Origin of the sequence: Aurantimonas coralicida DSM 14790 (assembly GCF_000421645.1) — a bacterium.
Classification (GTDB): Bacteria; Pseudomonadota; Alphaproteobacteria; order Rhizobiales; family Rhizobiaceae; genus Aurantimonas; species Aurantimonas coralicida.
This window is the reverse complement of the sequence record NZ_ATXK01000012.1, coordinates 1-56703: the sequence shown is the minus strand read 5'-3', so window position 1 is coordinate 56703 and position 56703 is coordinate 1. Positions and strand designations below refer to the sequence as shown.

52 protein-coding genes, 1 other RNA gene and 1 pseudogene (1 of these 54 only partly in view) are annotated in these 56703 nt (G+C 67.8%); 42 read left to right on the top strand and 12 right to left on the bottom strand.

Annotated features, from left to right (window positions below):
- The 14 genes from H536_RS0119295 to murB all read left to right on the top strand — a co-directional run.
- Positions 1-266, top strand: partial view of a winged helix-turn-helix transcriptional regulator gene (locus H536_RS0119295; protein ID WP_024352009.1) — the 3' portion only. The gene continues 454 nt to the left of window position 1, outside the view; only the last 266 of its 720 coding nucleotides appear in the window; its start codon lies off the left edge, out of view; the stop codon is at positions 264-266.
- Between the two features lie 68 nt (positions 267-334).
- Positions 335-773: RNase P RNA component class A (gene rnpB, locus H536_RS23440), an RNA gene on the top strand.
- A 523-nt stretch (positions 774-1296) separates the two neighbouring features.
- Entirely contained in the window at positions 1297-1758 is a 462-nt protein-coding gene (mraZ, locus tag H536_RS0119285; RefSeq protein ID WP_024352008.1) for a division/cell wall cluster transcriptional repressor MraZ, read from the top strand.
- On the top strand, positions 1755-2801 hold the full coding sequence (gene rsmH / locus H536_RS0119280; RefSeq protein WP_024352007.1) for a 16S rRNA (cytosine(1402)-N(4))-methyltransferase RsmH: 1047 nt from the start codon (positions 1755-1757) through the stop codon (positions 2799-2801). Before mraZ ends, rsmH begins: the two co-directional genes overlap by 4 nt.
- Before the next feature lie 5 nt (positions 2802-2806).
- Positions 2807-3163, top strand: coding sequence for a cell division protein FtsL (gene ftsL, locus H536_RS0119275; protein ID WP_024352006.1), 357 nt, complete (start codon positions 2807-2809; stop codon positions 3161-3163).
- A 50-nt stretch (positions 3164-3213) separates the two neighbouring features.
- Complete coding sequence (locus H536_RS0119270; protein WP_228239879.1) at positions 3214-4899, top strand: peptidoglycan D,D-transpeptidase FtsI family protein; 1686 nt, start codon at positions 3214-3216, stop codon at positions 4897-4899.
- 171 nt (positions 4900-5070) lie between these two features.
- Positions 5071-6519 (top strand): UDP-N-acetylmuramoyl-L-alanyl-D-glutamate--2,6-diaminopimelate ligase, encoded by a 1449-nt coding sequence (locus H536_RS0119265; protein WP_024352004.1) that lies wholly within the window; start codon positions 5071-5073, stop codon positions 6517-6519.
- Positions 6516-8027 (top strand): UDP-N-acetylmuramoylalanyl-D-glutamyl-2,6-diaminopimelate--D-alanyl-D-alanine ligase, encoded by a 1512-nt coding sequence (locus H536_RS0119260; protein WP_024352003.1) that lies wholly within the window; start codon positions 6516-6518, stop codon positions 8025-8027. The genes H536_RS0119265 and H536_RS0119260 overlap by 4 nt, the downstream gene beginning before the upstream one ends.
- On the top strand, positions 8027-9109 hold the full coding sequence (mraY, locus tag H536_RS0119255) for a phospho-N-acetylmuramoyl-pentapeptide-transferase (protein ID WP_024352002.1): 1083 nt from the start codon (positions 8027-8029) through the stop codon (positions 9107-9109). The genes H536_RS0119260 and mraY overlap by 1 nt, the downstream gene beginning before the upstream one ends.
- Positions 9110-9112: 3 nt before the next feature.
- Positions 9113-10531 (top strand): UDP-N-acetylmuramoyl-L-alanine--D-glutamate ligase, encoded by a 1419-nt coding sequence (gene murD / locus H536_RS0119250; RefSeq protein ID WP_024352001.1) that lies wholly within the window; start codon positions 9113-9115, stop codon positions 10529-10531.
- 2 nt (positions 10532-10533) lie between these two features.
- Positions 10534-11691: a putative lipid II flippase FtsW gene (gene ftsW, locus H536_RS0119245; protein WP_024352000.1), complete on the top strand. Its 1158-nt coding sequence runs from the start codon at positions 10534-10536 to the stop codon at positions 11689-11691.
- A 103-nt stretch (positions 11692-11794) separates the two neighbouring features.
- The gene (murG, locus tag H536_RS0119240; protein ID WP_024351999.1) at positions 11795-12901 is read left to right on the top strand and encodes an undecaprenyldiphospho-muramoylpentapeptide beta-N-acetylglucosaminyltransferase; all 1107 of its coding nucleotides are present in this window, start codon (positions 11795-11797) and stop codon (positions 12899-12901) included.
- A 28-nt stretch (positions 12902-12929) separates the two neighbouring features.
- Entirely contained in the window at positions 12930-14357 is a 1428-nt protein-coding gene (murC, locus tag H536_RS0119235) for a UDP-N-acetylmuramate--L-alanine ligase (protein ID WP_024351998.1), read from the top strand.
- Positions 14357-15313: a UDP-N-acetylmuramate dehydrogenase gene (murB, locus tag H536_RS0119230; RefSeq protein ID WP_029703701.1), complete on the top strand. Its 957-nt coding sequence runs from the start codon at positions 14357-14359 to the stop codon at positions 15311-15313. The genes murC and murB overlap by 1 nt, the downstream gene beginning before the upstream one ends.
- A 53-nt stretch (positions 15314-15366) precedes the next feature.
- Here murB and H536_RS0119225 read toward each other — a convergent pair whose 3' ends face one another.
- Positions 15367-15564 carry a hypothetical protein gene (locus H536_RS0119225; protein WP_024351996.1) on the bottom strand — a complete coding sequence of 66 codons (198 nt, stop codon included), beginning with the start codon at positions 15562-15564 and terminating at the stop codon, positions 15367-15369.
- 223 nt (positions 15565-15787) lie between these two features.
- Here H536_RS0119225 and H536_RS0119220 point away from each other — a divergent pair, with 223 nt between their 5' ends.
- The 12 genes from H536_RS0119220 to H536_RS0119165 all read left to right on the top strand — a co-directional run bounded on the left by H536_RS0119220 (position 15788) and on the right by H536_RS0119165 (position 30104).
- Positions 15788-16711, top strand: coding sequence for a D-alanine--D-alanine ligase (locus H536_RS0119220; protein ID WP_024351995.1), 924 nt, complete (start codon positions 15788-15790; stop codon positions 16709-16711).
- A complete protein-coding gene (locus tag H536_RS0119215) occupies positions 16699-17634 on the top strand; it encodes a cell division protein FtsQ/DivIB (RefSeq protein WP_024351994.1) in 936 nt (311 codons plus the stop codon). The genes H536_RS0119220 and H536_RS0119215 overlap by 13 nt, the downstream gene beginning before the upstream one ends.
- A complete protein-coding gene (gene ftsA / locus H536_RS0119210) occupies positions 17631-18956 on the top strand; it encodes a cell division protein FtsA (RefSeq protein WP_024351993.1) in 1326 nt (441 codons plus the stop codon). Before H536_RS0119215 ends, ftsA begins: the two co-directional genes overlap by 4 nt.
- Before the next feature lie 127 nt (positions 18957-19083).
- Positions 19084-20652, top strand: a complete 1569-nt coding sequence (ftsZ, locus tag H536_RS0119205) for a cell division protein FtsZ (RefSeq protein WP_024351992.1) — start codon at positions 19084-19086, stop codon at positions 20650-20652.
- 320 nt (positions 20653-20972) lie between these two features.
- The gene (gene lpxC, locus H536_RS0119200; RefSeq protein WP_035695237.1) at positions 20973-21911 is read left to right on the top strand and encodes a UDP-3-O-acyl-N-acetylglucosamine deacetylase; all 939 of its coding nucleotides are present in this window, start codon (positions 20973-20975) and stop codon (positions 21909-21911) included.
- A gap of 177 nt (positions 21912-22088) precedes the next feature.
- Positions 22089-22970 carry an outer membrane protein assembly factor BamD gene (locus H536_RS0119195; RefSeq protein WP_024351990.1) on the top strand — a complete coding sequence of 294 codons (882 nt, stop codon included), beginning with the start codon at positions 22089-22091 and terminating at the stop codon, positions 22968-22970.
- A 242-nt stretch (positions 22971-23212) separates the two neighbouring features.
- Positions 23213-24898 (top strand): DNA repair protein RecN, encoded by a 1686-nt coding sequence (gene recN, locus H536_RS0119190; protein WP_024351989.1) that lies wholly within the window; start codon positions 23213-23215, stop codon positions 24896-24898.
- A gap of 2 nt (positions 24899-24900) precedes the next feature.
- A complete protein-coding gene (locus H536_RS0119185) occupies positions 24901-26010 on the top strand; it encodes an FAD-dependent oxidoreductase (RefSeq protein WP_244495465.1) in 1110 nt (369 codons plus the stop codon).
- A 34-nt stretch (positions 26011-26044) separates the two neighbouring features.
- The gene (gene ligA, locus H536_RS0119180; protein WP_024351987.1) at positions 26045-28156 is read left to right on the top strand and encodes an NAD-dependent DNA ligase LigA; all 2112 of its coding nucleotides are present in this window, start codon (positions 26045-26047) and stop codon (positions 28154-28156) included.
- Between the two features lie 235 nt (positions 28157-28391).
- A complete protein-coding gene (locus H536_RS0119175; RefSeq protein WP_024351986.1) occupies positions 28392-28976 on the top strand; it encodes a YbjN domain-containing protein in 585 nt (194 codons plus the stop codon).
- A 116-nt stretch (positions 28977-29092) separates the two neighbouring features.
- Positions 29093-29815 (top strand): AzlC family ABC transporter permease, encoded by a 723-nt coding sequence (locus tag H536_RS0119170; RefSeq protein ID WP_024351985.1) that lies wholly within the window; start codon positions 29093-29095, stop codon positions 29813-29815.
- Positions 29808-30104: an AzlD family protein gene (locus H536_RS0119165; RefSeq protein WP_024351984.1), complete on the top strand. Its 297-nt coding sequence runs from the start codon at positions 29808-29810 to the stop codon at positions 30102-30104. The genes H536_RS0119170 and H536_RS0119165 overlap by 8 nt, the downstream gene beginning before the upstream one ends.
- A 42-nt stretch (positions 30105-30146) precedes the next feature.
- On the opposite strand, the gene H536_RS24950 is transcribed toward H536_RS0119165, so the two are convergent.
- Both H536_RS24950 and H536_RS0119155 read right to left on the bottom strand, forming a co-directional pair.
- Entirely contained in the window at positions 30147-31148 is a 1002-nt protein-coding gene (locus H536_RS24950) for a Tim44 domain-containing protein (protein ID WP_024351983.1), read from the bottom strand.
- A gap of 116 nt (positions 31149-31264) precedes the next feature.
- Positions 31265-32455, bottom strand: a complete 1191-nt coding sequence (locus H536_RS0119155; protein ID WP_024351982.1) for a vWA domain-containing protein — start codon at positions 32453-32455, stop codon at positions 31265-31267.
- 111 nt (positions 32456-32566) lie between these two features.
- On the opposite strand from H536_RS0119155, the gene H536_RS0119150 reads away from it, so the two are divergent.
- Complete coding sequence (locus H536_RS0119150) at positions 32567-32893, top strand: hypothetical protein (protein WP_155898559.1); 327 nt, start codon at positions 32567-32569, stop codon at positions 32891-32893.
- A 7-nt stretch (positions 32894-32900) separates the two neighbouring features.
- Positions 32901-33236, top strand: coding sequence for a helix-turn-helix domain-containing protein (locus tag H536_RS0119145; RefSeq protein WP_024351980.1), 336 nt, complete (start codon positions 32901-32903; stop codon positions 33234-33236).
- A gap of 30 nt (positions 33237-33266) precedes the next feature.
- Here H536_RS0119145 and H536_RS0119140 read toward each other — a convergent pair whose 3' ends face one another.
- From H536_RS0119140 to H536_RS0119130, 3 genes are read right to left on the bottom strand one after another with little or no spacing between them, the layout of a single operon-like run.
- Positions 33267-34097: a PhzF family phenazine biosynthesis protein gene (locus H536_RS0119140; RefSeq protein WP_024351979.1), complete on the bottom strand. Its 831-nt coding sequence runs from the start codon at positions 34095-34097 to the stop codon at positions 33267-33269.
- Positions 34097-34552, bottom strand: coding sequence for a GNAT family N-acetyltransferase (locus H536_RS0119135; protein ID WP_024351978.1), 456 nt, complete (start codon positions 34550-34552; stop codon positions 34097-34099). The genes H536_RS0119140 and H536_RS0119135 overlap by 1 nt, the downstream gene beginning before the upstream one ends.
- 41 nt (positions 34553-34593) lie before the next feature.
- Positions 34594-35433, bottom strand: coding sequence for an AAA family ATPase (locus tag H536_RS0119130; protein ID WP_024351977.1), 840 nt, complete (start codon positions 35431-35433; stop codon positions 34594-34596).
- Positions 35434-35640: 207 nt separating this feature from the next.
- Here H536_RS0119130 and H536_RS0119125 point away from each other — a divergent pair, with 207 nt between their 5' ends.
- The 5 genes from H536_RS0119125 (at position 35641) to H536_RS0119105 (ending at position 40842) form a co-directional block, all read left to right on the top strand.
- On the top strand, positions 35641-36879 hold the full coding sequence (locus tag H536_RS0119125; protein ID WP_024351976.1) for an MFS transporter: 1239 nt from the start codon (positions 35641-35643) through the stop codon (positions 36877-36879).
- A 98-nt stretch (positions 36880-36977) separates the two neighbouring features.
- Complete coding sequence (locus H536_RS0119120) at positions 36978-37172, top strand: hypothetical protein (RefSeq protein WP_155898558.1); 195 nt, start codon at positions 36978-36980, stop codon at positions 37170-37172.
- A gap of 171 nt (positions 37173-37343) precedes the next feature.
- Positions 37344-37937 (top strand): SCO family protein, encoded by a 594-nt coding sequence (locus H536_RS0119115; protein ID WP_009210135.1) that lies wholly within the window; start codon positions 37344-37346, stop codon positions 37935-37937.
- Positions 37938-38080: 143 nt separating this feature from the next.
- Entirely contained in the window at positions 38081-39967 is a 1887-nt protein-coding gene (locus H536_RS0119110) for a cation:proton antiporter (RefSeq protein ID WP_024351973.1), read from the top strand.
- 5 nt (positions 39968-39972) lie between these two features.
- The gene (locus H536_RS0119105; protein ID WP_024351972.1) at positions 39973-40842 is read left to right on the top strand and encodes a 50S ribosomal protein L11 methyltransferase; all 870 of its coding nucleotides are present in this window, start codon (positions 39973-39975) and stop codon (positions 40840-40842) included.
- 3 nt (positions 40843-40845) lie between these two features.
- Here H536_RS0119105 and H536_RS0119100 read toward each other — a convergent pair whose 3' ends face one another.
- A complete protein-coding gene (locus tag H536_RS0119100; protein ID WP_024351971.1) occupies positions 40846-41184 on the bottom strand; it encodes a hypothetical protein in 339 nt (112 codons plus the stop codon).
- 133 nt (positions 41185-41317) lie between these two features.
- Positions 41318-41527 (bottom strand): hypothetical protein, encoded by a 210-nt coding sequence (locus tag H536_RS0119095; RefSeq protein ID WP_024351970.1) that lies wholly within the window; start codon positions 41525-41527, stop codon positions 41318-41320.
- A gap of 232 nt (positions 41528-41759) precedes the next feature.
- Here H536_RS0119095 and H536_RS0119090 point away from each other — a divergent pair, with 232 nt between their 5' ends.
- Positions 41760-43598 (top strand): aminopeptidase P family protein, encoded by a 1839-nt coding sequence (locus tag H536_RS0119090; protein ID WP_024351969.1) that lies wholly within the window; start codon positions 41760-41762, stop codon positions 43596-43598.
- A 104-nt stretch (positions 43599-43702) separates the two neighbouring features.
- Here H536_RS0119090 and H536_RS23425 read toward each other — a convergent pair whose 3' ends face one another.
- The 3 genes from H536_RS23425 to H536_RS0119075 all read right to left on the bottom strand — a co-directional run bounded on the left by H536_RS23425 (position 43703) and on the right by H536_RS0119075 (position 47022).
- Positions 43703-44143, bottom strand: a complete 441-nt coding sequence (locus H536_RS23425; RefSeq protein WP_024351968.1) for a BA14K family protein — start codon at positions 44141-44143, stop codon at positions 43703-43705.
- 208 nt (positions 44144-44351) lie between these two features.
- On the bottom strand, positions 44352-46166 hold the full coding sequence (locus tag H536_RS0119080; protein WP_024351967.1) for a glycoside hydrolase family 15 protein: 1815 nt from the start codon (positions 46164-46166) through the stop codon (positions 44352-44354).
- A 151-nt stretch (positions 46167-46317) separates the two neighbouring features.
- Positions 46318-47022 (bottom strand): cytochrome c oxidase assembly protein, encoded by a 705-nt coding sequence (locus H536_RS0119075; RefSeq protein ID WP_024351966.1) that lies wholly within the window; start codon positions 47020-47022, stop codon positions 46318-46320.
- A 307-nt stretch (positions 47023-47329) separates the two neighbouring features.
- On the opposite strand from H536_RS0119075, the gene H536_RS0119070 reads away from it, so the two are divergent.
- The 7 genes from H536_RS0119070 to H536_RS0119040 all read left to right on the top strand — a co-directional run bounded on the left by H536_RS0119070 (position 47330) and on the right by H536_RS0119040 (position 54452).
- Entirely contained in the window at positions 47330-47950 is a 621-nt protein-coding gene (locus H536_RS0119070) for a hypothetical protein (protein WP_155898557.1), read from the top strand.
- A 119-nt stretch (positions 47951-48069) separates the two neighbouring features.
- The gene (locus H536_RS0119065) at positions 48070-49023 is read left to right on the top strand and encodes a YihY/virulence factor BrkB family protein (RefSeq protein WP_009210127.1); all 954 of its coding nucleotides are present in this window, start codon (positions 48070-48072) and stop codon (positions 49021-49023) included.
- Between the two features lie 674 nt (positions 49024-49697).
- Positions 49698-50123 carry a hypothetical protein gene (locus H536_RS24540; RefSeq protein ID WP_155898556.1) on the top strand — a complete coding sequence of 142 codons (426 nt, stop codon included), beginning with the start codon at positions 49698-49700 and terminating at the stop codon, positions 50121-50123.
- A 145-nt stretch (positions 50124-50268) separates the two neighbouring features.
- The gene (locus tag H536_RS0119055; RefSeq protein ID WP_155898555.1) at positions 50269-51231 is read left to right on the top strand and encodes a hypothetical protein; all 963 of its coding nucleotides are present in this window, start codon (positions 50269-50271) and stop codon (positions 51229-51231) included.
- A complete protein-coding gene (locus tag H536_RS0119050; protein WP_024351962.1) occupies positions 51228-51488 on the top strand; it encodes a hypothetical protein in 261 nt (86 codons plus the stop codon). Before H536_RS0119055 ends, H536_RS0119050 begins: the two co-directional genes overlap by 4 nt.
- Positions 51489-51651: 163 nt before the next feature.
- Complete coding sequence (locus H536_RS0119045; RefSeq protein ID WP_244877522.1) at positions 51652-53649, top strand: AAA family ATPase; 1998 nt, start codon at positions 51652-51654, stop codon at positions 53647-53649.
- Positions 53646-54452, top strand: a complete 807-nt coding sequence (locus tag H536_RS0119040; protein ID WP_024351960.1) for a metallophosphoesterase — start codon at positions 53646-53648, stop codon at positions 54450-54452. Before H536_RS0119045 ends, H536_RS0119040 begins: the two co-directional genes overlap by 4 nt.
- Before the next feature lie 44 nt (positions 54453-54496).
- On the opposite strand, the gene H536_RS24535 is transcribed toward H536_RS0119040, so the two are convergent.
- The gene (locus H536_RS24535; RefSeq protein ID WP_155898554.1) at positions 54497-55843 is read right to left on the bottom strand and encodes a plasmid recombination protein; all 1347 of its coding nucleotides are present in this window, start codon (positions 55841-55843) and stop codon (positions 54497-54499) included.
- Between the two features lie 389 nt (positions 55844-56232).
- On the opposite strand from H536_RS24535, the pseudogene H536_RS22820 reads away from it, so the two are divergent.
- A pseudogene (locus H536_RS22820) lies at positions 56233-56703 on the top strand (IS30 family transposase); the annotation flags it as partial.

The window sequence follows — 56703 nt, the reverse complement described above, 5'->3', positions numbered from 1 at the left end:
TCGTCGGCGACCAGAGCTTCCTCGCCCATGTCGCGGACGGCCGGATCGAGATCGCCGCCGAAACGCCGGATACGGCGGACGTGGTCCTGGCCGCCGAGCCGCCGGTCATCGCAGGCGCGGTCTACGGCAAGGTGCCGCTGGCGGCGCTGGAGGCCGACGGCGCGCTAACCCTCACCGGCGACCGGGCCATTGCCGAGCGCTTTGTGGCGCTGTTCGCGCTGCCGTCCAAGGCCGAGGCGAAGCTGGCCGCTACGGCACCGGAATGAGCAGGCTTCGCGCGGCCGATGACGATTAGGCGTTGACTTCGCCGGCCGTGCGGAACACGTAGCGGGCGCCAGCCGGCTGGACGGCCGCTCCCGTCACATGTCGAAAGACGGCGGGGGAGGAAAGTCCGGGCTCCACGGAGAAACGGTGCCGGATAACGTCCGGCGGGAGTGATCCCAGGGAAAGTGCCACAGAAAACAGACCGCCCCGCCTGCAGTGCGGCTTGCGCGACGAAGCGCGACGGAGCCGCAGTGCTGGCGGGGTAAGGGTGAAACGGTGGGGTAAGAGCCCACCGCGTCTCTGGCAACAGCGACGGCACGGCAAACCCCACCGGGAGCAAGACCGAATAGGAACGACGTGGTCGGTCCGTCGCAAGACGGATCGCCAGCCCTCTCCGGGCCGGTCGTTCGGGTAGGTTGCTAGAGGCGGCCCGCAAGGGTCGTCCCAGAGGAATGGTCGTCCGGCGGTCATGCCGCTGACAGAACCCGGCTTACAGGCCGGCTGGCACTTTCATTTCCCACATCGGGCGCGTCGCCGCGATCGGCCGATTGTCCCAGTCGGCTGTCAGTCGAAGGCGTCCCGGCAGATATTTCTGTTCGGCCATGGGCTGGCGTCCCCTCGCGCCGCAAGCGCCCCGAATTCCTATGGAATTTCCGTTCCGTCAGCCGGCAGTCGGAGGTCTTGCTGCGCCTGAACTCCTGGCCGCCAAGAAACCTTGGAATGTTTGGAAAACGTCAATGTTAATAGGCCGTTAACGGCTGGGTGCTAGACCGTCTTGGAAGGCCGTGCGCCGCCTTCGTGTGGGGCCATCCCATTGACGACCAAGAGTGCCCATGATATTCCATAAGCCATCATTCAGGGGCTGGTCGGGGCTCCGTTTCAGGCAGAAAACGATGCGCTTCGGGCTGTCCGGGGCGGACAAGAGTTGCCGCAAGTCGGGCAGCGCCATGGGGATGGTGCGCCAGTCGCACGGCAGGCAGGCGGGGGCCTTGATGAGATGGGAATCTGTCGCGACGGGCAGCGCTGCGGCTGATGGACTGGTTCCTCTCCAACTACGTCAACAACATCGACTCCAAGGGTCGGGTGTCCGTGCCGGCCTCGTTCCGGCAGGTGATCGCCGCGCGTGGAATTCGCGACCTGTTCGCCATGCGCAGCCTCTCGCTGCCGGTGATGGAAGTGGGCGGGCCGGATCTGCTGGAGCGCTTCGAGCGCCAGATGGATACCCAGGATCCGTTCAGCGAGGCCTATCAGGACCTTGCGCTGTTCGCCTACGGCGACGGCGCGTATCTGAAATTCGATGCGGAGGGGCGGATCGTGGTGACGGACTTCATCCGCTCGCATACCGGCATCACGGACAAGGTCGCCTTCGTGGGAACGCGCAAATACTTCCAGCTCTGGGAGCCGGCGCGGTTCGAGGCGGCACGCAGCGAGGCACGGGCACGGCTCCTGGCGACATCGCCGGGCGGCAAGGCTTCTGCGGGAGCACCGGAATGACGGCGGGTCACGACGGGATCGACGATCCCGTGGTTGGCGGACCGGCTCGCCACATCCCGGTGCTTCTCGCAGAAGTGCTCGAGGCGCTCGCACCGAAGCCGGGCGAGATCATCGTCGACGGCACCTTCGGGGCCGGCGGCTATACGCGCGTTATCCTCGAGGCCGGCGCCGATGTCATCGCCATTGATCGCGACCCCGCGGCCATCGCGACGGCGCGTGAGCTGGCCAAGGGCTGTGACGGTCGGCTGACGCCGGTCGAGGGGCGCTTCGGCGACCTGCAGCGCATCGTCGAGACCCAGGCCGAGGCCGCCGGTGGTCGCGTCGACGGCATCGTCCTCGATGTCGGCGTCTCCTCCATGCAGCTCGACGAGGCCGAGCGCGGCTTTTCCTTCCAGAAGGACGGTCCGCTCGACATGCGCATGAGCGGCGCCGGCCCGAGCGCCGCCGATGTCGTCAACCGCCTGAAGGTCGGCGACCTTCTGCGGGTCATCGGCATTCTCGGCGAGGAAAAGCAGGCGGGCCGGGTCGCCCGGGCCATCGAGGCGCGCCGTCTCGAGCACCCCTTCACGCGGACCCTCGATCTCGCCGGCGTCATCGGCAAGGTCGTCGGGCGTGGCCCCAAGGACAAGATCGATCCGGCGACGCGCAGCTTCCAGGGGCTGCGCATCTTCGTCAATGACGAGCTCGGCGAACTCGCCCGCGCGCTGGTGGCGGCCGAGCGGGTGCTGAAGCCCGGCGGCCGGCTGGTGATCGTCAGCTTCCACTCGCTGGAAGACCGCATCGTCAAGCGCTTCCTGCGCGACCGGTCCTCGCCGCCGTCGGGCTCGCGCCATCTGCCGGACGTGGCGCCGGCCACCCGGACCTTCGAGGCGCGCAACCGCGCCGTCGGCGCGACCGATACCGAGGCGGAGCGCAATCCCCGCGCCCGCTCGGCCAAGCTGCGCGCCGGCATCCGCACCGCCGAGCCGGCCCGTCAGGACGCCGACGAGCTCGGCTTTGCCGGACTGCCGTCGCTCGCCGATCTCCCAGATACCGGAGTTTGAGTACCATGTTGAAAACTCTCGATATCGTCCTGATTGCAGTCATGATTTCTGCGGCAGCCTGGACCTACAAGATCAAGCACGAGGCCGAGACACTGGAGACCGAGGTTGCCAAGGTCGAGCGCCGCATCGCGCTGGAGCGCGAGACGATCTCGCTTCTGGAAGCCGACTGGAGCCTGCTGGACCAACCGAACCGGCTGCAGCGCATCGCCAATGTCTTCCAGGACGAGCTGCAGCTGCAGCCCATGCGTCCCGACCAGATCGTGCGGCCCGACGAGCTGCCCCGGCGTCCGGTGAACCTCGTGCCCGAAACCGGCGGCAATCTCGGCGGCTATGCCGACAGCTCCGACACGGTGGTGCGGTGATGCGACTCCCCAATCCATTCAAGCGCAACAAGCCCGCTGCCGCCGGCACCATGCTGCCGGACTGCGACCATTTCGGCCGGCCGCGCCGCCATCGCGGCGGACCGAAGAACCGCAGCCGCTTCGTCATCGCCATGGGCTTGTTCGTCGGCATCTACGGCGTCATCGGCGGCCGCCTCGTCATGTGGGGCGTCGCGCCGACGGAAAGCGCCGCCGCCTATGGCGCCGCCGACAAGATCATGTCGGACCGCCCGGACCTCCTCGACCGCAACGGCGAGGTGCTGGCCACCGACATCAAGACCGCCTCGCTCTTCGCCGAGCCGCGCCGCATCATCGATCCCGACGAGGCGAGCGAACTGCTGCTCGGCGTCATGCCGGATCTCGACCCGAAATGGCTCTATCGCCGTCTTGCCAGCAATGCAGGCTTCGTCTGGCTGCGCCGCGAGCTGACGCCGGGCCAGCAGCAGGCCGTGCTCGACCTCGGCATTCCGGGCATCGGCTTCCGCACCGAGAAGCGGCGCTTCTATCCGGGCGGCACCACCGCGGGCTTCATTGTCGGACATACCAATGTCGACAATCAGGGCACTGCCGGCATGGAGAAATACATCGACGACCAGGGCTACCGCGCTCTGCAGGATGCGGGCCTTGCCGTCGGCACCGACCTGGAGCCGGTGAAGCTGTCGCTCGACCTGCGCGTCCAGCACATCGTGCGTGACGAACTGGCCGCCGCCATGGCCCGCTACAAGGCGATCGCCGCCGGCGGCGTCGTGCTCGACGTCCACACCGGCGAGGTCGTCGCCATGACCTCGCTGCCGGATTACGATCCGAACCAGCCGAGCCAGGCGCTGGACAAGGACCGCATGAACCGCATGTCAGCGGGCCTGTTCGAGATGGGCTCGACCTTCAAGGCCTTCACCACGGCGATGGCGCTGGATTCCGGCAAGGTGAAGATCACCGACAGCTTCGACGCGACGCGGCCGATCCGCATGGGCGGCTTCACCATTTCCGACTTCCACGGCAAGCGCCGGGTGCTCAGCGTGCCCGAGGTCTTCATCTATTCCTCGAACATCGGCAGCGCCAAGGAAGCCGAGGCCGTCGGTATCGAGGGCCACCGGGAATTCCTGACCCGCGTCGGCCTGTTGTCGCGCATGACGACCGAACTGCCCGAAGTCGCCACGCCGACCCAGCCGAAGGTCTGGAAGCAGATCAATTCGGTGACGATCTCCTTCGGTCACGGTGTGTCGACGACGCCGCTGAACACCGCGGTCGCCGCCGCCGCGTTGATGAACGGCGGCAAGCTGATCCCGCCGACCTTCCTGCCGCGCAGCCGCGCCGAGGCCGAGGCCGTCGCCACGCGGGTCCTCAGCGAGAAGACAAGCGACGAGATGCGCTATCTCTTCCGGCTGAATGTCGCCGACCAGCGCGGCTCGGGCAACAAGGCCGACGTCACCGGCTACCGCGTCGGCGGCAAGACCGGCACGGCCAACAAGGTGGTCAACGGGCGCTACTCCGATACCAAGAAGTTCAACGCCTTCCTGTCGGCCTTCCCGATGGACAATCCGCGCTATGTCGTCCTCGTCGTCATCGACGAGCCCCAGCCGGAGGATGGCCAGTATTACGCCACCGCCGGCATGAACGCCGCGCCGACCGTCGGCAACATCATCCGGCGTTCGGCGACCCTCCTGGGCGTGCGGCCCGAGTTCGGCGAAGAGGGCAAGTCGCTGCTGGTCTCCTACTAGACCGGGGATCGCCTGCGGCGGCCGGGACCGCTGCCGCAGGAAAGCCACAGCCGGACCGAAGCGTCGGGCCGCAGCGAGATGTGCGCTTCACCGGACGGGCGCTTGCCTATAGAAGACCGACGGGCCGGCGGGCTATGCGCCGGCTTTTCGGTCCAGCTCGGAACATGGTTAATGAAGCTTTCCCAACTCGCTGAGGATCTTGCCACGGGGCAGACGACGTCCGATCCGGACATCGCCGGCCTGTGCGTCGACTCGCGCGAGACCGGTGCCGGCTTCCTGTTCGCCGCTTTGGCCGGAAGCCGCGCCGACGGGGCGCGCTTCGTTGCCGACGCCGAGGCGCGCGGCGCCGCCGCGATTCTGGCCGGCGAGGGGGCCGCGATCGACACCACGCTGCCGGTCTTGCGCGCCGCCGATCCGCGCCGGGCGATCGCCCTGATGGCCGCGCGCTTCCATGGCGCCCAGCCGGAGCATGTGGTCGCCATCACCGGGACGGCCGGCAAGACCTCCATCGCCACCTTCACCCGCCAGATCTGGGCGCGCTGCGGCCTCGCCGCCGCCTCGGTCGGCACCACCGGTGTCGTCTCGCCGAGCCGCGACGAATATGGCTCGCTGACCACTCCTGATCCGATCGCGCTGATGCGCCTGATGGCGGAACTGGCCGGCGAGGGCGTCACCCATGCAGCCATGGAGGCGTCGAGCCACGGCATCGACCAGCGCCGGCTCGATGGCGTGCAGCTGGCGGCGGCCGCCTTCAGCAATCTCGGCCACGACCATCTCGACTATCATCCGGACATCGAATCCTATTTCACCGCCAAGATGCGGCTGTTCACGACGCTGCTGCCGAAGGGCGCCCCGGCGGTGATCTTCGCCGACGACCGCTGGTCGGGCCGCGCCATCGAGGTGGCGACGAGCGTCGGCGCGAAGGTGATGACCGTCGGTCGCGGCGGCAATTACCTGACGCTGAAGCGGCTCGAACTGGAGCGCCAGCGCCAGATCGCCGAGATCGAGGCCGAGGGCCGCATCCACCGGGTGGTGCTGCCGCTGGCCGGCGAGTTCCAGATGGCCAATGCCCTCGTCGCCGCCGGTCTCGCCATTTCGACCGGGGTTGCGACCGCCGATGCGCTGGCGGCGCTGGAGCATCTGAAGGGCGCCGCCGGACGGCTCGACCTTGCCGGCACCACGGCGGACGGCGCGCCGGTCTTCGTCGACTACGCGCACAAGCCCGAGGCGCTGGAGAACGTGCTGGCGGCCGTGCGGCCGTTCACGACGGGCCGCGTCCTCGTGGTGATCGGCTGTGGCGGGGACCGCGACCGGGCCAAGCGGCCGATGATGGGCGAGATCGCCGCGCGCCTCGCCGACATCGTCATCGTCACCGACGACAATCCGCGTTCCGAGGAGCCCGCGGCGATCCGCGCCGAGATCATGGCCGCGGCCAATGGCGCCCGCGAGATCGGCGACCGGCGCGCCGCGATCCGCGAGGCCGTCGCGAGCGCGCGCACCGGCGACACAGTGGTGATCGCCGGCAAGGGCCACGAAGTCGGCCAGACGGTTGCCGGCGTCACCCATCATTTCAGCGACCATGAAGAGGTCCGCGCAGCACTCACGGAGGCGGCCCGATGAACGAAGCACTGTGGGACGTCGACGCCATGGCGGCGGCGATGCATGCCCGTCCGCTCGGCGATCTCCCGGCGACGATCTCAGGCATCTCCATCGATACGCGGACGCTGGAGGCGGGCGACGCCTTCTTCGCCATTCAAGGCGACCGCTTCGACGGCCATGATTTTCTGACCGCCGCGACCAAGGCGGGCGCGGCGCTGCATGTCGTTTCCGAGCAGAAGCTGCCGGCGCTCGGCCGGGTGCAGTCGCCGCTGCTGATCGTCGACGACGTCCTGAAGGCGATGTCGCGGCTGGCGGAAGCCGCGCGGGCGCGCTCCAAGGCGACCATCGTCGCCGTGACCGGCAGCGTCGGCAAGACCACCACCAAGGAGGCCCTGCGCCATGGCCTGGCCGCCGAGGGCAAGGTCCATGCGAGCGCCGCCTCCTTCAACAATCACTGGGGCGTGCCGCTGAGCCTCGCCCGCCTGCCGCGCGACGCGCGCTTCGCCATCTTCGAGATCGGCATGAACCATCCCGGCGAGATCCGGCCGCTGGTCAAGCTGGTGCGCCCGCATCTGGCGATCATCACCCTGATCGCGCCGGCCCATCTCGGCCATTTCCGCGACCTCGACGAGATCGCCGAGGCAAAGGCCGAGATCTTCGAGGGGCTGGTCAGCGACGGCACCGCCATCCTCAACGCCGACGATCCGCAATGCGGCCCGCTGGCGACCATGGCCCGCAAGGCCGGCGTCACCGAGATCCGCACCTTCGGCGAAAGTGCCGGCGCCGATTTCCGGCTCCTGTGCTTCGCGCCGACCGGCGAACATTCGGTGATGGAGGCCGATATCGGCGGCGACACGGTGCACGTCGAACTGACCTCCCGCGGCCGCCACATGGCGCAGAACGTCCTCGCCGTCCTCGGCGCGGCGTCGCTGGCCCATGCCGACCTTCACCGGGTCGCCGACGCGCTGAAGGACTGGCGCGCCGTCAAGGGACGCGGCGGGCGCGACCTCCTGCCGATGCCGGCCGGCGGCCATGTCGAGCTGATCGACGAGAGCTACAACGCCAACCCGGCCTCCATGCGCGCCGCGCTCGACGTGCTAAGCGCCGCGCAACCGGGCGAGGGCGGTCGCCGCATCGCCGTCCTCGGCGACATGCTGGAACTCGGCGACAAGGCCCCAAGCCTGCATGCCGGCCTGGTCGAATCCATCGAGGCGGCCGGCGTCGACCTTGTCTTCCTGGCCGGCGACGAGATGAAGGCGCTCGACGACGTGCTGGAATCGCGCGTGCGCCGCGAATGGCACGAGAATGCCGGCGAATTGCTGGACAGCCTGCTGAAGACCATGCGCACCGGCGACGTCGTCATGGTCAAGGCGTCCAAGAGCATCGGCTTCTCGCCGCTGGTCGACAGGCTCCTCGCCCTCTATCCGCCCAAGGCGGCCGCCACCGACGCGCCGGAGACCTCCTCCCGCGACGCCATGTCCCCGGCCGAACCGCCGGCGGACGATACAGACCCAGCGGGAGCCGCTTAATGATTGCCTATCTCGGCCAGTTCGGTGCCGATTTTCCGCTGTTCAACGTCTTCCGGTACATCACCTTCCGCACCGGGGCGGCGATGATTACCGGCTTCCTCGTCGTCTTTCTGTTCGGCCCCGTCGTGATCGCCAATCTGCGCGTGCGCCAGGGCCGCGGCCAGCCGATCCGCGCCGACGGACCGCAGACACATTTCAAGAAGGCCGGCACGCCGACCATGGGCGGCCTGATGATGCTGACCGGCTTCTTGACGGCGACGCTGCTGTGGGCGGACCTACGCAATCTCTATGTCTGGACGGTGCTGCTGGTGACGCTCGGCTTCGGCTCGATCGGCTTCTACGACGACTATCTCAAGGTAACCAAGCAGAGCGACAAGGGCTTTTCCGGTAAGATGCGGTTGGCGCTGGAGTTCCTGATCGCCGGCGTCGCGGCGGTGCTGATCATCTATGCCGGCACCGGCGATTTCGCGACCTCGCTGGCGTTTCCTTTCGTCAAGGAAATCCTCCTCAATCTCGGCTGGTTCTATGTCGGCTTCGCCGCCTTCGTCGTCGTCGGCGCGGCCAATGCCGTGAACCTGACCGACGGTCTCGACGGCCTGGCGATCGTGCCGATCATGATCGCCGCCGGCGCCTTCGGCCTGATCGCCTATGTCGCCGGCAATGTGAACTTCGCCAACTACCTGCAGATCCACTATGTCGCCGGCACCGGCGAGCTGGCGCCGATCTGCGGCGCGGTGATCGGCGCGGGACTCGGCTTCCTGTGGTTTAATGCTCCGCCGGCTGCCATCTTCATGGGCGACACCGGCTCGCTGGCGCTGGGCGGCATGACCGGCACGGTTGCCGTCGCCACCAAGCACGAGATCGTCCTCGCCATCATCGGCGGCCTGTTCGTCATCGAGGCGCTGTCGGTGATCATCCAGGTCGGTTGGTTCAAGCTGACCGGGCGGCGGGTCTTCCTGATGGCGCCCATCCACCACCATTTCGAAAAGCTCGGCTGGACCGAGAGCCAGGTCGTGATCCGCTTCTGGATCATCGCCTTCATGCTAGCCTTCGTCGGCCTGTCGACCCTGAAGCTGAGGTAAGTGATGATCCCGGCGCGCGCATTCTCTGGCAAGTCGGTGGCGCTGTTCGGGCTGGGGGGCTCGGGCCGGGCGACCGCACGCGCCTTGCAGGAGGGCGGCGCCGAGGTTGCGGCATGGGACGACAACCCGGCCAGCGTCGAGGCGGCGATCGCCGAGGGCATCCCGACCGTCGATCTGGCCTCGGTGGATTGGTCGCACTTTGCCGCGCTGGTGCTGTCGCCGGGCGTGCCGCTGACCCATCCGCGGCCGCACTGGACTGTCGCTCTGGCCTATGCGGCCGACGTCGAGGTGATTGGCGACATCGAGCTGTTCTGCCGCGAGCGCCGGTCGCTGGCGCCGACGGCGCCCTTCGTCGCCATCACCGGCACTAACGGCAAGTCGACGACGACGGCGCTGATCGCCCATTGCCTCGCTCATGCCGGGCGCGACGTGCAGCTCGGCGGCAATATCGGCGTCGCGGTTATGACCCTCGCGCCGCCGGCGCCCGAGCGCCACTACGTCGTTGAGTGCTCGTCCTATCAGATCGACCTCGCGCCGACGATCGAGCCGTCGATCGGGCTCTTGCTCAACCTGACGCCGGACCATCTCGACCGCCACGGCTCGATGAGCAGCTACGCGGCGGTCAAGGCACGGCTGGTGGCGGGCTCGCAGCTTGCCATTGTCGGCGTCGACGACCCCCATTGCCGCCAGATCGCCGACGAACTGGAATCGGAAGGCCACACCGTCGTGCGGATCTCGCAGACCGACGGGCTCGATGCCGGGGTCGGCTTCGACGGCCGGGTGCTGCACCGGCGCATGGAGGGCCGCCCCGAGGCGAGCTTCGACCTGTCCGAAATCGGGTCGTTGCGCGGTCGCCACAACGGCCAGAACGCCGCTGCGGCGGTCGCCGTCTTCACCGCGCTGGGCCTGTCCGATGAGGAGATCGCCGCAGGCCTCGAGAGCTTCCCCGGGCTGGCGCACCGCATGGAAGAGGTCGGCCGGGCCGGCCCCGTGCTGTTCGTCAACGATTCCAAGGCGACCAATGCCGAGGCCGCGGCGCCGGCTCTGGCGGCCTTTCCGCGAATCCACTGGATCGCCGGCGGCCTGCCCAAAGAGGGCGGCATCGGTTCGCTGTCGCCGTTCTTCCCGCGGATCGCCAAGGCCTATCTGATCGGCGAGGCGGCGCCGTCCTTTGCCGCCACGCTTGGTAAACGAATTCCTTACGAAATTTCCGGTACGCTGGAGGTCGCGGTGGAACGCGCGGCGGCCGATGCGGCGGCGGACGCGGCAGCGCAGGGCGAGGGGGCGGAGGCGGAGGCGGTCGTCCTCCTGTCGCCGGCCTGTGCCAGCTTCGACCAGTTCCGCAATTTCGAGGTTCGGGGCGACGCCTTCCGCGACGCGGTACGCAAGCTGCCGGACATGGCGATGATCCGGAAGGGATGACGATGACGAGCCGGATCAAGCGTGGTGTGATCAGTGACTGGTGGTGGGGCGTCGATCGCTGGTTCCTGGCGGCGTTCCTGACGCTGCTGGTCGGCGGTTTGGTCCTGTCCTTCGCGGCCAGCCCGCCCGTCGCCGAGCGCATCGGGCTCGAGCCCTTCCACTTCGTAAAGCGGCACGCGGTCTTCCTGATCCCCTCGGCGCTGGTGATGTTCGCCTGTTCGCTGCTCAGCCCGCGGGGCGTGCGCCGCACCGCGCTTATCATGCTCGCCGTCTCCATGGCGCTGATGGTGATGGCGCTGTTCTTCGGCACGGAGATCAAGGGCGCCCGCCGCTGGATCGACCTCGGCCCGCTCAACCTGCAGCCGTCGGAATTCATGAAGCCGGCCTTCGTGGTGATCTGCGCCTGGCTGTTCGCCGAGAACCAGCGCCGCGCCGAGATCCCCGGCAATCTCTTCGCGCTGATCCTGCTGCTGGTGGCGGTGGCGCTGCTCGTCGCCCAGCCCGATCTCGGCCAGACCATCCTGGTCGCCGGCGCCTGGGGCGGGCTGTTCTTCATGGCCGGCCTGTCCTGGCTGTGGATCGCCGTTCTCGGCGGCATCGGCGCCGGCGGCGCGCTCCTGGCCTATCTCGCCTTCCCGCATGTGGCGAGCCGCATCGATCGCTTCCTCACCGGCGAGGGCGACACCTTCCAGACCGACACCGCCCGCGAGGCGATCATGCGCGGCGGCTGGCTTGGGCAGGGACCGGGCGAGGGCACCGTCAAGCGGATGCTGCCCGACAGCCACACCGACTTCGCCTTCTCCGTGCTGGCCGAGGAATTCGGCATCGTCACCTGCGCGCTGCTGGCGGCGATCTTCGCCTTCATCGTGATCCGCGGCCTGCAGGTGGCGCTGGTCCAGCGCGACGTCTTCAACCGCTTGGCGATCGCCGGGCTGGTCCTGCTGTTCGGCCTGCAGTCGATCATCAACATGGCGGTGAACCTGCAGCTGATGCCGGCCAAGGGCATGACGCTGCCCTTCATCTCCTACGGTGGCTCGTCGATGCTGGCCGTAGCGGTGTCTGCCGGCTTCATCCTGGCGCTGACCCGCCGGCGCCCCGAAAACCGCTCGCATACCGACCGGCTTCTGGAGCGGACCTGGCAGATGCACAGCCCCGCCTGACACGGCTTCGGCCATACAAACGCCGCCGTGCCCTGAGAGGCCGTCGGTGCATGACAGCCCGTCGCGGCGCGCGCTTGCGTCCCGCGGCCCGCATGGATATCGCCTGACCATGACCACGATCCTGCTTTCCGCCGGCGGCACGGGCGGCCATCTGTTTCCGGCCGAGGCCCTGGCGCACGAACTCGTCGCGCGCGGCCACGACGTCCATCTCGTCACGGACGACCGTGCCGGCCGCTTCGCCGACCGGTTTCCGGTCAAGGAGATCCACCGCGTCCGCTCGGCGACCTTCGCCTCGAAGAACCCGGTCAAGGTGTTCTCGGCGCTGTGGACCCTGTGGCGCGGCTTCCGCGAGGCCGGCGCGCTGATCCGCGAGATCCGCCCGGCGGTGGTCGTCGGCTTCGGCGGCTATCCGACCGTGCCGCCGCTGATGGCGGCGCAGCGCGCCGGACGCCCGACCATGATCCACGAGCAGAACGCCGTGATGGGCCGGGCGAACAAGTTCCTGGCGCCGCGGGTCGACCGCATCGCCGCCGGCATCCCGCAAGGCAAGGCCGACCCGGCCATCGCCAGCAAGATCACCGTCACCGGCAATCCGGTACGCCCGGCGGTGATCCTCGCGGCGCGCCAGGCCTACAAGCCGGCCGAGGCCGACGCGCCGTTCAACCTCGTCGTCTTCGGCGGCAGCCAGGGTGCCCAGTTCTTCTCGCAGGTCATGCCCAAGGCGATCGCCCATCTGCCCGAGGCGCTGCGCCGGCGGCTGGTCGTCACCCAGCAGGCGCGGGCCGAGGACGAGGAGACCGTGCGGCGCTTCTACGAAGCCGAGGGCATTCCCGCGACGGTCGCGCCGTTCTTCTCCGACATGGCCGAGCGGATCGGCGCGGCGCATCTGGTGATCAGCCGCTCCGGCGCCTCGACGGTGTCGGAAATCGCGGTGGTCGGCCGGCCGGCGATCCTCGTGCCCTATCCCTATGCGCTCGACCACGACCAGGCCGCCAATGCAGCGCGGCTCGAGGCCGAGGGCGGGGCGCTGGTCGAGCCGCAGGCGCAGCTGACGCCCGAGCGCCTCGCCGGGCTGATCGCCGGCATCGCCGACGACCCGGCCAAGGCCGCGGCGATGGCCGCAGCGGCGCGTGCGACGGGGATACCGGATGCGGCGGAGTTGCTTGCCGACCTTGTTGAGTCTATGCCGCAGGCCGTGAAACCAAGCTGAACACACATGAAATCAGGGGGATGCGGTCATGAAGATGCCGCCGAACATCGGACCGGTCCACTTTATCGGGATCGGCGGCATCGGGATGAGCGGCATCGCCGAGGTGCTGGTCAATCTCGGCTATAACGTCCAGGGCTCCGACCAGGGCGAGAACGCCAATGTCCAGCGCCTGCGCGAACTGGGCGTGAAGATCTTCGTCGGCCATTCCGCCGAAAATCTCGGCCAGGCAGAGGTCGTCGTCGTCTCCACCGCGATCAAGCGCAGCAACCCCGAGCTCGCCGCCGCCCGCGAGCGGCTGCTGCCGATCGTGCGCCGCGCCGAGATGCTGGCCGAGTTGATGCGCTTTCGCCATGCCATCGCCATCGGCGGCACCCATGGCAAGACGACGACCACCTCGATGGTCGCGACCCTCCTGGATGCCGGCGATCTCGACCCGACCGTGGTCAATGGCGGCATCATCAACGCCTATGGCACCAACGCCCGCATGGGCGAGGGCGAGTGGATGGTCGTCGAGGCCGACGAATCCGACGGCACCTTCCTGAAGCTGCCGGCCGATATCGCCGTCGTGACCAATATCGATCCCGAGCATCTCGACCATTACGGCACCTTCGACAAGGTCCGCGAGGCGTTCTGCGCCTTCGTCGAGAACGTGCCCTTCTACGGCTTCGGCGTGATGTGCCTCGACCACCCGGAAGTGCAGGCGCTCGTCTCGCGCATCGAGGATCGCCGCATCATCACCTATGGCGAGAATCTGCAGGCCGACGTGCGCTTCGAGAATGTCAGCTTCACCGCCGGAAAGTCGCATTTCGACATCTCGATCCGCGACCGGGTGAAGGGCACGACCGAGCGCATCGACGGCCTCGTCCTGCCGATGCCGGGCCGCCACAACGTCTCCAACGCCACCGCCGCGATCGCCGTGGCGCACCGCCTGAACATCTCGGGCGACGCCATTCGCAAGGGCCTCGCCGGCTTCGGCGGCGTCAAGCGGCGCTTCACCCTGACCGGCGTCGTCGGCGAGGTCGCCATCTACGACGATTACGGCCACCATCCGGTGGAGATCCGGGCCGCGCTGTCGGCGGCGCGCTCGTCGGCCAGCGGCCGGGTCATCGCGGTGGTCCAGCCGCACCGCTACAGCCGTCTGCAGGCGCTGTTCGCCGATTTCGCCGCTTGCTTCAACGACGCCGACACGGTGATCATCGCGCCGGTCTATGCGGCCGGCGAGGAGCCGATCGACTTCGTCAGCTCCGAGATCCTGGTCGAGCGGCTGAAGCTCGGCGGCCATCGCGACGCGCGCCTGATCGACGGGCCGGAAGAACTCGCGCCGCTGATCCACAATCTGGCCGAGCCCGGCGACATGGTGGTCTGCCTCGGCGCCGGCTCGATCTCGCAATGGGCCTATGCCCTGCCGAAGGATCTGGAAGCGCTGGCCGCGAACAACGGCCGGGCCTCGGCCTGATGGCGGGTGCGGATCTGCTGGCCTCCCTCGGCGACAGGCTGGAGGGTGTCCGGGGACGGCTGACGCCGGATGCCGGCATGGACAAGATCACCTGGTTCCGCGCCGGCGGTCCGGCCGAGCTTCTGTTCCAGCCGGCCGACGAGGCGGATCTGGCGACCTTCCTCGCGGCGCTGCCCGAGGAGATCCCGGTGCTCGTCGTCGGGATCGGCTCGAACCTCCTGGTGCGCGACGGCGGCGTGCCGGGCGTGGTGATCCGCCTGTCCGCCAAGGGCTTCGGCCAGGTCGAGCGCATCGGCGAGCGCACCCTGCGCGCCGGCACCGCGCTGCCCGACAAGCGGCTGGCCGCGGCGGCGCTCGAGGCGGGGCTTGGCGGCTTTCATTTCTACCACGGCATTCCCGGCGCCATCGGCGGCGCCCTGCGCATGAATGCCGGGGCCAACGGCGTCGAGACCTGCGAACGGGTCGTCGAGGTGCGGGCGCTGGATCGCAAGGGTGCGGTGCATGTCCTCACCAATGAGGAGATGGGCTACGCCTATCGCCATTCGGCGGCATCGCGCGACCTGATCTTCACCTCGGCGGTCTTCGAGGGCTATCCGGCCGGGGAGGCCGAGATCCGCGCGAAGATGGACGAGGTCCAGCATCACCGTGAGACGGTGCAGCCGATCCGCGAGAAGACCGGCGGCTCGACCTTCAAGAACCCGGCCGGCACTTCCGCCTGGAAGGAAGTCGACAAGGCCGGCTGCCGCGGGCTTCGCGTCGGCGGCGCGCATATGTCCGAGCTGCACTGCAACTTCATGATCAACGACGCGTCGGCCACGGCCTACGATCTGGAGTGCCTCGGCGAGACGGTGCGCGCCCGGGTGCTGGAGAATTCGGGCATCCGGCTCGAATGGGAGATCAAGCGGCTCGGCCGCTTCCGCGACGGCGCCGTGGTGGAGCCGTTTCTCGGCAACTGACGCCCAAGTGCCAGTTCAGTGCGCCGCGCGGGCTTTCGATCTTTCGCGGCGTCTCAGTTGAAGCGCATGGCCACGCCCCGGCGGGCCGATTCCTTCATCAGGGCGAGCATCAGATCGCCGTCCCCGCGGCGGTCGGTATCACCCCTGGCGATGGCGATCTGCCTTGCGGCGTCGGCCAGCGTCAGCACCGTCCGCTCCTGCTTGGCGCGGATCACGACTTCCTCTACGGCATCATGCAGATCGTTCGACATCGCATGTCTCCTGACGGTCACGACCATGGAGATGATCGACAATTCGTTAACGGACCGGCTGTCTGCGAACGCAAATTGAACAGAACCCCAGACCCGATATCTGCCACCCCCATTGTGGCAACGTTACGATTTTCTTGATTTAGCGCGAGTGCCTTAACCCGCGCTTAACCATCTGGCTGCGATGAATGGCCGATACCCTCGTTTTGAGGATGGATCGGGTTCTATGGGCAAGCATGTAGCAGTCTTGATGGGAGGGTTTTCGTCGGAGCGGCCTGTGAGCCTTGCCTCCGGCAAGGCCTGCGCGGCTGCGCTCGAGACCGCCGGCTACACCGTCACGACAGTGGATGTCGACCGGAACGTTGCGGAGACCCTGGCCCACCTGCGCCCGGACGTCGCCTTCAATGCGCTGCATGGGCCCTTTGGCGAGGACGGCACCATCCAGGGCATTCTCGAATATCTGGAAATTCCCTACACCCATTCCGGCGTGCTGGCCTCGGCGCTGGCCATGCACAAGGAACGGGCCAAGATCGTCGCCAAGGCGGCCGGGGTGCCGGTGGCCGAAGCCAAGCTCCGCCACCGCCTCGATGCGGCCGAAAGCCACGTCCTGCCGACGCCCTACGTCATCAAGCCGGTGGCCGAGGGCTCGAGCTTCGGCGTGCTGATCGTCCGCGAGGACCAGCCGCATCCGCCGCAGCAGCTCTATGGCGACGACTGGCCCTATGGCGACATCGTGATGATCGAGCGCTTCATCGCCGGTCGCGAGCTCACCTGCGCAGTGATGGGCGACGTGGCGCTGGAGGTCTGCGAGATCGTCACCGAGGGCCACGCCTTCTACGATTACGATTCCAAATATGTGCCCGGCGGTTCGAGCCACATCGTGCCGGCCGACCTGCCCAAGGATGTCGCGCGCAAGATCCAGGGCTGGTCGCTGGCCGCCCATGCGGCGCTCGGCTGCCGCGGCGTGTCGCGCTCCGACTTTCGCTATGACGACCGCTTCGGTCCGGGCGGCGAGGTGGTCTGGCTGGAGGTCAACACCCAGCCGGGCATGACCGAGACCTCGCTGGTGCCCGACATCGCCGCCGCGTCCGGTCACAGCTTCCCCGAACTTCTCAGCTGGATGGTGGAGGATGCCTCATGTCGCCGATGACCGCCCAGCGCCCCTACGGGGCCTATCATGATCACCACGACGACCCGCGGCCGGGTGCCGCCGGCCGGCTGATGCTGCGCACCGCGCGCTTCGGCCGCCGGATCTCGGCGCTCGCCGGCGACGTGGCGCATCTGCCGCTGCCGCGCTTCGGGAGCCTGGCGGCCGTCGTCGTCGGCGCATCGGTCGTCTACGGCGTCGTCCAGGGCGGCCATACGGTCACCGTGGTCGATTCCGTCGCCCAGCCGCTGGGCTTCGCGATCGAGGACATCGACGTTGTCGGCAATGCCGAGACTTCGGAAATCGACGTTCTGCAGGCGCTGTGGCAGACCGGCTCCCAGAGCCTGATCTCGCTCGACCCGTCCGCGGCCCGCGAGACGCTGGAGGCGATGCCCTGGATCGACCGCGCCTCGGTCGCCAAGATCTTCCCCGGCCGCGTCAAGATCGGCATCTCCGAGCACCGCCCCTATGCGGTCTGGCAGAAGGGCCGGGAATTCGTCGTGGTCAATCGCGAGGGGCAGGAAATCGTCCCCTTCGTGCCCGGCCGTTTCGCCGCGCTGCCCATTGTCGTCGGCGCCGGCGCGGCAACCCATGCCGCCGCCCTGATCGATGAAATGGAAGTGCTTCCCGAGCTTCGCGCAAGGGTCAAGGCGTATGTTCGCGTCGGAGACCGCCGGTGGGATCTGCGACTGGAGAACGGCCTGTCCGTCCTGTTGCCCGAAGACCAGCCGGTAGAAGCATTGGCCGAGGTAGCGAGAATGGATCGGGAGAACGGACTTCTGTCGCGGGACATCGTCTCCGTCGACATGCGGCTGTCCGATCGCATGGTCGTCAAGCTCACTCCCGACGCCCTGGTGCGCCGGAACGCGGCCCTCGAAGAGCGCGAGAAGCTCATCAAGCGTAGCCGGAAGGACAAGCCGGTATGAGTCTGTTCAATCGCGGCGGGGACGAATTGCCCCGCATCAAGGCATTGCCGAAGCGCCGCGCCCGGATCATCTCGGTGCTCGACGTGGGCTCGGAAAAGATCTCCTGCCTGATCGCGCGCCTGAAGCCGCGCCTGGCCAGCGAGATGCTGCCCGGCCGCACCCATACGATCGAGGTCATCGGCGTCGGTCACCAGCGTTCGCACGGCATCAAGTCCGGCGTCGTCGTCGACCTCGACGCGGCCGAGCAGTCGATCCGGCTGTGCGTCGATGCCGCCGAGCGGATGGCCGGCCTGACCATCGAATCCCTGATCGTCTCGGTCACCGCCGGGCGGCTGAAGAGCCACAGCGGATCGGCCGAGTTCGCGACGTCCGGCGAGATCGACAAGATGGACGTCGAGCGCGTCCTCGGCATGGCCGCCCGCGTGCCGCTCGACGAGCGCCGCGTCGCGCTGCATTCCATGGCCTACGACCTGGCGCTGGACGGCGAGGGCGGGCTCGACAATCCGGTCGGCATGACCGGCTCGCGGCTCGGCGCCTCGATGCATGTCCTGTCGGCCGAGGAAACGCCGCTGCGCAATCTCGAGGCGGTGGTCAACCGCGCCCAGCTGATGGTCGAGGCCTTCGTCGCCACGCCCTATGCCAGCGCGCTGTCGACCCTCGTCGAGGACGAGGCCGCCATGGGCTCGGCCTGCATCGACATGGGCGGCGGTGCGACCACCATCGCGATCTTCCAGAACGGTCGCTTCGTCTATGCAGACCAGGTCGCCATGGGCGGCCGGCACATCACCATGGATCTGGCCCGCGGCCTGTCCATTCCGCTGGCCAACGCCGAACGGCTGAAGGTCATGCATGGCTGCACGCTGACCGAGCTGATGCAGGATGGCGAGACCGTGCAGGTCGCCGCCCTCGGCGAGGACGGCCACGACGCGCAGGTCACCGTGGCCCGCTCGCTGGTCGCCCGGATCATCCGGCCGCGCGTCGAGGAGACGCTGGAGTTGGTTCGCGACCGGCTGGCCTCGTCCGGCCTCGGCCATGTCATCGGCAAGCGCATCGTCCTGACCGGCGGTGCCAGCCAGCTGGCCGGTCTCGGCGACACGGCCCGCACCATCCTGCAGCGCAACGTCCGGCTCGGCCGGCCGATGGGCGTGTCGGGACTGAATCCGTCGAGCAAGGGCCCGGCCTTCGCGACGGCCGTCGGCCTGCTGATCTACCCGCAGGTCGCCCACCGCGAGAACGTCTCGGCGCCGTCCATCGCGACGGTCGCCTTCAACGAGAACACCCGCGCCGGCCGGATCGGATCCTGGCTGAGACGCAGCCTTTGACAACGCACCCGGCCGCGCGGACGGCCGGGCGAACAACGAGATCGGTGCGCGCCGCGCGCCGCTGAAGAGTCACCAACGAACGGCCGCGCGGCGAACCGGCCAGAACTGCGTGAAAGAGGATCGAACCATGAGCGTTACCCTGAAGAAGCCCGACATCACCGAGCTGAAGCCCCGCATCACCGTCTTCGGCGTCGGCGGCGGTGGCTGCAACGCGGTCAACAACATGATCAATGCCGGGCTAGAAGGCGTCGAGTTCGTCATCGCGAACACCGACGCGCAGGCCCTGCGCTCCTCGCGCGCCGAACGCATCATCCAGATGGGCGTCGCCGTCACCGAGGGGCTGGGCGCCGGCTCGCAGCCGGAAGTCGGCAGCGCCGCCGCCGAGGAATCCATCGACGAGATCTGCGATCACCTCCTGGGCTCGCACATGTGCTTCGTCACCGCCGGCATGGGCGGCGGCACCGGCACCGGTGCGGCTCCCGTCGTTGCCCGTGCGGCGCGCGAAAAGGGCATCCTCACGGTCGGCGTGGTCACCAAGCCGTTCCACTTCGAGGGCCAGCGTCGTCTGCGCATTGCCGACCAGGGCATCGAGGAACTGCAGAAGAACGTCGACACGCTGATCGTCATTCCGAACCAGAACCTGTTCCGGATCGCCAACGACAAGACCACCTTCGCCGATGCCTTCGGCATGGCCGACCAGGTGCTGTATTCGGGCGTCGCCTGCATCACCGACCTGATGGTCAAGGAAGGCCTGATCAACCTCGACTTCGCCGACGTGCGTTCGGTGATGCGCGAGATGGGCAAGGCGATGATGGGCACCGGCGAAGCGTCGGGCGAGGGCCGCGCCATGGCCGCCGCCGAGGCGGCGATCGCCAACCCGCTGCTCGACGAGACCTCGATGAAGGGCGCCCGCGGCCTGTTGATCTCGATCACCGGCGGCCGTGACCTGACCCTGTTCGAGGTGGACGAGGCGGCGACCCGCATCCGCGAGGAAGTCGACCACGACGCCAACATCATTCTCGGCGCGACCTTCGACGAGAACCTGGAAGGCGTGATCCGCGTGTCGGTCGTGGCCACCGGCATCGATAAGGCGGAAATGGAAGCGGCCGAGCACACCGCCGCCTACCAGGTCCGTCCGACGGCGGCCCCGGCACCGCGTGCGCTGCCCGAAACGCAGGCCGCGGCCGTGCGTCCGGCGGCCCAGCAGCCGGCTCCGGCCGCTGCCCCCGTCCAGGAAGCTCCGGTCCATGCCGAAGCCGCTCCGGCGCCCCAGGCCGAGATGGAGGACGACTTCACCGCCGCCCTCGAGGCCGAGATCGCCCAGGTCAGCCCGGCCGCCGAGCCGGCACCGCGTGCAGCGGCACCGCGCATGCCCCAGGTCGAGGACTTCCCGCCGAACGTGCGGGCCGAGATCGAGAGCCGTGCGGCGGCCGACGCCCATGACGAGCGGGGCCCGATGGGCCTGCTGCGTCGCCTGACGACCGGCCTGTCGCGCCGCGAGGAGGACGAGGCCGCACCGCACGAGGCACGTCATGCGCCGGCCGAGCAGCCGCGCCGCGCCGTGGTCGAGCCGAACCCCTACGCACCGCGTCGTCAGGCGGCGGAATCGGCGGCCCGTCCGGCCCCGCAGCCGCGCGCCGTCAGCGAGGAAGACCAGCTCGAAATCCCTGCCTTCCTGCGTCGTCAGGCGAACTGACCGTCAACGTTGCAGGTTTGACACAAGGCCCGCCGGCACGTTCGGCGGGCCTTTTTCACGACAAGCGTATGAAATCACTGGCATTCGTGTTTTCGGCCCCGTTCCGGCGGTAACAACGGGTAACGAACCGTGATTTTGTCGAAGGGCCTGTTCGTTCTAGGGAATTTGTCACGAATTGCAGAGTGCGGGATGGCCCGATTCCTCCGAAGGGGGAGAGGGGGCGGGCCAGCACTGACGACGAAGCTCCCGAGCGGGGATGCCGGTATCTGAGACGCGGAGCACCGCGCCGATGCTGGCGGGAAAGGTTGCCGATAGTGCGAATGTTCCAGCAGACAATTGGATCCAGGGTCTATTTCGAGGGCATTGGCGTCCATAGCGGTCTCCCGGTCCAGCTCACCCTGCTTCCGGCCGAGGTCAACACCGGCATCGTCTTCCACCTGTGCGACAAGCAGGGCTACCTGCACGAGATCAAGGCCGTGACCGGCAATGCCGCGCCGATGGATCTGGCGACCGTCGTCGGCGATCCGCGCGGCGCCCATGTCGCGACGATCGAACATCTGATGGCAGCGCTCTACGCCATGGGCGTCGACAATGTCGTCGTGCAGCTCGATGCGCATGAGACGCCGATCATGGACGGCTGTGCCGCCGCCTTCATCAAGGGCATCCGCGAGGCCGACGTCGTCGGCCAGTCGGCCCGGGCCCGCTATGTGCGCGTCCTGAAGCCCGTCTCGGTCGAGATGAACGGCGCCCGCGCCGAATATCTGCCGCACAACGGCACCCGCTTCGAGATCGAGATCGACTTCGCCACCCCGGCCATCGGCCGGCAGGTCTACAAGGCGGATCTCACCGCCGAGCGCTTCGCCCGCGATCTGTCCCGCGCCCGCACCTTCGGCTTCATGAAGGATGTCGAGCGCCTGTGGGCCGCCGGATCTGCGCTGGGCTCCTCGCTCGACAATTCCGTGGTCATCGGCGACGACGGCCGGGTGATCAATCCGGACGGCCTGCGCTACCACGACGAATTCGTCCGCCACAAGGCGCTGGACGCGGTGGGTGACCAAGCGCTGGCCGGTGCCCGCGTGCTCGGCTGCTACCGCTCCTATCGCGGCGGCCACAAGCTCAACGGTCTCGCGCTGCAGGCGCTTCTTGCCGACCGCCGGGCCTACGAGATCGTCGAGGCACCGTCGCGCCGGGTCGATCCGGTCCGTCATGCGCCGCTGGTCGCCGTCGCGGCGCCCGCCTACGGTCCGCAGACTCTCTGACATCAGCATTACGCAACCGCCTCGTCCGGTCGACAAAACCGGTGTCGCACACGATGACGTGCGCTTGATCGGGACGCTGCGTCACAAAAAAGACGGGTTGAACCGGCTTGAGCGTTGCTGACGACGAAGGCGCGGCGTAAGACAGCCGGGCTTTTGAAAGCAGGGGGATCAGCACGAATGAGCAATCCGCACGACCATCCGGCCTTGCGCCGACTGCGGGTGGCGAAACTCACCGGCGCTCTGGCGCTGGGTCTCGCATCCGCCGGCCTGTCGGGCTGCATGAGTTCGGACACCAGCGACGTCGAGGCGCTTGCGCTCGCCGCCCAGACCGATCCGCCGGACGTCCTGTACAATCAGGGTCTCGCCAATCTCGAAGGCGGCCGTCTCAGCGAGGCGTCCAAGAAGTTCGAGGCGATCGACCGCCAGCATCCCTATTCGGAATGGGCCCGCAAGGCGCTGGTGATGAGCGCCTTCGCCAGCTATCGCAGCGGCGACTACGACACGGCGATCAACTCCTCCAAGCGTTACCTGTCGCTGTATCCCGGCAGCGAGGAGGCGGCCTACGCCCAGTACATCATGGGCCTGGCCTATTACCGCCAGATCCCGGACGTCACCCGCGACCAGAAGGAAGCGGCCCGCGCGGCTGCGGCCATGCGCGAGGTGTTCGAGAAATACCCCGATTCCGAATATGCCGATGACGCGCGCGCCAAGCTGCGCATTGCCCGCGACCAGCTCGCCGGCAAGGAGATGCAGGTCGGCCGGTACTATCTGGAGCGGCGCGAATACGTCGCGGCGATCAACCGCTTCAAGAACGTCGTCGACGTCTATTCAGACAGCCGGCACGTGGAAGAGGCGCTGGCCCGCCTGACCGAAGCCTATTACGCCATGGGGCTGACCCGCGAGGCGCAGGCGGCGGCATCGGTGCTCGGCCAGAACTTCCCGGATTCGCAGTGGTACCGCGATTCCTACCAGCTCCTGCAGACCAACGGCCTGTCGCCGCGTGAAGGCAGTGCGACGTCGTGGTTCGGCGTGGCGGCGCGCAAGATCACCGGCGCCTGAGACAGACCGGGCCGGGGTCCGTCCCGGTCCGCATTCCTGACGACGCTTGAGGCGGGCATGCGTCCCGCCGGGCTGCGGGGCCTGCGTCATCAGGTCGCCGGGCAGGCGCGGCAGGCCGCGCGCACGGACGCGGTGACGGCTCCGGCGGTTTTCGCCGATTGCCGGTGCGCTTGGCTCCGATCCGCACTATCTTGACGAGCCATTGCCATTTCGGTGGCGGTTCAGTACCGACGATCCCGGTCATGCTCGTTCATCTTTCGATCCGCGACATCGTTCTCATCGAACGGCTCGACATTGCCCTCGACGAGGGTCTCTCCGTGCTCACGGGCGAGACCGGCGCGGGCAAGTCGATCCTGCTCGACTCGCTGTCGCTCGCCCTCGGCGGGCGCGGCGATGGCGGCCTGGTGCGCCATGGCGCCAAGCAGGGCGAGGTGACGGCGGCCTTCGACCTGCCGTCCGGCGCCGGCGTACGGGCGATCCTCCTCGACAACGGTTTCGACGAGCAGGATCTCAGCGAAGGCGACCTGATCCTGCGCCGCATCCAGACCGCCGACGGCCGCACCCGCGGCTTCATCAACGACCGTCCCGCCAGCGTCTCCCTGATGCGCAGCGTCGGCCAGGCGCTGGTCGAGATCCACGGCCAGCACGACGACCGCGCGCTGATCGACCCGCAGGCCCACCGCACGCTGCTCGACCAGTATGGCGGGCTGCAGCAGGAGGCGGCCTTCGTCGCCCGCGCCCATGCCGACTGGCGCGCCACCGAGCACGAGCTGCGCACCCACCGCGCCCGCGTCGAGGCGGCGGCCCGCGAGGCGGACTATCTGCGTTCTTCGGTCGACGAACTCTCCGACCTGGCACCGATCGCCGGCGAGGAGGAGGAACTGGCCGAGCGGCGGCAGGTGATGATGCGGTCCGAGAAGATCGCCACCGACGTCAACGACGCCCATGAGGAGCTGTCCGGTTCGTCCTCGCCGATCCCGCAGCTCGCCGGCCTCCTGAAGCGGCTCGACCGCAAGCGCGACGAGCTGCCCGGCCTTCAGGACGAGCCGATCGACCGGCTGGACACGGCGCTCGACGCGCTGTCCGACGCGCAGATGGCGCTGCAGACGGCGCTGCGCTCGCTGGAGTTCGATCCGCGGGCATTGGAGGAGACCGAGGAACGGCTGTTCGCGCTGCGCGCGGCTGGCCGCAAATATTCGGTGCCGGTCGACGATCTGCCGGAACTCACCGCCCGGATGATCGGCGACCTGGCGGATCTCGATGCCGGCGAGGAGCGGATGGGCAAGCTGGAGGCCGAACTGGCCGAAAAGCGTCAGCGTTTCGACCGCGCCGCCGCCGAACTGTCGGAGAAGCGCCGTACCACCGCGCGGCTCCTGGAAGGCGCGGTGATGGCCGAACTGCCGGATCTGAAGCTCGACCGCGCGACCTTCCTCGTCGAACAGACGAGCGACCCCGAAAGCCCGTCCGCCGCCGGCATCGACCAGATCGAATTCTACGTCCAGACCAACCCCGGCACCCGCGCCGGCTCGATGATGAAGGTCGCCTCGGGCGGCGAGCTGTCGCGCTTCCTCTTGGCGCTCAAGGTGGCGCTGGCCGATCGCGGCTCGGCGCCGACACTGGTCTTCGACGAGATCGACACCGGCGTTGGCGGCGCCGTGGCCGACGCCATCGGCCGCCGTCTCGGCCGGCTGGGGCGCAACGTGCAGGTGCTCGCCGTCACCCATGCCCCGCAGGTTGCCGCGCGCGCCACGACCCATCTCCTGATTTCCAAGGGCAGCGCCGCCTCCGGCGAGGACCGCGTGGCCACCCGCGTCGCGCCCATCGGCGAAGATGGCCGCCGCGAAGAGATCGCCCGCATGCTGGCCGGCGAGACGGTGACAGACGAGGCCCGCGCCGCCGCCGCCCGGCTCATCGGCGCGGGGGCTTGAGCGTGACGGCCCGCCGCGTCCTGATCGCAGGCGCCGGGCCGGTCGGACTGGCCGCCGCGGTCGAGTTTCGCCGCCGGGGCTTTGCGCCGCGCATCGTCGATGCCGGCGAGGGGCCGACGCCGGAGGACCAGTCGCGGGCGCTCGGCGTCTTGCCGCGCACGCTCGACATCCTCGCGGCCTCGGGCATCACCGATCGCCTGCTGGCCGAGGGCAACCGGATCTCGCGCATGGCCGTCGCCGACAACGGCAAGCGGCTGTTCGAGATGATCGCGGCGCCGGCGCATACGGCGCATCCCTTCATCCTGACCCTGCCGCAGGGGCGCACCGAGCGGCTGATGATCGCATGGCTGGCCGCCCATGACGTCGATGTTGAATGGGGCGTCGCCTTCCACACGGTCGCCGACACCCACGCGCCGCGTGTCACCCTCTCTACCGGTGAGATTGTCCCGGCGGACATCGTCGTCGGCGCCGACGGCGCCCATTCGGCGGTGCGCGAGGATGTCGGCATTCCGTGGAGCGGCGCGGGCTATCCGGCGGAGTTCGCGCTGGCCGACGTGGTCTTCGACAAGCCGGTCGATCCCGCTGTCGGACGCATCGATCTGCGCAGCGGATCGGCCGATCCCGGCGGCGCCGTCGCCATGCTGCCGCTGGGCGCCCGGCGCGGCCGCTATGTCGGCATCGCGCCGTCGACCGAAGCGCTGATCGGCAATGTGCCCGGCATCGAATCCGTGACCTGGGCCTCACGCTTCCATGTCAGCTTCCGCCATGCCGAGCGCATGGCCAAGGGCCGGGTGTTCCTCGCCGGCGATGCCGCCCATGTCCATTCGCCGGTCGGCGGGCGCGGCATGAATCTCGGCATCTGGGACGCGGCGACCCTGGCCTTCCTGGCCAGCGAGGCGCGCGAAACCGAATACGAGATGCGTCGGCTGCCCTCCGTGCGCTCCGTCATGGAGGCGACTCGCAGGGGCACCGACTTCATCGCGGCGCCGCCGCCTGCCGCGCTCCTGGCGATGCGCTATCTGATGCCGCTGGCGGCGTGGACCCCATGGCTGCGCGGGCGGATCGCGGACCGCATTCTCGGCCTCGACCTGCCGCAGCCCGAATGGCTATGACGGGCCGGACAAACAGCAGGGATTCGGACGGGCGATGAGCGACAAGGCGGTCGAGACGCTGGACAGGGACGAGGCGGCGGCCGAACTGGAACGGCTGGCCGGCGAGATCGCCGAACATGACCGGGCGTATTACCGCGAGGACGCGCCGACCGTCACCGACGCCGAATACGACGCGCTGCGCCGGCGCAACGCCGCCATCGAGGCGCGCTTTCCCGAACTGATCCGCGAGGATTCCCCGTCCGCGCGGGTGGGGACCGAGGTCTCGGAGAAATTCGGAAAGATCCGCCATGCCGTGCCGATGCTGTCGCTCGACAATGCATTTTCCGACGAGGACGTCGCCGACTTCGCCAAACGCGTGCGCCGCTTCCTGAAGCTCGACGACGACGCGCCGCTGGCCATTACCGCCGAGCCGAAGATCGACGGCCTGTCGCTGTCGCTGCGCTACGAGAAGGGCGAGCTGGTCTCGGCCGCGACCCGCGGCGACGGCGCCACCGGCGAGGACGTGACCCGCAACGCCCGGACCATCGGCGACATCCCGAACCGGCTGAAGGGCAGGGCGCCGGAGGTCTTCGAGGTGCGCGGCGAGGTCTATATGAGCCATGCCGCCTTCACCGACCTCAATGCCCGCCAGGCCGAGGAGGGCAAGCCGGTCTACGCCAATCCGCGCAACGCCGCCGCCGGATCGCTGCGCCAGCTCGACGCGGGGATCACCCGCGCCCGCAAGCTGCAGTTCTTCGCCTATGCCTGGGGCGAGGCGAGCGAGGTGCCGGGCGAGACCCAGACCGAGGTCGTCGCGGCGATCGAAGGCTTCGGCTTTCCGGTGAACGCGCAGATGAAGCGCTTCGAGACCATCGAGGGGCTGATCGCGCACTACCACGCGATCGAGGAGAACCGGGCCGGGCTCGGCTACGACATCGACGGCGTCGTCTACAAGGTCGACGACCTGGCGCTGCAGAAGCGCCTTGGCTTCGTCTCGCGCTCGCCGCGCTGGGCGATCGCCCACAAATTCCCGGCCGAGCAGGCGACGACGGTGCTGCGGGCAATCGAGATCCAGGTCGGCCGCACGGGTGCCCTGACCCCGGTGGCCAAGCTCGACCCGGTCAATGTCGGCGGCGTCATGGTCGCCAACGCGACGCTGCACAATGCCGAGGAGATCGAGCGGCTGGATGTGCGCGTCGGCGACACGGTGCAGATCCAGCGGGCCGGCGACGTCATCCCGCAGGTGCTCGGCATCGTCGCGGACAAGCGCCCGCAGGATGCCGAGCCCTTCGCCTTTCCCACGACCTGTCCCTGCGAGCTGAAGACCGACGTGGTGCGCGAGGAAACCGCCTCGGGCGCCCAGAGCGTCGTGCGCCGCTGCACCGGCGAGTTCGCCTGCCCCTTCCAGCGCCGCGAGCATCTGAAGCTCTTCGTCTCGCGCAAGGCCTTCGATATCGAGGGGCTCGGCGACAAGCAGATCGACCTGTTCTACGACGATCCCGATTTCCAGGTCCGCACGCCGGCCGACATCTTCCGCATGCACGGCCGCAATCAGGAGGGGCTGAAGAAGCTGAAGGACAAGGAGGGGTTCGGCGAGGTCTCGGCGAAGAACCTCTTCGCGGCGATCGAGGCGCGGCGGACAATCCCGCTCGACCGGCTGATCTTCTCCCTCGGCATTCGCCATGTCGGGGAGACGACGGCAAAGACGCTGGCGCGGGCCTACGGCACCTTCGAGGCCTTCCACGAGGCCGCCCTGAAGGTGGCGGCTGGCGACGAGGAAGCGAGCCGCGAGATGGACGCGCTCGACGACATCGGCGGCGCCGTGATCACCGCGACGGCGCGGTTCTTCTCCGAGGACCACAATCTGAAGCTGGTCGAGGACCTCGTCGCCGAGCTCGACGTGCAGCCGGCCGAACAGCCGGCGGCAACGTCCCCCGTCTCGGGCCAGACCATCGTCTTCACCGGTTCGCTGGAGAAGATGACGCGGGACGAGGCCAAGGCGATGGCCGAGGGGCTGGGGGCGAAGGTCGCCGGCTCGGTGTCGAAGAAGACAGATCTCGTCGTCGCCGGGCCGGGCGCCGGCTCGAAGCTGAAGAAGGCCGCCGAGCTTGGCGTCGAGGTGATCGACGAGGATGCCTGGTTCGTGCGGATCGGCCGCGACGCCTGACGGCGATTCGCCGCGACAATCTCCGGTTCGGGCTCGGGCGCCGGCGTGATGGCCGGGCCGGCGTCGGCGGACCGTCACCGTCTCCTTCTGCGCGGAGCACCTGACGTCGGGGCCGCCGGGCGGGCACGATGTATCCCCGCCACGGTCGCCGCCAGAACCGCAGGGCGGAGCCGATCGCGGCTTGCAGGTCCTTGATACAAGGCAGAGATTGGCGGCGTCCGAACAAGGAATCCCTATGCTCCTCTGCCCGCCGCGCCTCCTGCGCACCGGTCTTGCCGTCGCCCTGATCACCATCTCCGCGGGAGCCGTCTCGGCCACCGCCGTTTCGACGCCGCCGGCCGTCGAGGAGGAGCCGGGCCTGCTGTCGCGGTCGCTGGCGGCGAAATCGGGCACCGAGGCGGCCGAAATGACCGCCGACATGCTGCGCGCCGACGACACCGACACCATCCTCGACATCGCGCAAGGCTATGGCGAGGCCGAGCTCGTGACGACCGAGACGGGCGATCCGGTGATCACCGGCATCATCAACGGCGTCGCCTACCAGCTGTTCTTCCTCGACTGCACCGACGGGACGGACTGCGAGGTCGCCAATTTCTACGCCATATGGGACCGGCCCGACGTGGCGCTCGACGCGCTGAACGCCTGGAACCGCACGCATCCGTTTCACAAGGCGTATCAGACCGAGGACCAGTACCCGGTGGTCGAGCTGAACCTGTCGCTGCGCGGCGGGGTCACCCGCACGCAGCTGAACGACGCCTTCGACCGCTGGACCATCGCGCTGGCCGAGTTCGAGGCGCAGATTCTCGACCCGTCGCTCTGAGCCGGGGGCGGCGCAACGCGCCGTTCATCCGGGCACGGCTTGTGTGCGGCGCATCGAAGAAGCATAAGCCGGGCTGAGTAATCGGCGCGCGCCCATCCACAAACCCCGAGTGTCCAGTGACCGAGACCACCCGATCGGAGATCCGCGCGGCGTTGCGCGAGCTTCTGCCCGTGCTTCTCGCCGTCGTGCCCTTCGGCATGGTCTACGGCACGATCGCGACGGCGGAAGGGCTGAGCTTTGCCCAGACCATGGGCTTTTCGGCGACGGTCTATGCCGGGGCCTCGCAGCTCGCGGCGCTGCAGCTCATCGGGCTGGGCGCGCCGGTCTGGTCGGTGCTCTTGGCCGTGGTGGCGCTGAACTTCCGGCACGTGCTCTATTCGGCCTCAGTCGGGCGGCACCTGCATCGCTTCTCCGGCCTGCAGAAGGCGATGGCCTTCTTCTTCCTGGTCGATCCGGTGTTCGGCGCCGCCGAGGCGCGCGCCAGCGTCCAGCCGCTGACCAAGACCTTCTATTTCGCCTATGGCTGCGTGCTCTATGTCGGCTGGCTCGCCTCCTCGGCGCTCGGCGCGGTGTTCGGGTCGCTGATCGACGATCCGTCGCGCTACGGGCTGGATTTCATCCTGCCGGTCTATTTTCTGACGCTGCTGATGACGTTTCGCGCGCGCAGCGGCTTCTACCCGGTGGCACTGACCAGCGCGGCGGCGTCCATCGTCGTCTATCTGACCCTCGGGCCGCCCTGGCACGTGACGCTGGGCGGCCTCGCCGGCATCGCCGTCGCCGCGCTCATGCCGCCGAAGCCGGCGGCCGCACCCGCGCAAGGGGAGGATCGTCATGGATGAGATCTGGTGGATCATCCTGCTGGCCGGCGGCCTGACCTATCTGACCCGCACCGGCGGGCATCTGCTGCTCGCCCGCATCGGCAGCATTCCGCCGCGCCTCGATGCGGCGCTGAACGCCGTGCCGGCGGCGGTGCTGACGACCATCGTCACCCCGGCGCTGGTGTCGGGCGGCTGGCCCGAGCGCATCGCCATCCTGGTCTGCATCGTCCTGGCGCTGCGGCTGCCGCTGATCGTCACCGTGGCGATCGGCACGGCGATGGTCGCCTTCGCCCGCGCCGCCGGTTTCTGAGCCTCACAAGAAAACGGGCCGGCAGAGCCGGCCCGTGAGAGATCAGGTTTCCTGAATGGCGGAGAGTTTCCAGTCGCCGCCCTTGTCGCGCACGAAGGTCCACAATTCCGTCGTCTCCGTCGGGGTGTCAGGGTCGCCCTCGACGACCTCGCCGGTGGTCCGGTCGCGCATCACGTCGATCGACGAATAGCGCATGGCGAGGCTGGCATACTCGGTGTGGCCCTCGCGCCATGCCTCGGCGATGTCGCCCTGCTCGAGCTTGATGTCGAGAACGTCGTTCTTGCGGCCGGACGTGGCGTTCTCCGACAGTTCCTCGGCGAGATAGGACATGATCTCCGGCGTGGTGATCGTCCGCAGCGCGGCGTAATCCTCGCGCGAGAACGCCGCCTGAACCTCGTGCAGCTTCTGCTCGAAGGTGTCGAGGTCGGCGTCGGTGATGCCGATCTCGTCGGATGGTTCGGCCGCCGGGGTTGCCGCGCCCGCCGCGGCGCCGCCGCCGAGACCTGCGCCCGAGCCGATCGAGGGAATGCGGAAACCGCCATTGCCGGCCGGCTGCGCCGGTTCCTCATAGGCGCGGCGCTCCGTGGGGCTGGAACCGTTGGCACGGACCGGGCTCGGATTGCGGCTGCGGAAGAAGCGGATCAGCAGCATCGCGCCGAGACCGATGAGCAGGCCCTGGACCAGAAGGGCGAGGAAGCCGCCCATGCCGCCAAAACCGGTGCCCATCAGCATGCCGAACAGGCCGCCCAGCATCAGGCCGCCGAGAAGGCCGCCGCCGATGCCGCCGAAGAGGCCCGGACGCCGGGCGCCGGCGGCGCTCTGCGCGGCGCTGCCGCCGGGCTGCGTCGCCTGGCCGGGCGTCATCGAACGCTGCACGGGCGCGGCGCTCGGGGCCGTCCTGGTCGCCGGCGCGCTCTGATAGGTGCGAAAGCCCCGGCTGCCGAAGCTGCCGCCACGCCGCGCGTCGGCATAGTCGACCGCGACGAAGGAGAAGACAAAGAGAAGGCTCGCGAAAAGCGAGCCGAGGCGAAGGCGGTTGGCCATGTCGGTTCCCGTCTGGTTGCGTCCCGCCCAATATGGGGAATGCCGGATCGCAGCGCTATGGCTGCCTGAAAATTATGCATGCAGAACGGGCGGAAACCGGACAGTCCGCCACCGTTTCAGCGCGACAACGTCTTCGTTGCCGCCTCGATGCCCTTCAGGGTCATCGGAAACATGCGGTCCTCCATGGCCTCGCGGATCATGGCGATGGACTGGGTCCAGTCCCAGTGCTGGCGCGGCACCGGGTTGAGCCAGACCGATTTCGACCATTGCCGGGTGAAGCGGTCGAGCCAAACGGCGCCGGGCTCGGCGTTCCAGTGCTCCACCGAGCCGCCGGGCATGGCGATCTCGTAGGGGCTCATCGAGGCGTCGCCGACAAAGACGGCCCGGTAGTCCGGCCCGAAGCGGTTGAGGACGTCCATGGTCGGGATCGCCTCGGCATGGCGGCGGTGATTGCTCTGCCACAGCCGCTCATAGGGGCAGTTGTGGAAATAGAAGAATTCGAGGTGCTTGAGCTCCGACCGGGCGGCGGAGAACAGCTCCTCGACCTCGCGGACATGATCGTCCATCGAGCCGCCGATATCGAGGAAGAGCAGCACCTTGACCGCGTTGCGCCGCTCGGGCCGCGTCTTGACGTCGAGATAGCCGTGCTCGGCCGTGGCGCGGATCGTGCCGGTGAGGTCGAATTCCTGCTCGGCGCCGTCGCGCACCCAGCGGCGCAGCCGCTTCAGGGCTACCTTGATGTTGCGGGTGCCCAGCTCGATGCTGTCGTCGAGGTCGCGGAAGTCGCGCCGGTCCCAGACCTTCACGGCCCGCCGGTGGCGGCTTTCCTTCTGGCCGATGCGCACGCCTTCCGGATTGTAGCCATAGGCGCCGAAGGGGGAGGTGCCGCCGGTGCCTATCCATTTCGAGCCGCCCTGGTGGCGCTCCTTCTGCTCCTCCAGCCGTTGTTTGAGCGTCTCCATGAGTTTGTCAAAGCCGCCAAGGGATTCGACCAGCTTCTTCTCCTCGTCGGTGAGGTGCTTCTCGGCCAGTCGCCGCAGCCATTCCTCTGGCAGTTCGCGCGCGTCGACGCCGTCGCCGGCCTCGCCGGACACCGCCTCGACGCCCTTGAAGACGTCGCCGAAGACCCGGTCGAAGCGGTCGATGAAGCGCTCGTCCTTCACCAGCGTCGCGCGGGCCAGATAGTAGAAACCCTCGACATCGTAGGTGACGAGATCGGCCCGCATGGCGTCGAGCAGGGCGAGATGCTCGCGCAGCGTGACCGGCACGCCGGCGGCCTTGAGCTTGAGGAAGAAGGTCAGGAACATGGTTGCGAGAATAGGGCAGCGGGGGCGGGAAGTCATTGTCTGGACGACAAGCGCAACCTATCATTGCCGCAGTTGATCGCGCTACGCCAGCGGCGTATATATGAGGGGCAATTGGCTTCGAGCCTGGAAATCCAAATCGCCGAGACGCGGCGTTTCGAGCTAGACTGCGCGCTTTACCAGTTCGGCGGCGCGGCCAAGGAGCGCGCGCTGGATATTTTAGGGAACGACCCGGCGATCGGGCGCCCCCACGTGGAAAACGCAGCGCTTTGGCAATGGAGTTTCGGCGAGTTCGATCTGATCTATGCGATCAGCGGCGATTTTTCGAAGCTGGTGCTTCTCGAGTTGCGGCCCCAGTCGGTTCGGCAGCGGCAGCCTCTGGAGCAGGTGTTCGCCGTGATAGACCGGATCAATGCAATCAAACGACTGTTCGGATTGTGAGCGCGTGATGAAGGCAAGAAAGACCCAGGAAGAAGCCGACGCCCATATGCTCGAATCGCTGGAGCAGGCGCTGAAATGGTTTCAGGGCGACGATTCGCAGGTCACCGTCCATCGCTACAAGATCGAGGTGCCGGACGTCGCCCGGCTGCGGCGCAAGCTGAAGCTGACCCAGGCCGATTTCGCGCTGAAGATCGGCGTGCCGATCGCGACGTTGCGCAACTGGGAGCAGGGGCGGCGCTATCCGACCGGTCCGGCCCGGGTGCTGCTCAACGTGCTGGCCCGGCGGCCGGAACTGGTGATGGAAGCCATCGACGCCGCCCAGACCGTCGAGGCGGCGGAATAGGGCGCATCGGCCTGACCGCTTGATGCCGGCTCAGCCGGGAATGGCGATCTCGCCGGTCAGATAGAGCACCGCCTGGCCGGCCACGACGACGGTTTCGCCCTCCAGACGGCAGCGCAGATCGCCGCCGCGCTTCGACACCTGCCGCGCGGTGAACGCGCTTCCGCCGAGCTCGCCGGCCCAATAGGGCACCAGCGAGCAATGGGCCGAACCGGTGACCGGGTCCTCGTCGATGCCCGCCTTGGGCGCGAACATGCGCGAGACGAAGTCGAGGCCGGAGCCCGGCGCACCCTGTGCCGTGGCGATGACGTTGCGCGGCGGCAGGGCGGCGATCGCCCGGATGTCGGGGGCGAGCGCCTCGACCTCGGCCGCGCTCTCCATCACCGCCAGCCAGGACGTGTCGTTCGGCACCGCATAGGAGATCACCGCCTTGGGCTGCGCGCCCAGGGCCTCGGCCAGCTGCTCGATCTCGGCGGCATCCACGGTGCCGGCCTCGTGCCGGCGCGGAAAGCGCATGACGAACCAGCCGTCCTCGCCGCGGGTCACCGTCAGCTCGCCGGATTCGCGCGTCACGAAAGTCAGCGTCGCCGCGCTCTCGCCGAGACATTCGGTGAGGACGAAGGCGGTGGCCAAAGTCGCGTGACCGCAGAGCGGCACCTCGATCGCCGGGGTGAACCAGCGCAATTCCCAACGCGCCGGGCCGGCCGGCACGAAGAAGGCGGTTTCGGCCAGATTGTTCTCGGCGGCGATCGCCAGCATGGCGGCGTCCGGCAGCCAGGCTTCGAGCGGTACCACGGCCGCCGGATTGCCGGCGAACAGCCGGTCGGTGAAGGCATCGACCTGGTAGAGGGGCAGGGTGGTCATCACGGGAGCTTCCGCTGGTACTTGATGAAGGGCGTCACCGCGGCGACGCGGTCGTAGAGCGTGCGCGCAGTGGTGTTGAAGTCCTGCGTCATCCAGTAGACGGTCGGTGAGCCCGCCGCGTCTGCCGCCGCATAGACCGCCTCGATCAGCCTGCGCCCGACACCGGTGCCGCGCACCTCCGGATCGGCATAGAGGTCCTGCAGATAGCAGACATTCTCGACCCGCCAGCAATGGCGGTGGAACAGGAAATGCACGAGGCCGACGGGCTGGCCATCCGCTTCCGCGATCAGGCCACGGAACTCGTTGTCGTCGCCGGACAGAAGCCGCGCGAAGGTCGTGGCATAGACCTCCTCCGACACGCTCGCCTCGTAGAAGGTCAGATAGTCGGTCCACAGCCGGCGCCATTCGGCCTCGTCGCCCGGCCCGATCGGGCGAATCCGCACCGCGTCCTTCATGCTGGCTCCTGTCCGTTCCGTTCGACGGGCGCCGCCGTCCGTCACCCCTGCCGCCGCGCCAGGAACGCCAGCCGCTCGAAGAGGTGCACGTCCTGCTCGTTCTTCAGGAGCGCGCCGGCGAGCTTGGGCAGGGCCTTGGTCGGGCTTTCGCGCAGATCCTTGGCCTCGATGTCCTCGGCGACCAAGAGCCGGATCCAGTCCAGCGCCTCGGAGGTCGACGGCTTCTTCTTGATGCCGGGCTGTTCGCGGATCTCGTAGAACTGGGTCAGCGCCGCGCGTACCAGATCCTGCTTGATATGGGGATGGTGGACGTCGACGATCCGCGCCAGCGTCTCCGGGTCGGGGAACTGGATGTAGTGGAAGAAGCAGCGGCGCAGGAAGGCGTCCGGCAGTTCCTTCTCGTTGTTGGAGGTGATGATGACGATCGGCCGGTGCTTCGCGCGGATCGTCTCGTCGGTCTCGTAGACGTCGAACTCCATCCGGTCGAGTTCCTGCAACAAATCGTTGGGAAACTCGATGTCGGCCTTGTCGATCTCGTCGATCAGAAGCACCACGCGCTCTTCCGAAGCGAAGGCCTCCCAGAGCTTGCCGCGGCGGATGTAATTGCGGATGTCGTTGACCTTCTCGTCGCCGAGCTGGCTGTCGCGCAGCCGTGAGACGGCGTCGTATTCGTAAAGGCCCTGCGCCGCGCGCGTCGTCGACTTCACCGTCCACTGAATCAGCCGTAGTCCCAGCGCCTCGGCGATCTGGAAGGCGAGCTCGGTCTTGCCGGTGCCGGGCTCGCCCTTCACCAGCAGCGGCCGCTCCAGCGTGATCGCGGCGTTGACCGCGATGGTGAGGTCCTTGCCGGCCACATAGGCGTCGGTCCCGGTAAAGCGCATGCGCGTCATCCTGTTCGTCGTCTTCGCAATCGCGGGAACCATAAGGGCCGGCGGGGCACTTGCAAGCCGCAGCAGACGTCTTTGCCGAACGCACCGTCAAACGGGGCTGATCGCCGCCCGGGGCCGCCCTATCTCGCAACCGCGAAACGCCGGCGGTCTCCGTCAGGCCGCCGAACCCGCCGCGGCCCCTACCGACAGGATCAGACGATGACACAGGCTTCCGCCATCGCAGGCGCGCCCGAGGATATGGTGGAGAGAGACGCGCGGCCGGCCGGCCTCGGCCCGGTGCTGACCGTCTTTTTCGCCTTTGCCTGCGGCGCGCTGGCGGCCAATCTCTACTACGCCCAGCCCCTCGTCGCGCTGATCGGCGCGGATACCGGCCTGTCGGTGGCCGCCGAAAGCGCCATCGTCACCGTGGCGCAGATCGGCTACGCCATCGGCCTCGTGCTGCTGGTGCCGCTTGGCGACGTCGTCGAGAACCGCCGGCTGATCCTCGTCACCATGGCGGCCAATCTCGTGGCACTGGCCGGCCTGGCGCTGGCGCCGGGCCTGACGGCGCTGTTCGCGGCGATGCTGTTCGTCGGCGTCTCGTCGACCGCCGCGCAGATGCTGGTGCCGCTCGCCGCCAATCTGGCCCCGCCGGACGAGCGCGGCGCCGTCGTCGGCAATGTCATGAGCGGGCTTCTGGCCGGCATCCTGCTTGCCCGGCCGGCGGCGAGCTTCCTGGCCGATTATGTCGGCTGGCGCGGCGTCTTCGGCCTGTCCGGTGGACTGGTGGCGGTGCTGATGGTCGCCGGGCTGGTGCTGCTGCCGCAGCGGCGTCCGGAGGGCACGCGCGGCTATGGCGCGCTGATCGCCTCCCTCGGCAAGCTGTTCGTGCACCAGAAAGTGCTACGCCGGCGCGGCCTCTACCATGCAGCAATGTTCGGGGCGTTCTCGCTGTTCTGGACGGCGGCGCCGATCATCCTGTTGCGCGAGCCCTACGGCTTTTCGCCGAGCGGCGTCGCGCTGTTCGCGCTGGCCGGCGTTCTCGGCGTCTTCGCCGCGCCCATCGCCGGACGGCTGGCCGATCGCGGCTACACCCGGATCGGCACCATCGCGGCCATCGCCACTGTCGTCATTGCCTTCGTCGCCGCCCTGTTCGGCGAGACCTCGCTGGTCGCATTGGTCGCGGCCGGCATCCTCATCGACCTCGGCGTCCAGGCCAATCTCGTCTTCGGCCAGCGCGAGATCTACCAGCTCGATGCGAGCATCCGGAACCGGCTGAACGCCGTCTACATGACGACCTTCTTCCTCGGTGGCGCGCTGGGCTCGGCCCTGACCAGCCCGGTGCTGGAGACCTTCGGCTGGACCGGCATCTGCGCCATCGGCATCGCCATGCCGGGCGCGGCGCTCCTCTACTACCTTGCCGCCGATCGCGGCGAGGGAGCGAGCGCTGCGGGCTGAGCGCGCACGGCACCGGTTCGTCGAGCGTTGCCAAGCGACAGGTGCGTGGCCGGCGGATCGGCGCTATGATGGCCGGAGCGAAGGCGCAGGACGGGCCGATGACGCAGGATGTCCCGACGATCGAGGAACCACGGCAGGGCGCCGCCACGCATGGCCGCCGGACTGCGGTGCTGATCGCGCTGGCGGTCGTCGCGCTGGCGCTTCTGTCAGGCGGGGCCGTCGCCGGCTGGGCGCAGCATGGCGAAGCAATCTTCCTGCATCTCCTGGAGGCCGACTGGGCAGCCTGCTTCTGACAGGACACGAGGTCGGCACGGGCGCCGCGACGATTGGCGCCTTCGTGAACGTCGATCAGCACCGTACCTGTCGCGCAGCGGCCTCCCGCCGTGCTATCGGCACTGCAATACAGACCGACAGATGCACGAGCAGGGGACGGGCGAGGCCGCATGCGGCGCCCGCTGGACGACATGAGTGGAGTGAAGATGTTCCGGGCCGCGCTCTGGACGATCGTGGCGCTGATTGCCGGCGCGGCGGTGGCGCTGGCGCTGATCTACGCCCAGGGCGGCCCCGGCCGCAGCGGCGAGCCCTACGGCTCGGACTTCTCGCTGATCGACGAGACCGGCCAGCCCTTCACTCAGGCCGATCTGCGGGCAAAGCCGACGGCGGTGTTCTTCGGCTTCACCCATTGCCCCGAGGTCTGCCCGACGACGCTCTACGAGCTGGCCGGCTACCAGAAGCAGCTTGCGGAAAAAGGCGGCGATCTGCAGGTGGTCTTCGTCACCGTCGATCCAGAGCGCGATACGCCCGAGGTGATGAAGAACTATGTCGAGGCGGTCTCCCCGGACATCACCGCGCTGAGCGGCTCGCCCGAGAAGATCGCCGCGATGCTGAAGGGCTGGGGTGTCTATTCGGCCAAGATCGGCGAGGGCGACGACTACAACATGGACCACACCGCCACGACCTTCCTGATCGACGAGACGGGGGAACTCGCCGGCACGCTGGCCTATGGCGAGAACCCCGATACCGCGCTGGCCAAGCTGGAGCGCCTCGTCGGCGTCTGACGCAACCCGCGCGAATACCGGCATGCAGGGGTTTCCGATCCGGCACGCTGGACTAGTTTCGGCTCATCGCAGAACATTGGTCGGAACGGGCTTGGTCGTGAAGGCCGCATTGGCCGTGTCGCCCGGCCCCGGGAATCTCCTTCATGCATGATCTTGCCCTTCAGCTCGCTCTCATCGGCGTTGCCGGCATCGCGGCCCAGTGGCTGGCGTGGCGCGTCCAGGTGCCGGCCATCATCCTCCTGCTCGGCGTCGGGCTGTTGTTCGGGCCGATCACCGGCTTCATGAATCCGCGCGAGGATTTCGGCGACCTCTATACGCCGCTGGTCTCGACCGCCGTCGCGATCATCCTGTTCGAAGGCGGGATGACGCTGAATTTCCGCGACATCCGCGAGACCTCGACGGCGGTGCGCCGCATGGTCATCATCGGCGGGCCGCTGGTCTGGGTGATGACGGCGCTCGCCGGCCATTACATCGGCAATCTGAGCTGGCCGACCGCGATCATCCTCGGTGCGATCCTGGTGGTCACCGGCCCGACCGTCATCACGCCGCTGCTGCGCCACGCCAAGCTGAAGAACCGGCCGGCCTCGATCCTGCGCTGGGAGGCCATCGTCAACGATCCGATCGGCGCGCTCTTCGCGGTGATCGCCTTCGAGACCTATCTGGTCCTGAACGCCGGCCACGAGGCCGAGAACCTGATTCTCAACGTCATCCTGGCGATCATCATCGCCATTCCCGGCGGCTTCCTGGCCGGGCGCTTCCTGAGCTGGGTCTTCGCCCGCGGCGAGGCGCCCGAATATCTCAAGGCCCCGATCCTGCTGGTGGCCGTGGTTGGCATGAATTCGCTGACAAATCTGGTGCTGGAGGAGGGCGGCCTGCTGACCGTGACCGTCATGGGCATCACCATGGCGAACACGCGGATCGCCAGCCTGAGCGACCTGCGGCGGTTCAAGGAGACGATCACGCTGCTGCTCGTCTCGGGCCTGTTCATCATCCTCACCGCCTCGCTGCAGCGCGAGGTGCTGGCGAGCCTCGAATGGCGCGTCATCGGCTTCCTCGCGGCGGTGCTCTTCGTGGTGCGGCCGGTGGCGGTGTTCGTCAGCACGCTCGGCGCCGGCCTGACCTGGCGGGAGCGCCTGCTGGTCGGCTGGATCGCGCCGCGCGGCATTGTCGCCGTGGCGGTCGCCGGCCTGTTCGGCGCGACCCTCAGCGGTCTCGGCGTCGCCGATGCCGACCGCATGATCGCCTACACCTTCGCGCTGGTGGCGGTGACCATCCTGCTGCACGGCTTCACGCTGGGACCGCTCGCCCGGGCGCTGGATTTGCGGTCAGCCGACCGGCCCGGCATCCTGTTCGTTGGCGCCTCGCGCTTCACCATCGCCTTTGCGCGCCGGCTGAAGGCCCAGGACGTGCCGGTGCTCATCGCCGACGCCAACTGGTCGCGCATCTCCGAGGCGCGGCTGGCCGAACTCGAGGTCTGGTACGGCGAGATCCTCTCCGAGGCGGCCCACCACAATCTCAATTTGTCGCGCTTCGACCACATGGTCGCCGCCACCGACAACGACGCCTACAACGCGCTGGTCTGCACCGATTTTGGTCCCGAGATCGGCCGTTCCGAGGTCTTCCAGATCGGCAAGATCGAGGGCTCGGACCGGCGTTCGATGAACTTCACCATCGGCGGCCAGCCGCTGTTCCAGCCGCCCAAGACCTTCACCGAACTGCGCGACCTGGTGGTCGACGGCTGGAACTTCCAGGCGACCCGGCTCACCGAGGAGTTCGACTATGAGCGCTTTTCGGCGACCCGGCCGGAAGGCACCCATGTGATCCTGTGGATCCGGCCCTCCGGCAATCTGCTCTTTGCGTCGAACGAGGGCTCCGGCGAGCCGGGCGAAGGGGACACGATCATCTCCTTCGGGCCCAAGCCGCCCCAGCGCGACCAGGAAAAGATCGTCAAGGCGACGACCACCGAGCGCGAGGCGCGGGCCGAGAAGGCCCGCATGACCAGCGAAGCCGTGAAGCCGAAAGAGGGCTAGCAGGAATGCCGCAGATCCGTTTCTACGTCACCGCGGACAAGGCCGCGGCCGACGCCTGCTACGCCGCCGTCGAGACCGCTTTCGAGGATCTCGGCACGCCGGTGTCGCTGGCCGAGATCGACGAGGCGAAGGCGATCTTCGAGGTCTCGGCCTATGTCGATGCGCCCGATGGCGAGGAGGCGGAACGCCTGTTCGCCGGCGCCATCGCCGAGGCCGGTGGTGGCGAGGTCTGCCGCGAGGACCTGCCGGACAAGGACTGGATGGCCGATGTCCTGGCGGCGCTGAAGCCGGTGCGCGCCGGACGCTTCCTGGTGCATGGCGCCCATGACCGCGACAAGGTAAAGACTAACGACCTGGCGATCGAGATCGAGGCCGGGCAGGCCTTCGGCACGGGACATCACGGCACGACGGCGGGCTGCCTGGAGACGATCGCCCGGCTGGCGACCCGCCGCAAGCCGCGCAACGCGCTGGATCTGGGCACCGGCAGCGCGGTCCTGGCGATCGGGCTGGCCAAGCTCGCCCGGGTGCCGGTGCTGGCGACCGACATCGACCCGGTGGCCGTTCGCGTGGCGCGGGCGAATGTCGAGGCCAATGGCGTGGCGAATTTCGTCGATTGCGCGACGGCGATTGGTTTCGGCGCCGAGGCGATCCGCGAGCGCGCGCCCTACGACCTGATCGTCGCCAACATCCTGGCCGGGCCGCTGATGAAGCTTGCGCCGGAGTTCCATCGGCATCTCGCCCATGGCGGCGACATCGTCCTGTCGGGCATCCTGACCACCCAGCGCAACGCGGTTCTCGCCGCCTTTCGCAACCAGGGCCTCTACCATGTCGCCACGCTGGTGCGCGGCGAATGGGTCACCCTGCATCTGCGCTAGGCGTCAGGCGGCCGGCGCGACACCGATCGGAACCGGCCGCAAATCGGCATCGTCGGGATAGCGCAGGAAGGATTGCTTCCCGGTCTCGCGAAACCGCACCCCGCCGACCTCCAGCGCGCTGACCGGCGACCGGCCGTATTCGCGGGCGAGACGATCGACGGCGCGCCAGTGCAGCGCGGTTCTCAGATCGCGTTGCCGGACGGCCGCCCGCACCTCGCGCTCGCATGCGTGGTGAAACCGCAGGGTCATCGGATCGCAGCGCGCGCGCAGGGCGTCGTAGTCGCGCCAGACGGCGTCCGGCACGACGAACACCACATCGGGCTTCAGGCACTGCAGGCACATGGCAGCCTCACGCGGCGAGAGGACAAGGCCGAGCCTACAGCAAGCGGACCGGACACGAAAACGCCGGCGCGCAGGGGGCTGCGGCCGGCGTCTGTTTCGGTCGGGAATGGCTGCGGTGACGCGGCCGGGCTGTTCAGCCCCGCTCGGGCGCGCGGCCCTCGAAGAGCGACTCGCGTGCGTTGGAGCCGAATTCTTCGCGGCCCATCATCGTGAAGTGGTTGTCGACATAGCGACGGGCCTCGCGCTCGCGGGCCTCGATCACCCGGTCGAGCATGTTGCGCATGAAGCCCCTGGAGCGGGCGGAATTGCGCAGGGATACGTCGGTATAGGTGGAAGTCGCCATGGAAAGTCTCCTGTTCGGCTCGTGGCCTCCCGGTGACCCCAATATGCGTTGCCGCGTCCCTGTCAGGTAGAGTCCGCACTGCATAGGTCCGTCCCGTTTTTGCAGTGCAACATCGGCGCTCCCGTCATAATCCGGTAACCTTTGCGCTTCCTTGCCAAATGCATATGTTCCGGCCCCGCAGACAATCGCCGCGCACCCCAGCGCGGCCTCCTCCTTTTTCAAGAGCCATCCGATGTTCCAGAGCTTCGACGAGATCGCCGACTTTTCCCAGAGCGCGGCCCGGGTCGCCCGCCTGCGGGACGGCCTGCGCGCCGACGGCGTCGACGGCTTCATCGTGCCGCGCGCCGACGAGCATCAGGGCGAATACATCCCGCCCTCGGCGGCGCGACTGGAATGGCTGACCGGCTTTTCCGGCTCGGCCGGCGTCGCGGTCGTGCTGGCCGGCAGCGCGGCGATCCTCGTCGACGGCCGCTATACGCTGCAGGTGCGCCAGCAGGTCGATCTCGACGTCTTCGAACCGGTCGCCTCGGCCGAGACCTCGCTGGCCGATTTTCTGAAGACTGAAGCCGCGGGCAAGCGCATCGGCTTCGATCCCTGGCTGCATACGGCGGGCGAGGCGAAACGCCTGCGCACCGCGCTGGAATCGGTGGGCGGCGAACTCGTCGCCTTGGCCGCCAATCCGATCGACCGGATCTGGAACGACCGTCCCGCACCGCCGGCCGGCCGCGCCGTCATCCATCCGGAGAGCTTCGCCGGCAAGCCGGCGGGCGACAAGCTCGCAGAGCTGGCGAAAATGATTGCCGATGCGAAGGCCGATGCGACGATCCTGACCGACCCGTCGTCGATCGCCTGGGCCTTCAACATCCGCGGCTCGGACGTGGCGCACACGCCGCTGATGCTGGGCTTCGCCATCCTGCGCGCCGACGGGCGCCCGACGCTTTTCGTCGATCCGGCCAAGCTGGACGATGCGGTGCAGGACCACCTTGCGGCGCTGGCCGACATCGACACGCCGGAGGCCTTCGAGCCGGCGGTCCGGCGCGAGGCCTCCGGGCGCACCATCGGTCTCGATCCGCAGCTTGCCGCGGCGCGCCTGTCGACTATCGTCGAGGCCGCCGGCGGCACGGTGGCCGAGATGCCGGACCCGGCGCGGCTGCCGCGGGCGATCAAGAATGACGGCGAGATCGCCGGCGCGCGCGCCGCGCATCTGCGCGACGGCGTCGCGGTGACACGTTTCCTCGCCTGGTTCGACCGACAGGAGCCCGGCACGGTCACCGAGATCGCCGCCGCCGAAAAGCTGGAAGCGATGCGCGCCGAACATGCGCAGGAGGACGGTTTTCCGCTGAAGGACATCTCCTTCGACACCATTGCCGGCTCCGGCCCGAACGGCGCGATCGTCCATTACCGGGTGAACCGCGACTCCGACCGGCTGCTGCGCGAGGGTGAATTGTTCCTGCTGGATTCCGGCGCCCAGTACCAGGACGGCACGACGGACATCACCCGCACCCTGCCGGTGGGCGAGCCGACCAGCGAGATGCGCCGCAAGTTCACGCTGGTGCTGAAAGGCATGATCGCCATTGCGACGGCGCGGTTTCCCAAGGGCACGCGCGGCGTCGACCTCGATCCGCTGGCCCGCATCGCCCTGTGGAAGGCCGGCTGCGACTTTGCCCATGGCACCGGCCACGGCATCGGCTCCTATCTCGCCGTGCACGAAGGCCCGCAATCGATCTCGCGCCGCGGCATGGCGGTGATCGAGGCCGGCATGATCCTGTCGAACGAGCCGGGCTATTATCGCGAGGGCGCCTTCGGCATCCGCATCGAGAACCTCATCCTGACCGAACCGGCGACGGAAGTCTCCGGCGGCGACATCGCCATGCATGGCTTCGAGACGCTGACGCTCGCTCCGATCGACACCCGGCTGGTTGCGCCGGAGCTGATGACGGCGGACGAGATCGCCTGGCTGGATGATTATCACCGGAAGGTGCGGGCGGCGCTCGGCGAGCGGCTTGACGCGGCCGACCGCGACTGGCTGGAGGCGGCGACGCGTCCGGTCGGACGGCCGGTCGTCGCCTGACGGCGCCCTAGACGAAAAAGACCCGCCGCAGGGATTGCGGCGGGTCTTCCGGTTTCAGGCGTGACCCGCGGGATGCGCGGGGATGGCCGGGTCGTTGCGGCCGATCAGCGGCAGACGCGACGCGGGCCGTGATAGGGCTGGTAGGTGCCGCTGCGCGGGTCGAAGGACCGGTACTTGTCGGCGCAATAGCGATACCATTCGCCTGTGCCATAGGCCGGCGCGTAGCCGCGCGGCGCCACGCGGTAGAGCGGGCGCGGCGCGTCGTAATAGCGGGGCTGGCTGGCAATGGCGGCGCCGATGCCGAGGCCGATGATGCCGCCGAGAACGGCCGCGCCACCGGAATCGATGCCGCGATGGCGGCGATAATGGCGGCGCCCGCCGCGATAGTGCCGTCCGCCGCGATAATGGCGACGCCCGTAATAGCGCCCGCCCACCAGGTGAACGCCGGCGCCGACAAAGGGCTCGGCCTGTGCCTGGGCGATGCCCAGCGGGGCCCCCACCGGCAGGGTCGCCGGCGCCACCGCCAGCGCGAGAGCAACGGCCATAGACCTGACCGCAAACGACTTGAACAATTTCATACCGACCTCCGGGCGACAGATTCCATCCTGTTCCATTCAACGTCCGGGAAGCTGAATGGCTCCTGAACGATCAGGCCGATCACGCAATGGTTGATGAACGGCCGTCGCCGATACCCAGGCGAGCGCTCGCGCCGTCCTGATCCGCGCCGGGTCAGGTGACCTCGCGGCGGGCCGGTCAGGCGACGGGCTGGCCATTCGTGTCGGTGCGTTCCTTCGCCGGCCCCTTGGCCCGTGCCAGATTTAGCGCCGTGATGATCACCCCGACATGGCTGAAGGCCTGGGGGAAATTGCCGAGCATCTCGTCGCCCACCGGATCGTATTCCTCGGCCAGCAGGCCGACATCGTTCTTCAGGCCGCAGAGACGCTCGTAGAGCGCCACCGCGTCGTCGAACCGTCCCAGGAGGGCATAGACGTCGGCCAGCCAGAACGAGCAGGCCAGGAACGCGCCTTCCTCGCCCTCGAGGCCATCGGCGGTCTCGCCATTGTCGTAGCGGATCACCAGACCGTCGCGCAAAAGGCGTTGCTCGATCGCCGCGACCGTGCCCTTCACCCGCGGATCGTCGGCTGGCAGGAAGCCGGTTAGCGGGATGTGGAGCAGGCTGGCGTCCAGCGCCGTCGAGCCATAGGCTTGAACGAAGGAGCCGAGCTCCGCGTCATAGCCGTTCTTGCAGACATCTTCGTGGATGTCGCCGGCCACCCGGCGCCAGTGCTTGGCGTAGTTCTCGCCGCCGTCGATGTCCGCGGCCATCTTCGACGCGCGGTCGAAGGCCACCCAGGCCATGACCTTGGAGTGGACGAAATGCCGGTGTTCGCCGCGGATCTCCCAGATGCCGTCGTCGGGCCGGCGCCAGGCCTTTTCCAGGAACGGCATGACCGAATGGGCCAGCGCGGCCGAGCGCGGATGCGGGGCGAGGCCGCCCGTGCGCGCCTGGGCCAGAAGGTCGGCGACCTCGCCATAGATGTCGAGCTGGAACTGCTCGGACGCGGCATTGCCGACCCGCACCGGCTGCGACTCGCGGAAGCCTTCGAGCCACGGCACCTCCCATTCCAAGAGATGCCGCTCGCCGGCGACGCCGTACATGATCTGCATCTGCGCCGGATCGCCCGCGACCGACCGCATCAGCCATTCGCGCCAGGCTTCGGCTTCCTCGTAATAGCCGAGATCCATGAAGGCCATCAGCGTCAGCGTGGCGTCCCGCAGCCAGCAATAGCGGTAGTCCCAGTTGCGGCTGCCGCCGATCTCCTCGGGCAGCGACGTCGTCGCGGCCGCGACGATGCCGCCGGTCGGACGGAAGGTCAGCGCCTTCAGCGTGATCAGCGAGCGGCGCACCTCCTCGGTCCAGTTGCCGACCTCCGGGCAGCGGGAGGAGAAGGCGGTCCAGAAGGCTTCGGTATCGGCGAGGGCCGCCTCGGGGTCGGTGCCCGCCAGCGGCTCCTGGTTGGACGGCTGGTGCAGAAGCGTGAAGGCCAGGCGCTCGCCCGCCGAGACGGTGAAGCGGCCCTTGGTGTGCATGTCCTCGCCATGCAGATTGACCGGCGCGCGCATCACCAGCATCTCCGGTCCCGCGACCGCCGTCATCGTGTCGCGGTCGATGCGCGTCACCCAGGGGACGGTCCGGCCGTAGTCGAAGCGCATGACGAGGTCGAAATCGAGATCGACGCTGCCCTCGAGGCCGACGACGATGCGCATGACGTTGGCGATGCCGTCGCGGGGCGGCATGAAGTCGATGAGCATGGCGCTGCCGGTTGCCGTCCTAAACGTCGTCTCGAGGATCAGCGTGCCGTCGCGATAGCGCCGCGAGGAAGTGAACTCCAGATCGCTCGGCGCGATGCGCCAGCGGCCGTTCTCCGGCGTGCCGATCAGCGAGGCGAAGCAGGCGCGGGAATCGAAGCGCGGCAGGCAGAGCCAGTCGATCGAGCCGTCCCTGGAGACGAGGGCTGCGCTTTCGCAGTCCCCGATCATGGCGTAGTCGGCAATACTGCGATGCAAACCCTGCTCCTCGATCCTGTTTCTGGCCGCGACCGCCGGCGTTGCAGGCAGCGAGGGTCAGCAGGATAGGGCCACGACCGCGGCGTGAAAGGTCGCCGGCTATCAAACCGCCGTAAACAGTGCGGCACGGCACCCTGACATCATGTCGCGGTCAGCCCCGGCCGGGACCGTCCGTCCTGCCCGCCGCGGCGGTGTCGGACCCGAGCAGCCGCTGCACCAGCACGAGGCCCCCGACGAGGCAGGGAAGGCCGCCGAACACCGCCATCAGGATGCCGCCGAGACGCTGGTCGTCGAGGCGTTCGAAGCCGAAGGCGCCGACGCAGACATCGGGTGCGTAGACGAGGACCGGAGCCAGCGCGAGAAGGACGCCCAGCATGGTCATATGAATGAAGGTCGCCAGCATGGCGAAGGCGCCGATGGCCGCGTCGCCGGAATGGCGGCCGGCGAAGCTGACCGCCCAGACGAGGAGGCCGGCGGCGAGAAAGCTGACCTGCTGCACCACGAAGACGCCGCCGTCCCGCGCCGCGGCCTCGTGCAGCACCGGCGTGTGCCAGCCCCAGATGATGAACATGTCGAAGGCGGAGGCGGCGATCGCCGAGCCGATGCCGGGGCGGATGACGTGCAGGCCGATGCCGATCCGCCGCAGCCCGATGACGATCATCGGCGCGGCCAGGGTGACGATGCCCAGATGCAGGATCATGTGGGCGGAAAAGGCCCGCCGGCTCATCTCGACCAGCGGACTGAGCCACAGGCCCGCCAGAATGGCGATGCCGAAGGCCGCCGGCCAGGCGCGGATGAGCGCGCGCCGGTGCGATGTGTCGATGTCCGGTGATCCTGCGTCGGCGATCCGTTCCATCCCTGCCATTCTAGGGCAGGCGCGCCGCGCGTCCTGCCGATGTCGCGGTGCCGGCCATTTGCCGTTTCGTTGCGGACACTTGCCGTCGCGCATTCCGATCTGTCGGTTGGCGCGCTCAGGACAAGACACCGCATGATGGCGGCAAGGAAAGCCGCGTCATTATCTCCGCCGCGACAGTTTTCCCGCGCTTATTCGGCCAAACCTTATTGGCAAGCCGCCTGTCAGCACATATCTGAAGAGGAGGACGGTCGTTGCGGCCGTGATTCACCTGATTCCTCGCATCTTCCGCCGGCTGAGGCCGGCCTCCATGCACACAGCTCCGGGCACGATGAAACCACAGTCGAAACCGTTCACCGTCGCCGTGAAACGGCGCAAGCTTTCGCCAGAGGGCAAGAAGAAGTCCGTCTGGTCGGATGTTTCGCATCTGATCGCCGCGGCCGAGAGCGACCTGGCCCGGGACGAGGACCAGGCGCCTGCCGCTGCCGCCGCCAAGACGCCGGCGAAGGCCGAGCCGTCGGCGGGCAAGAGCGACGCGGCGCCCACCCGCCAGCCGCGCATTCTGCAGAGCCGCCCGAGCGAACCCGTCATGGCCGAGCCGGAAGCCGACGCGGAGCCGGTCGAGCGTCCGGTGCGCCGCCGCGGCCGGCCGCGCAAGGTGGTCGCCGAGACACCGCAGCGTCCGGCCGCCGTCGAGCCGGAGAGCCCGCCGCAGCCGCGGGTCGAGCGCGACTGGAGCCGCACCCCGGCGGTCGACGCCGCGCCGGTCGCTCCGACGCCGGTGGTCGATCTGCAGACGGCGGAAACCAGGCTTGCCGAGATCGAGACGGCCGCGACCGAGGCACGCCCGGCGGGCCGCCGTCGCCAGCGGACCGGTGGTCTGCGCGCCGGCGAACGCTGGAAGCGCCATCTGCCCCGCTGGTCGCGCTGATCCGCCCACCGGGCTGTGACCGGTCTGCGGTCGCGGAGCCAAAGGCAGCGTCCCGCGTTGTGCCGTCCGACCCCGCAGGAGAAATTGCGGCGGACGCAAGCCTGTGCGAGAGCGGCTGAATGGACGCAAAGGCCGAAAACGAAACCGCGCGCGACAAGCGCCGGCCAAACGGAGTCCTGAGCGAGCATCCCGAGGATCTCCTCTTCGGCTCGGGCTGGCGGGCGGTCTGGGCGGTGCTGCGGGAAGCCATCCTGCGCCTGTGGAACGACGACGCCATGGGGCTGGCCGGCAACATCGCCTTCCGCGCCGTTCTCGCCATCTTTCCGTTCCTGATCTTCGCCAGTTCGCTCACGGCCTTCATCGGCAATCGCGAAATGGCCGACGGCCTCGTCACCTTCCTGATCGCCATCGTTCCACCGGCCCTGGCCGAGCCGCTGGTGTCGGAGGTGATGAACATCGTCACCATACGGCGGGGCGGGGTGCTCAGCGTCGGCGTTCTCCTGACGATCTGGTTTGCTATCGGCGGCGTCGACGGCGTCCGTGTCGGCCTGAACCGCGCCTATGACATTCGCGAGACCCGCTCGACCATCGTCCTCTATCTCCTGCAGGTGCTGACCGTCGTCCTGACCGGGCTGGTGCTCGTCGTCGTCGGCTATCTCCTGGTCCTGGCGCCGCGCGCCGGATCGTTCCTGCACCAGCTGATGCCGGGCTTCCAGCCCTCTTCAGTGACGCCCAGCTTGGTGCGCTATCCCGCGACCGCGGCGATCCTGACGACGGCTCTGTTCGTCGCCCATGTCTTCCTGCCGGCGCGGCGCTCGCGCTTCAGCAACATGTGGCCGGGCATCCTGTTCACGCTCTGCGCCTGGTCGGCGCTCGTGGCGGCCTTCTCGGTCTATATCGGCCAGTTCGCCAATTACGCCAGCTACTATGCCGGCCTCGCCGGGATCATCGCGGCGCTGTACTTCCTGTACCTGGCCGCCCTGGTGCTGATCTTCGGCGGCGAGCTCAACCGCGCCATCCGGATCCGCCGGCTCGCCCGCGCCCTGCGTCGGGATAAATTGGGCAACGGTTAGTGGGGGTGTATCGAGAACGATAGACGACAATACAACATTTATACGCGTAGGCTGTTGACCTAAGTTTCGCAATTCCGTGGTTCCCGTCGAACGCGATGCCTTTGTCCGTTTTCAAGGAAGAGCAGTCTGTTGCGAAGGTGACTTGTGGAAGTTTTTTGCACAAGAGAGCTTCCCGCATGCCGGGCGGAGGCTTCAGGGGCGATAGCGCATTGTGTGCTGGCTGGCATGCTGTCGGGGTGGCGCTCAAGTGGCGTCCACAACTGGCAGAGGTGACAATCGCTACGCGACTGGACGCTATATGCCTGGATCGATATTTCGATCGAGTTTTATTCAACTGCGTGACATTTGCCGGAGTGAGTCAAAAATACTTCCGGCATTTACTTGTCATCCACGATTTCGCGCCAATATCGCTGATACGCCCGCAATCACGCGGTCGGAACATCGGTCGGAATGCAGGTAGCTCGTAGAGTGCGGCTACCGGGGGAGCGCTAACTCCACCCAGCAGCCTGACCATCACTGACTCGGCTAAGGAGATCAGAATGGCTCACACTGTGATGCCGCGCACCCGTGCGTCTTGCAATACCCCTATCACGTCCATCCGTCCGCCCCTTCAGCACCAGGCAAGCCTGGCGCCAAGGCCTGACGTCCCACGTCATGCCGTGCCGCCCGCCGACATGGCCTTCGCGCAGCGCAATCGGCCCGAGCCCTGTGATGAGCCGCCGGTTGTCCCGGCAGCAGTTGTCGGCGCGGGGGTGCCCAGCGTCGTGCAGGGTAGGGCAATCCCGGCCAACTCTCCCTGCGAACTGGAACGCTCGCCGGCTGCCGCTCCGCGATCTATTCCTGACGAGCGCGTCCTCGAAGCACGAGCGGCCGCGTCCGTCTCCACGGCGTTCGGCCCGGTGTTCTCTGCCAGCGAGATCACCGCAACGCGCTGGCTGCTGACGACGCTCAGCGACAGGCAGCTGTTCCTGGTCCCGCCTGAGGGGATCAATGCCCCCGGCTGCGTGATCGATGACGGTCTGCTGACACGGCTTTCGCGCATCCGCGTAATCTGCAGGGTCGACGCTGGCTCGTTCGGCATCCTCGTCACCTCCGCCTAGACAGCCGACGCTGACCATCCCGCCATGCGGGGTGGCCGACGCGCGATCGTCACGTGTGTGCGTGTCGGTCGGCGCTGCTCTCGCTCATCTCATCATTCCAGACACGTCGTCCGCCGATCGTCATCGCGGACGCGAAGGAACCGCTATGCCCAGAACCAGCAAACTTGGAACCAGCAAACCAGATGGCCGCCGCTCACGGCAGGCCAAGGATGAATCCCGCACCGGGTCGACACCGGAAGCGCGCGTGCAAAAGCTCGCGCTCAATATCGTCGCCAAGGCGGCGAACGCCTCTGCAAGCCCGACCGCCGAAGATCCGTGCTTTGGTGCATGGACGCCGCTGCAGGCCTTCGGGCTTTCGGTCACGACCCGCACCGGCCAGGCGCTGCCGGGCGTCATCGCCATCGGCCTTGAAGCCGATCCGCGGCTGAAGGTGCTGCAGGAGACGCGCCTGCCCATCACCGCAACCGCACTCTCCATCGGCGACCAGGACACGGCCAGGGATGTCGTCCTCGGCGATGACGATCGCACCGTCAGGAACCTTGCGGTCGATCTCATCGTCATCGACCGGACCACCGGCCATGCGACGTTGCTCGACGTCAAGCGCGGCAGTGCCCTCTACTCCTCGCGGGCACGCCTCGACCTGTGCACTGCCATGGCTGCCTGCGCGCTCACCGCGCCTGCCGCCCTTCGCCGGATCAACGTCTCGATCGCCACGGCGTCATGGGGGATCATCGACCTTGGAGGGGCTGCCGGTTTTGCCGAGGACCGCTGCGTGTCCGGCGCCAAGATCGACACGTTCTTCGATGTTCCGATCACGCCGCTGATCGAGCTGTTCAACCAGACGATCGCGACGGGTTACTCGGCCGAGATGCAGCGGTTGGTCGGCCGAGTGTTCGACACGCCGGATGTGACACAAGGCGGCGCGGACGAATGGACCGAGAGCGATGGTGAAGCACCGAGGGAGCTCACGGTCAGGTCAGTCGGGTCAGTCAGGTCGGTCGGTTGCGCTCCCCGTCTGCCGCAGCGCCTGATCGGTCCGCATGAACGCCGTCGGTTGGCACTGGTTTCTGGAAGCGGCAGTCGCTCCCGGCAACGGGGCCGGACATGACCGTCGTGCCGTTTGCCCGATGCGACCGGCAGGGTTCGCGCGAGAAGCGCGATCCGGCTGCGGTCTCGGCGCGGATCTGCGCCATGCCGGCGTCCATCCTGGTCGCCTACACCATCCGCCGCAACCGCGCCGGTGCGGCGCGCGGCGAGATCGCGTCGCTGATCGGTCGGCTTCGCCAGGTCGATGATCCAACGGCCGCGGTCCTTGCCGATCATCTCGAGCCAATGCTGCGCATGCGCAGTGGATCGGTCTCGTAACCACGACGCCTACGTCCGGCATCACCAGTTTGCCAGGCCATCGGTCTGCGCCGGGCAACGGCTTGGTACGGCAAAGGGGAGGGCGCTGCCATCGGCGCTCTCCTTCGTCCGCGATGCCAGCAACCGCCGTGCCGACCGGACCGAAGACGCGAGGAAGGCTCCGATGCCGACAGATCTGCGAACAGGCTTCGAACAGCTGCGCGAGCGCGCGCGAAGGGAACAATACGTCATGCAAGGCGAACTGGACGACATCGCGGATTCGGGTTCGCACAGGGATCGGATCGTCGCGGCGCTGAGCCCGTCCGCGCGCCTGTTGTTCGATGCCATCGAGGGCAACGTGGCGGCCGCCACACGCTCGCGAGGCGAGCGGACGCTCCTCGTCACCGTCAGCGTGTTCTCGTCTGAGTGGCTCGACACGGCACGGCAAGCGGTGAAGGCGTCGATCCGCGCCGCATGGCCCGATCAATACCTGCCGATCACCGTTTTGACGGCAACGTCCGAGAGCCGGCTCGATGATGGCTATCCGTTCGAGCTTCAGCGTCTGCCCGAGATGCTGGCCGAGGCGTCACCCTGCCTCTGCCTCTTTCCGCCTGACCATGAACCGCCAGAGATGCTGCGCGCCATCTCGGATGCTCTGGTCGAGATCGCCGATCCTGCACGCGAGAATATCGAACGCCTGCTCGGCTTGGGCGACGCGCTGCCCCATCTGCCGGACGGAACGATGGGCTCGGCCTACCGGCCGCTCGAACTCGACTTTGCGGTCGGGCGCGGCCGCTCCCCTGCCGAGCGTCTGCGCCTGTTGCAGGAGATCCGTGGACTGCGGCTGGCGGATGACGCGCGCTCCGGGGCTGGACACTCTGGCACAACCGGCGCAGCGCGGCCGCGCATCGAAGACCTGCATGGCTACGGTGAGGCCGGGCGATGGGCCCTGCAACTTGTTGCCGATCTGTCCGCCTATCGTGAGGGCACGATCGGCTGGGAGGACGTCGATGCCGGTGCTCTCTTCGTCGGGCCGCCCGGGACGGGCAAGACCCTGCTGGCCCAGGCCATCGCGAACTCTGCCGGTGTCCACTTCATCGCTACCTCATATGCCCAATGGCAATCGAACAGGTCCGGTCATCTGGGTGACGTCACCAAGGCCATTCGTGCCGTGTTCGAAGCGGCCGCGAAGAACCTGCCGGCAATCGTCTTCATCGACGAGATCGATACGGTCCAGGGGCGCGGCGGATCCGACAGGTCCGCCGACGCCTGGTTCACGGCGATCGTTACCTGCCTCCTGGAGTGTTTGGACGGGATTGGTCGGCGCGAAGGCGTCGTGGTCATCGCGGCCTGCAATGACGATGCGAACCTCGATGCGGCGCTGGTCCGGTCCGGACGGCTCGACCGGCGGTTCTGGATCGATCTGCCCGACGAAGCGTCATTGGCCGGCATCTTCCGCCACCATCTTGGCGACGGCATCGACCCGTCTGCGATCGATCGGGTCGCGACGCTGTTTGCCGGAACGGTGTCGGGGGCGGATGTCGTGCGCATTGCCCGCGATGCCCGGCGTCGGGCGCGGCTTGCTGGCCGGCCCCTCCAGACCGAGGATCTGATCGCGGTTGCGGTTCCCGGCGATGAGCGTGCTCCGGCTGTCCGCCGGCGCATTGCCATCCATGAGGCTGGCCACGCCGTTGCCCGCATGCACTTCGGCCAGGTGCCGACGTCGCTCTCGCTTGTCGAGACGGAACATAGCGGCGGCGCGGTTGTCTTCGATGTCGACGAGGCGTCGTTCGAGGGCCTTCCCGGTGATGTCGTCAAGGAGGCGGTCTGCATGCTCGCCGGTCGTGCCGCCGAAGAGGTCATTCTTGGCTCGCCCTCAGCCGGTGCCGGTGGCTCTGGCAGTTCCGACCTTGCCCAGGTGACCCGCATCGTTGCGAATGCGGAGACCTCCCTCGGGTTCGGCGGCACGCTCGTGCATGGCGCACAGATCGACGGCGCGGCCGTCCACCGTCGGCTGGCACGGCTCTATGCCGAGACGATCGTTCTCGTGCGACGGCACCGGGCCGCGATTGAGGCGCTCGCCGATCTTGCCCTCGAACGGCGTGTTCTCGGACGGGCGGCGCTCGCAGAGTTCGCAAGGAACCACGGCTTCATGGATCCTGACCATGGAGGGCCGGCATGACACGGCTGCTCGTCCTGTCGGACCTTCACCAGAATGACGGCGGCCGCTCCTTCGATCCGGCGAGCGAGATCACCGCGGCGTTCGACATTGCCGTTGTTGCGGGCGACTGCGCCGGCAGGCTGACGGCCTCGCTCAAATGGCTGGGAGAGCGGTTTGCCGGCGTGCCGACGATCTATGTCCCCGGCAATCACGACTGGTACCGCGATGGCTCGCCGTATGGCTTTACCGTCGAGGAGGAGCTTCAGGCGGGCCGTGACCTGGCCGCCAGGCTCGGGATCACGCTCCTGTCCGACGATGCCGCAACGATCAATGGCCTGACATTCCTCGGCGCAACGCTCTGGACTGATCTGCGGTCCGACTCCCACGTCAGCCGCGCGCAGGCCCATGCGGTGGCACGACGCGGGATGAACGACTACCGCTGCATCCACCGCGCCTCATCGACCCGGCGCTCGCGGCGGATCACGCCGGCAACGACGCTCGCCTGGCACCGTGCCTCGTGCCGGTTTCTGGCCGACGCATTCGCCGGAGACATCGAACCACGTCGTACGGTCGTGGTGACGCATCATGCGCCGAGCCTGCGCTCCCTGGCGCTTCCGCACGACCCGCTGGACCATTGTTACGCGTCGGACCTCGAGCCTGCGATCGAGACGTGGCGGCCACGGATCTGGATCCACGGGCATATCCATGCGGCCCGCGACTACAGGGTTGGAAAAACGCAAATCGTCGCGAACCCGCTTGGCCGTGCCGATGAGGCGACGGGTTTTAAACGCAACTGCTTGATCGAAGCGGCGTCCACTGGTTAGGAACGCGCAAGCGCGACAGCCCACGCAGGCTCTTTTTACAGCTTCTACGGGCGCGCCTTATCGACCCCAGCGTTATTTGACAGTTCGGGTTCATCGAAGACCAAGGTCGGAAGCATCGGCTTCTCGGGTGTGCGGTGCTGCGACGATTGCGCCACGTTACTCGTTTGCTGCACCCATTCTCGAAAGACCGCGTCGATTTCGTCGGCCTTGGACGCCGGCCGCTTACGCAAATAGTCAGAGAGGACGCGATACAGCGAGCAAGCCGGATCCGAGGATGGACTACGTTTCAGGATCCCCGCGGCTGCGTGGATCGCATTCGCGGCGCGATCCATATCGTCGTCCAGCAGCGATTGCTTCTGCGAAAGTTCACGTTCGGCGAGCTTCTGGGCTGCTTGCCGCTTCTGATCTGCAGCTTCGCGCGCCGCGGCTGCTGCGTCTCGGGCATCGAGAGCGTTCTGTCTGGCTTCGCACTCTTCTTCTTTCGCCAGCAGCGCAGCTTCGCGCTGGGCGAGGTCTGCTTCTGCCGCCTTCAGCGCCCGAAATCGATAGCGGCTCGGCGAGACGTGCCGTGCGCCTGTCTCGGACCACGGCCGTCCGCGGACGAGGCCAATCGGAGCGCAAACCTCCCCGGCCCAGTCTTGCAGCGCGCTGAGCTGATGCCTTTTTCCGAGATGTGTACGCACGCTGACCCAGGTTTTTGCTTCACCCGTTTTCGAAAGGCTCTGCCTGAGCGGTACGACGAAAACCGACAAATGAGGCGTCTTTTCATCGAGATCGAGGCGCCAACAAGCCACGCGCCAGCGCTTGTCCAAGACACAAGCCTCGAGCACAAGCCCCGTGAGCGCCATGACTTTGAGTGGATCGAACGCTTCGAGCCACCTCCGCGTTTCTTCCCCTGCGATGCGGGTCAATGCCGGCCATCTGTGCTGCAGTTTATGGTTGGAGGTCGACGATGCCCCCTTTTCGGCGGGAAGGTCGTCAAGCCATTCACATTTCCAATGATTTTCGATCGCCAAGCGCCGCAGAATTGCTGCTCCATCAACGGCTTCAGCTGGCGGACTTGCAACGTCCTCATCTGCGACTGCATCCGTCCGTTTGAGCGCATCTGCTGTCACCGTGAACAGCAGTTCTGTGGCAATTGCTGCACCAATCCGCCTTTGGGCATTCGTGGCCGTTGTCGCGTCGTCGACACGGGCGCGGACATCGAAGGGATCCGCCCCCCGCGCTGGATCAACCGGTATAGGTGCTCCAGCCAGCATGAGACTGCGGCGTTCCGGATCGCAATGACCGAGATCGCGCCCTTTCAAAGCTCGGCGACCATGCGACGCTGCTGCAGCAGCAACTGAAACAGTACTTATACGTCGGCTTCTGCAACTGATGTAGAGAGGCATCGCTGTTAACTCCGTGTTTTCGTTCATTCACGAAGCCAAACCGGCAAGAAAGTTTCGCTGGGAAAAATCGTCTTGTTCCGCCGGCTCTGAAAAAAAGCGCTAGTATGTTCCGCAGTTTTCGACTGATTGAGCGCGAGGGGTGTCGCCGCGCCACCTCCCAGACCTTGTCATTCGGCCCTTTAATTGGGGCTCGCTGGCAACTGCCTCGTCGACGTCTCTGCCGGGGTCGATGTTATTTTGGAGGTCGTTGCCTCATGATGGTTTTCGGGGGTGGACGTCTCGATATAAGCAACGACGTCGGATGCCTGCGTCAGCCGAGTGACGGAGGTCGCTGTCACCGCCTTCCTAGCGGGGGGCGTCAGGTCGCGTCGTGTATTGATGCGAGATTGCCGGAGCAGGTCGCGGACTGGCTGAAGAATGGTGCGGAGCCGAAATTGCGCGTGCTCGCCACCGAGACCATCTACGCCTTCGTCTATCGCGCCTCGCAGAAGGCCGAGGAGCTCTGGCGCTATCTCCTGCGCCGGCGCAGGACGCGCCGCCCGATGAGAGCACGCCGGTCACGCGATACGATCAAGAACCGCCGTTCCATCCATGACCGTCCGGCCGAGGTCGAGGATCGCCGACAGGTCGGGCATTGGGAGGCTGATCTTGTCATCTGCAAGCGCGCTCGCCCGGTTCTCGTCCTTCATGAGCGAAAGACCCGTGTGACGCTCGCCACGAGGCTGAACGGAAAGACCGCCGCCGAAACCATCGCAGCGATGACAGCCGTCTTCCGGCGTGTTGCTCCCGGCCTGCGCTCCTCGGTGACGTTTGATAACGACACCGCCTTCGCCCGCCACCGCCTGCTCGACGACCTGTTC

What these genes read in the sequence shown, in the direction of transcription:
- ftsA (WP_024351993.1), top strand. Translation starts at nt 17,631, where the DNA reads ATGAGTCTGTTCAATCGCGGCGGGGACGAATTGCCCCGCATCAAGGCA.
- ftsL (WP_024352006.1), top strand. Translation starts at nt 2,807, where the DNA reads ATGTTGAAAACTCTCGATATCGTCCTGATTGCAGTCATGATTTCTGCG.
- lpxC (WP_035695237.1), top strand. Translation starts at nt 20,973, where the DNA reads ATGTTCCAGCAGACAATTGGATCCAGGGTCTATTTCGAGGGCATTGGC.
- H536_RS0119120 (WP_155898558.1), top strand. Translation starts at nt 36,978, where the DNA reads ATGACGCAGGATGTCCCGACGATCGAGGAACCACGGCAGGGCGCCGCC.
- H536_RS0119140 (WP_024351979.1), bottom strand. Translation starts at nt 34,097, where the DNA reads ATGACCACCCTGCCCCTCTACCAGGTCGATGCCTTCACCGACCGGCTG.
- H536_RS0119100 (WP_024351971.1), bottom strand. Translation starts at nt 41,184, where the DNA reads ATGTGCCTGCAGTGCCTGAAGCCCGATGTGGTGTTCGTCGTGCCGGAC.
- H536_RS0119260 (WP_024352003.1), top strand. Translation starts at nt 6,516, where the DNA reads ATGAACGAAGCACTGTGGGACGTCGACGCCATGGCGGCGGCGATGCAT.
- H536_RS0119055 (WP_155898555.1), top strand. Translation starts at nt 50,269, where the DNA reads ATGCCCAGAACCAGCAAACTTGGAACCAGCAAACCAGATGGCCGCCGC.
- H536_RS0119065 (WP_009210127.1), top strand. Translation starts at nt 48,070, where the DNA reads ATGGACGCAAAGGCCGAAAACGAAACCGCGCGCGACAAGCGCCGGCCA.
- H536_RS0119145 (WP_024351980.1), top strand. Translation starts at nt 32,901, where the DNA reads ATGAAGGCAAGAAAGACCCAGGAAGAAGCCGACGCCCATATGCTCGAA.
- H536_RS23425 (WP_024351968.1), bottom strand. Translation starts at nt 44,143, where the DNA reads ATGGCCGTTGCTCTCGCGCTGGCGGTGGCGCCGGCGACCCTGCCGGTG.
- H536_RS0119220 (WP_024351995.1), top strand. Translation starts at nt 15,788, where the DNA reads ATGGGCAAGCATGTAGCAGTCTTGATGGGAGGGTTTTCGTCGGAGCGG.
- H536_RS0119090 (WP_024351969.1), top strand. Translation starts at nt 41,760, where the DNA reads ATGTTCCAGAGCTTCGACGAGATCGCCGACTTTTCCCAGAGCGCGGCC.
- mraZ (WP_024352008.1), top strand. Translation starts at nt 1,297, where the DNA reads ATGGACTGGTTCCTCTCCAACTACGTCAACAACATCGACTCCAAGGGT.
- H536_RS24535 (WP_155898554.1), bottom strand. Translation starts at nt 55,843, where the DNA reads ATGCCTCTCTACATCAGTTGCAGAAGCCGACGTATAAGTACTGTTTCA.
- H536_RS24540 (WP_155898556.1), top strand. Translation starts at nt 49,698, where the DNA reads ATGGCCTTCGCGCAGCGCAATCGGCCCGAGCCCTGTGATGAGCCGCCG.
- H536_RS0119270 (WP_228239879.1), top strand. Translation starts at nt 3,214, where the DNA reads ATGCTGCCGGACTGCGACCATTTCGGCCGGCCGCGCCGCCATCGCGGC.
- H536_RS0119075 (WP_024351966.1), bottom strand. Translation starts at nt 47,022, where the DNA reads ATGGAACGGATCGCCGACGCAGGATCACCGGACATCGACACATCGCAC.
- H536_RS0119195 (WP_024351990.1), top strand. Translation starts at nt 22,089, where the DNA reads ATGAGCAATCCGCACGACCATCCGGCCTTGCGCCGACTGCGGGTGGCG.
- H536_RS0119135 (WP_024351978.1), bottom strand. Translation starts at nt 34,552, where the DNA reads ATGAAGGACGCGGTGCGGATTCGCCCGATCGGGCCGGGCGACGAGGCC.
- H536_RS0119105 (WP_024351972.1), top strand. Translation starts at nt 39,973, where the DNA reads ATGCCGCAGATCCGTTTCTACGTCACCGCGGACAAGGCCGCGGCCGAC.
- recN (WP_024351989.1), top strand. Translation starts at nt 23,213, where the DNA reads ATGCTCGTTCATCTTTCGATCCGCGACATCGTTCTCATCGAACGGCTC.
- H536_RS0119130 (WP_024351977.1), bottom strand. Translation starts at nt 35,433, where the DNA reads ATGCGCTTTACCGGGACCGACGCCTATGTGGCCGGCAAGGACCTCACC.
- ftsW (WP_024352000.1), top strand. Translation starts at nt 10,534, where the DNA reads ATGACGAGCCGGATCAAGCGTGGTGTGATCAGTGACTGGTGGTGGGGC.
- H536_RS0119115 (WP_009210135.1), top strand. Translation starts at nt 37,344, where the DNA reads ATGAGTGGAGTGAAGATGTTCCGGGCCGCGCTCTGGACGATCGTGGCG.
- H536_RS0119165 (WP_024351984.1), top strand. Translation starts at nt 29,808, where the DNA reads ATGGATGAGATCTGGTGGATCATCCTGCTGGCCGGCGGCCTGACCTAT.
- H536_RS0119125 (WP_024351976.1), top strand. Translation starts at nt 35,641, where the DNA reads ATGACACAGGCTTCCGCCATCGCAGGCGCGCCCGAGGATATGGTGGAG.
- mraY (WP_024352002.1), top strand. Translation starts at nt 8,027, where the DNA reads ATGATTGCCTATCTCGGCCAGTTCGGTGCCGATTTTCCGCTGTTCAAC.
- rsmH (WP_024352007.1), top strand. Translation starts at nt 1,755, where the DNA reads ATGACGGCGGGTCACGACGGGATCGACGATCCCGTGGTTGGCGGACCG.
- H536_RS0119040 (WP_024351960.1), top strand. Translation starts at nt 53,646, where the DNA reads ATGACACGGCTGCTCGTCCTGTCGGACCTTCACCAGAATGACGGCGGC.
- H536_RS0119045 (WP_244877522.1), top strand. Translation starts at nt 51,652, where the DNA reads ATGCCGACAGATCTGCGAACAGGCTTCGAACAGCTGCGCGAGCGCGCG.
- H536_RS24950 (WP_024351983.1), bottom strand. Translation starts at nt 31,148, where the DNA reads ATGGCCAACCGCCTTCGCCTCGGCTCGCTTTTCGCGAGCCTTCTCTTT.
- H536_RS0119175 (WP_024351986.1), top strand. Translation starts at nt 28,392, where the DNA reads ATGCTCCTCTGCCCGCCGCGCCTCCTGCGCACCGGTCTTGCCGTCGCC.
- H536_RS0119050 (WP_024351962.1), top strand. Translation starts at nt 51,228, where the DNA reads ATGACCGTCGTGCCGTTTGCCCGATGCGACCGGCAGGGTTCGCGCGAG.
- ligA (WP_024351987.1), top strand. Translation starts at nt 26,045, where the DNA reads ATGAGCGACAAGGCGGTCGAGACGCTGGACAGGGACGAGGCGGCGGCC.
- H536_RS0119070 (WP_155898557.1), top strand. Translation starts at nt 47,330, where the DNA reads ATGCACACAGCTCCGGGCACGATGAAACCACAGTCGAAACCGTTCACC.
- murB (WP_029703701.1), top strand. Translation starts at nt 14,357, where the DNA reads ATGGCGGGTGCGGATCTGCTGGCCTCCCTCGGCGACAGGCTGGAGGGT.
- H536_RS0119155 (WP_024351982.1), bottom strand. Translation starts at nt 32,455, where the DNA reads ATGTTCCTGACCTTCTTCCTCAAGCTCAAGGCCGCCGGCGTGCCGGTC.
- H536_RS0119265 (WP_024352004.1), top strand. Translation starts at nt 5,071, where the DNA reads ATGAAGCTTTCCCAACTCGCTGAGGATCTTGCCACGGGGCAGACGACG.
- H536_RS0119095 (WP_024351970.1), bottom strand. Translation starts at nt 41,527, where the DNA reads ATGGCGACTTCCACCTATACCGACGTATCCCTGCGCAATTCCGCCCGC.
- H536_RS0119110 (WP_024351973.1), top strand. Translation starts at nt 38,081, where the DNA reads ATGCATGATCTTGCCCTTCAGCTCGCTCTCATCGGCGTTGCCGGCATC.
- murC (WP_024351998.1), top strand. Translation starts at nt 12,930, where the DNA reads ATGAAGATGCCGCCGAACATCGGACCGGTCCACTTTATCGGGATCGGC.
- ftsZ (WP_024351992.1), top strand. Translation starts at nt 19,084, where the DNA reads ATGAGCGTTACCCTGAAGAAGCCCGACATCACCGAGCTGAAGCCCCGC.
- murD (WP_024352001.1), top strand. Translation starts at nt 9,113, where the DNA reads ATGATCCCGGCGCGCGCATTCTCTGGCAAGTCGGTGGCGCTGTTCGGG.
- H536_RS0119215 (WP_024351994.1), top strand. Translation starts at nt 16,699, where the DNA reads ATGTCGCCGATGACCGCCCAGCGCCCCTACGGGGCCTATCATGATCAC.
- H536_RS0119225 (WP_024351996.1), bottom strand. Translation starts at nt 15,564, where the DNA reads ATGTCGAACGATCTGCATGATGCCGTAGAGGAAGTCGTGATCCGCGCC.